Here is a 57671-nt window from a genome sequence, read left to right as displayed (position 1 = left end):
ATAAACCTTCTGACAAAGATCGTTGGGATATCAATGGTCGTATATTGATTGGTTTAGATGGCTATCGTGAAATTAACAACAAAAACTTTGCTGGATTCGTGGTGCAACCCTTAGCAGATTTAGGTGGTGATGTGAATCTGGATGATGCAGCATTTTATTTTGGTCAGAAAAACGAGTGGAATATTAAAATTGGTCGTTATGAAGCTTATGATATGTTCCCGCTTGGACAAGATACCTTTATTGAATATTCAGGTAATACTGCCAATGATTTATATGAAGACGGCTTTGGCTATATCTATATGTTGAAAGAGGGTCGTGGACGTAGTAATAATGGTGGCGGTATTCAGTTAAATACACCGCTATTTGATAATGTCAATTTTGAGTTAAATGCATTGGTCAATAATGGCGAGAAAATGTTTAATAAATCGGCTTATCATGGTTATGAAATTGATAAGAAGAAAAACGTGGTCTATTTACGTCCCGTTTTATCTTGGAAAAATGAAAGCATTTCAACCGCAATTGCTGCCGAAACAAATGTGGTAAAAAATGCTTACGGTTATCATGATGATAACGGTAAATTCCGCGATCAATCACAAAGAACTGGTTATGGCGCGACTTTTTCATGGAACAATCAAGGCGATTGGGATGCAGCAGGATTCAGATTTAATGCCAGCTTTGCTTATATGAATGCTAAAGATGAAAAAGATATGACCATTGGCACAAATATTGTTTGGGAAAAAATCGGCTTAGGTTACTTATTTGCGAACAATGATATCAAAAAATTTAATCCATATAATCGTGTTAAAGATGGCCATATAAATAGCAAAGGTAAATATAAAATTCATACTGTTAATGCCTCATATCTAATTGATGATGTGTTAGATATGGATAATTTTAATATCTATTTAGGTGCTTATTGGTCATTACTTGATAGAAGTAAATCTCATGGCGATAACACCGATGATCGTTATGGTGCTCGTGTAAGATTTAAATACTTCTTTTAATTAGTTGAAGTAAATTTAATTAGTTGCAGTAAATTCTCGGTTAAGCCAGTTTAATGCTTTTTAAAACTGGCTTTTTTATTGCAAGTTGTTACGTGGAGAGTATAGTTAACTTATATCTAAAAACGTATTTAGGGGTGTCAATATGAGCCAGACGATATGGAAACTGGAAAATACAATTAAACATTATGATTGGGGCAGTATAGATGGCATAACCAATTTATTTGGTATTCCAAACCCAACTTCAGAACCGATGGCAGAAGTCTGGATGGGGACTCACCCACTTGGTTGTTCTTTAGTTATTGATGCTAAACTTGGAAAAATCAGGCTTGATAAGTTAATCCAAGATAATCCTCAAGAAATGTTAGGTAATAAGACCTTTAACTATTTTGGAACACTTCCCTTTTTATTTAAAATTCTTTCAGCCCAAAAAGCGTTATCAATCCAAGTTCACCCAACTCTTAAAAATGCAAAACTGGGCTTTGCCAAAGAAAACCAATTAGGTATACCATTAGATGCCCCCAATCGGAATTATAAAGATCCAAATCATAAGCCAGAACTTATTTATGCATTAACACCCTTTAAAGCCATGCGTTCGTTTCGTGCTATTGACGAAATTATTTCCCTTTTTGAAAAAGTAGCCATTCCCGATTTAATTTCGCCAATATCACTCTTAAAAAATAATCGTCATTCTTTAAAGCATTTTTTTGCATACTTATTGACACTATCCTATCCAAGTAAAACATCTTTGATTAAAAAACTTTTAATTAATATCGATTCTTTTAATGAGGAGCCGTTTTGCACCATTAAAATGTTGGCAAACGATTACCCTAATGATATTGGTTTATTTATGCCTCTGCTTTTAAATATCATTGAGCTTAAGCCAGGGGAAGCTATGTTCTTATGTGCGCAGACTCCACATTCTTATTTGTTTGGCTGTGGGCTTGAAATTATGGCTAATTCAGACAATGTATTAAGAGCAGGCCTAACACATAAATATATCGATAGTAGCGAATTACTTAATAATACTGATTTTGAAAGCACACCATTAAACCAATTGTTAACTAAACCTGTTGTGAGGGAGAATAAGTTTTATTTTCCTGTACCCGTTGATGACTTTAAATTTGAAATTATAAAGAGTGATGAAAGTAAGCATTTTGAACAAGTTAAAAGTGCGCAGATTGTGTTGTGTTTAGATGGTAAAGTCACATTTACCACAAAATCAGAATCACTAATATTGCAAAAAGGGGAATCAGCTTTTATCGCTTATCAAACAGGTTCTTATTATTATGAAGGTACGGGATATTTAGCTAAAGTATTTGTTTAATGGTTGATGATTAAAAAAATAGTTAACTATTAATAGGTTAAATATGATTGTTTTACATGACAATTGTATTATATTAATATGTCTTAATATAATAATCAAAAATAAGCATCATGGATTCTAATAATAAAATTCCACGTCATTTGTTTATTCAGCAAGATTTATTAAAAAAAATTCAATCAGGGATATATGCTGAAGGGCAATTGATCCCTAAAGAGTCTGAATTAACGGCTATTTATCAAGTCAGTCGCCCTACTGTTCGTCAAGCTATTCAATTTTTGGTTAATGATGGATACCTTGAACGCCGTAAACGTCGGGGAACAATTGTTAAACAGCAAAAAATCAATCAAGAATTTACCCATATTATTGAAAGTTATGATTCAGAAATGAATCGTAAGGGACTTCATCCAACAACCAAAGTATTAACGTTTAAATTGGATAAAGCAACCAATGATATTGCAAACCATTTAGGTATCAATGAATTTGATGCTATATACAAATTAGTACGACTGCGTTATGCAGAAAACAAACCAATCGTGCTAGTAACGACTTATTTACCTGTAAAATTATTACCTAACTTTTTAGATAATGACTTTAAACAAGAAAAACTATATTCAGTTTTAGAAAAAATGAGTTTTCCAATTCTTCAAATACGTCGAAAGTTAGATGTATTGAAAGCGGATGAAACAACCAGCGATTTATTAGATATTGAAGAAGGTGATCCTATTTTTTATTTCCATTCGATTGGTTATAGCTATGATCGAACACCAGTTGAATATTCAATATCTAAATATCGTGGCGATATTAACTCATTTGTTTTTGAATTAAATCATTCGAACTAATTTTGAAAAAATATACCCACTCAATAAGTGGGTATATTACTGATAATATTTTATATAATTAATTTGTTAAATTTCCATTGTCTGTTTATTTCTTGTTTGTAAATCTTTTTTGATCTCTTCAATAATTGCAATCCCTGCACTTGTTCCAATACGTTCAGCCCCTGCTTTAATCATTTTTATAAATGTTTCAGCATTACGAATACCACCAGCTGCTTTAACTTTTACAAAATCACCTACTTGTGCCTTCATTAATGTTACATCTTCAATTGTCGCACCTGAAGGACCAAATCCGGTAGATGTTTTAATAAAGTCAGGTTTTACTTTAACTGCAATCTTGCAAAGTGCTATTTTTTCTTCGTTGGTTAAATAACAATTTTCAAAAATTACTTTTGAGATAACATTATGTTGACGGCAAATTTCTACAATTTCTGACATTTCACGTTCAATATATTTTAAATTACCAGCCTTTAATTCAGAAATATTGATGACGTAATCAATTTCGGTCGCGCCAATATCTATTGCATTTTTTGTTTCAAAGCATTTCGATTCAATCGTTGTTTGACCTAAAGGAAATGCAATTGCAGCGCCAATATCTACCTCTGTGCCTTTTAATAATTGAGCACACAATTTTGATTGAACTTGATTGATTGCAACCATTTTAAAATGATAGTCACTGGCTTCCTTACATAGTTTTTCCATCATAGCAATCGTTGCATCTGGTTTTAAATTGGTGTGATCAATAAGTTGACTCAATTCACGTAAAGAGTAGTTTTTCATGTTTTTTCCTCAATAATATATGTAATTACATATACTAGAAATTAATTATTTTTTGTCAACAGAAATGTTAGTTGAAATGTGACAAACCTCTCAAATAATGAAAAATAAATCATAATATATTTTTTTTGAATGACAAATATGTAAGTATATATTTGAAAAATATTTTAAGGAGGTAGATCAGAATGAAAGTAGTTGTTACTTCACACGGGGAATTATGCGAAGGCATCTTATCGAGTTACCAAATGATCGCTGGTGATATATCTCAATTTATTGCTGTCAAGCTTGATGATAAAGGGATCGGTGATTTTTCATCACGATTAACAACTGTTTTAGATAAATACATTATGAATAATGAAGTTGTGATTGTACTTAGTGATATTAAAGGAGGCACACCTTATAACGAAACTTTTCGCTATATGTTAGGTCATCCAGATAAAATTCATTTATTAACAGGATTAAATTTACCTATGCTAATTCAAGCAGGAACACTAATTAACGAACTCAATATTCATGAAGCTATCGATTCAATTTTAGAAGTGGGACAAACTTCAGTATCAATGGCATCAATCACTGAGAATGAAAATGAAGACTTAGATTTTTAATTAAATGATAGGAGTGAATATTTATGACAATTACTTTAACTCGAGTCGATGATCGTGTGATTCATGGTCAAATAATGACTCGCTGGACAAAATTCAGACCTGTCGATGGCATCCTGGTAGTTGGTGACAATATAGCTGCTGACGAATTACGCAAACGTGTTCTGAAAGCAGCAGCAGGAACACTAAAAATTGGGATTTATACAGTTGAACAAGGTGTAGAAAAAATAAAACAAGGGATTGAGTCGAATAAAAACTTTTTTTTAATTAGTGATTCACCACAGACATTTGAAAAATTGTTAAAAGCTGGGGCTAAATTGCCTGCAACATTAAATATCGGTTGTATGAATACGAGAGCAGGAGCAAAAGTTTTAGGACGAACAGTTGCCATTGATGAAAACGATTGCAAAGCGTTTGATTATATTGAAAGCCAAGGAATTAAGATCGAATTTCAATTACTACCTGATGATGAAGTTAAAAGTTGGGACGTAATGAAAAAGAAATACGACACTTTGTAAGTTTCATATTCAGAGGGAAAAATTATGGAAACAACGCTTTTTATTCCCGCTTTATTAACAGGGATATTTTGTTATTTAGGCGCGATTGAATCACCATGGCTTTTTGGTATGTCAGGTGGATTTTATATAGTTGGAAGACCCTTGGTTGCGGGTTTATTAGTTGGTTTAGCCTTTGGAGATATACAAGCTGGTGTATTGTGCGGTTTAGCTGTTCAAGCTGTTTTTATTGCCAATTTATCAACAGGAGGGGCAACGAATAGTGAAATCACTTATGCAGCTTATGGCGGTATTGGTTTAGCTCTTGCCACAACCAAAGAGCCTGCCGTAGCAGTAACGCTTTCTGTTTTATTGGGCCAAACTTTTGGGTTGATATTTTATAATACTCGAATGGCATTATATTCATTTTGGAATAGTAAAGCTCAACACGCAGCCGAAACAAACAATACTCGTGGTATTATTTTAAATCACCTATTTTATCCACAAATTACCACTTTTCTATTACGTGCCGTTCCAGTCTTTTTAGCTATTTATTATGGCTCTGGATTGGTGGAATGGTTATTAACTAATGTACCAGAAATAATTACTAAAATTATTTCAGTATTGGGTGGTGTTTTACCAGCATTAGGTATCGCAATGCTGATGAATATTGTGATTAAATCGAAAGTTCAGTTAATCTTTTTCTTCGCTGGCTTTGTTTTATTAGCTTTTGCAGAGTTAAGTATGATAGCCCTAGTCTTCATCTCGGCTTTAGTTGCTTACTTATATTTTATTGCAAGCAGTAAATCGGCAGCAACAATTAAAGAAACAAATCAATCAAATTCAGATGTTTTTGAAGATGATGATCTGTTTTAAAAAGGAGAATAACATGGATAAATTAATGGATGAACAACGTTTAACAAAACAAGAGTTACGTCAAATTTGGTATCGATGGGGTTTTACCCATTTATCATCAATGAGTTATGAAAAATTACAAGCACATGCGTGGGCTTTTTCCTATATTCCTTTTGCAGAAAAGTATTATAAAAATGATCCTGAAGCGAAGCGCCGCTTATTAGTCAGACATTCTATGTTTTATAATACCGAACCACAAACAGGCCAAATTATTAACGGCATTGTTGCCTCTATGGAAGAAGAGATCGCCTTAGGTAAAAATGTGCCAGAAGAATTACCGGTAAATATTAAAGCCACGCTAATGGGGCCTTTAGCCGGAATTGGTGATTCCCTCATTCAAGGTATTATCGTACCAATATTGTTATCAATAGCCATGGGAATGGCTGCGGGTGGTAATGCTATCGGTCCTATTTTTTATATTTTATCTTATGGTATTTTAGGCCCATTGATTTCCTATTTTAGTTTCCATTACGGCTATAAATTGGGAGTTAATGCGATTGATAATATTATTGGTGATAACGTCAAACGTATTACTGATGCGTTTAATGTACTTGGTATAATGGTCGTAGGTGGTTTAGCTGCAGGTAATATTGTGCTTAATTCTTCCTTGGAAATACCTATGGGCGAAAGCATGAAATCATTACAAAGTGTACTTGATAGTATATTCCCGAAAATATTACCTCTATCTATGGTGCTATTGGCATGGTGGTTAGTATCAGCAAAACAGATGACGGCGACAAAAGTCATTTTGATCATTACAGCTATTACATCGGTAGGTGTAGTGATTGGTATATTCTAGTCAAATAGATTCCTAGTTTAGAAAAGCTAAAAAGGATTACCATGAAACAATTAGGGGAATTTTATAAATTCCTCTTTTTGTTATTTATCATGACAATTAATAAGTTAAAAGAATTAAGAAAAATAATAAAAGTTTCAACAATATAATCTGAAAACCATATCAAATATTAAATTATATCGTTTTGATATATCATTTCCTATTGGATTTTCCTAACTATAAAGTTTTCTGGTACTCACTTCTTTATAAAATGATATTTCTTTAAACACATATAAAAATGCCGTTAGTTAACTAACGGCATGGTTTTATTTCATTAATACTAGGAAAATACTAATTATTTTTTTAACGCTTTTGGATTAGGTAGATCGGTAACCGTGCCTTCATACACTTCGGACGCGAGTCCTATTGATTCATGTAAGGTTGGGTGAGCGTGGATGGTTAGTGCAATGTCTTCTGCATCACAGCCCATCTCTACAGCAAGAGTGATCTCTCCAAGAAGTTCACCACCATTTGCTCCAACTACCGCACCACCAAGAAGGCGATTATCGGCTTTGTTAAAGATTAGTTTAGTCATCCCTTCTGAACAATCAGACGCAATTGCTCGTCCTGATGCTGCCCATGGGAATATGGCGACCTCATAATCGATACCTTTTGTTTTCGCTTCTTTTTCAGTTAATCCTACCCAAGCAACTTCTGGTTCGGTGTAGGCAATGGATGGTATGGTTTTCGGATCGAAATAATGTTTTTTACCAGCTATCACTTCAGCTGCAACATGCCCTTCATGAACCCCTTTATGAGCCAACATTGGTTGACCCACAATATCACCGATCGCATAGATATGTGGAACGTTAGTTCTCATCTGTTTATCGACTTCAATAAAACCACGATCGGTCACATTTACTCCAGCTTTTTCAGCATTGATAAGTTTACCATTTGGCGCTCGACCTATCGCCACTAGTACTGCGTCGTAAGTGTGAGTTTCGATTGTTCCATCTTTCTTTTCCATGGTGACATAGATTGCATCATGTTTGGCTTCGACCGTATTTACTTTAGTTTCTAAGCGTAAGGTAAATTTCTTTTGAATTTGTTTGGTAAAGACTTTTATCACATCTTTATCCGCAGCTGGGATCACCTGATCTAGCATTTCAACCACATCCACTTCTGAACCCAATGCGTGATATACGGTACCCATTTCCAGACCAATAATACCACCACCCATTAACAGTAATTTTTTAGGAATAGTGGTTAATGCTAACGCATCGGTTGAGTCCCATATACGAGGATCGTCATGTGGAATGAATGGTAAGGTTATTGGTCGAGATCCTGCTGCAATAATAGCATTATCAAAGGTAATTTTAGTTATCCCTTTGGCAGAGGTAACATCCATTGTGTGACTACCGGTGAATTGCGCTTCACCTTGAATCACATTAACTTTACGCATTTTGGCCATACCTGCCAGCCCGTTAGTAAGCTGATTGATTACCTTTTCTTTCCAAGCACGAACTTTGTCGAGCTCTAACTTTGGCGTTCCAAAATGGATGCCATGTTCGGTGAGGGATTTTGCTTCATCCATCACTTTAGCAACATGCAATAATGCTTTAGAAGGAATACAGCCAACATTAAGGCAAACACCACCCAAGGTTGAGTAGCGTTCGACTAATGTCACATCTAATCCAAGATCGGCGGCACGGAAAGCAGCGGAATAACCCGCTGGCCCAGCACCTAATACAACAACTTGTGTTTTGATATCTTGACTCATAACTGATTTCCCCCCTTACATCACTAGTCGACGTAAGTCGGATAAAACATTAACAATATGGCTTAAGAAGCGTGCACCATCTGCACCATCAATCACTCGGTGATCGAAGGATAATGATAAAGGTAACATTAAGCGTGGTGTAAATTCTTTACCATTCCATACTGGTTTCATACTTGAGCGAGATACACCAAGTATGCCCACTTCTGGCGCATTTACAATCGGGGTAAATGATGTCGTTCCGATGCCACCAAGGCTTGAAATAGTGAAACATCCACCTTGCATATCACTACCTGTGAGTTTACCGTCTCGCGCTTTTTTGGAGATTTCAGCAAGTTCACGTGAAAGTTCAATAATGCCTTTTTTATTTACATCTTTAAATACAGGAACAACTAAACCATTTGGCGTGTCAACTGCCACACCGATGTTGATGTATTTTTTAATGATAAGAGTTTGTGCATCTTCTGACAATGAACTATTAAAACGCGGATAAGCAGTTAAAGCACTCGCTACGGCCTTCATGATAAACACAAGCGGTGTAATTTTGAGATCGAGTTTTTTCTTTTCTGCTTCAGCATTTTGTTGCTTACGAAATGCCTCTAGTTCAGTGATATCTGTTTCATCAAATTCAGTAACATGAGGAATCATCACCCAGTTTCGATGTAAATTTGCACCAGAAACTTTTTGAATTTTGGTTAATGGTAAAGATTCAATTTCACCAAATTTACTGAAATCGACTTTTGGCCATGGTAATAATCCAGGGAATGCACCAGATGATCCACCGTTTTCGACTTGTTTTACGGCATTTTTGACATAGTTTTGGATATCTTCACGAAGTACACGATGTTTAGGGCCTGTAGGTTGGATTTTTGCAAGATTGATACCAAATTCTCTTGCTAATCGTCGAACTGATGGTGTGGCATGTGCGTAAGCATCGTTTTCTACAAATTCATTTGCAGTTGGTGCAGGTTTAGCTGTCTCAGCAACTGGTGCAGGAGCTTGAGCTTGAGCTTGAGCTGGAGCTGAAGCTGAAGTTGAAGTTGAAGCTGAAGCTGAAGCTGGCGCAGGTTCAGCTTTAACGGGTGCACTATTCGTTTCAAACTCCATTATTTTGGAGCCAGTTTTGACTTTATCACCAATTTTAACAGTGATGCTTTTTACTGTACCAGCTATAGTTGCAGGTACTTCCATCGAGGCTTTGTCTCCTTCAACGGTGATGAGTGAATCATCAACTGCAACTGAGTCACCAACTTTAACTAATATTTCAGTCACTTCTACTTCATCGCCACCAATGTCTGGAACATTAACATCAACGACTTGGCTACTATTTTGTGCTGGCGCAGAAGCTGGAGCTGGAGCTGAAACTTCTGGAGCAGGCGTTTTTGACGCGCTTGCGCCCTCTTCGTCAAATTCCATAATACTAACACCTGTCGTCACTTTATCGCCAACTTTGACAATGATTGACTTCACAATACCAGCCTGTGGTGCCGGTATTTCCATCGATGCTTTATCGCCTTCCACAGTCAATAGTGATTGATCTACATCAACTTTGTCGCCGACTTTAACTAGGATTTCTGTTACTTCAACTTCATCGCTTCCGATATCAGGTAATTTTATTTCAATACTCATTATTTTTACCTCTTATGCAATACGTGGATTGAGTTTGTCAGCATTGATTTCGAACTTTTTAATCGCGTCTTCAACAATACTTGGCTGAATATCACCACGTTTAGCTAGTTCTCCTAGTGCTGCAATCACAACATAAGATGCATCGACTTCAAAATGATGACGTAAATTTTCTCGGCTATCACTACGACCGAATCCATCTGTACCGAGTACTCGGTAGCTTTCTGCTGGTACAAATCCTCGAATTTGTTCTGCATAGAGTTTCATGTAATCAGTGGAAACAACAGCAGGATTGTTATTCATTATTTGAGCAACATATGGCACTTTTGCTTCTTCGCTTGGATGTAACATGTTGTAACGTTCGCAATCTTGACCATCTCGAGCAAGTAAGGTGAATGACGTTACACTGTAAATGTCAGAACTGACGCCATAGTTTTTAGCAAGGATATCAGCCGCTTCACGAACATGACGTAGCATTGATCCAGAACCTAATAATTGAACTGTTGGTTTGCCTTGTTGGCCTTCAACGGTATCTAACTTATAAATACCACGACGAATCCCCTCTTCTGCACCTTCAGGCATTGCAGGTTGGGCATAGTTTTCATTTAGTGTGGTGATGTAGTAGTAAACATTTTCTTGTTCACCATACATACGACGTAAGCCATCTTGCATAATAACCGCGACCTCATAAGCGTAGGCTGGATCGTATGATAAGCAGTTAGGGATGGTTAATGCTTGAATATGGCTGTGACCATCTTGGTGTTGTAAGCCTTCACCGTTTAATGTTGTGCGACCAGAAGTTCCTCCAATCATAAAGCCTCGAGCTTGTTGGTCACCCGCCGCCCACATTAAATCACCAATGCGTTGGAAGCCAAACATTGAGTAATAGATGTAGAAAGGAATCATCGGTAAATCGTTATTACTATAAGAAGTAGCAGCCGCTAACCATGATGCAGTCGCGCCACATTCGTTAATACCTTCTTGGAGAATTTGACCTTTTTCATCTTCACGATAGTAAGCAACTTGCTCTTTATCTTGTGGGGTATATTGTTGACCATGTGGGTTATATATACCAATTTGGCGGAAGAGACCTTCCATACCAAACGTACGCGCTTCATCAGCGAGAATTGGTACTAGTCGCGGTGCTAAGTCTTTATCTTTTAGCATGATGTTAAGTGCACGCACAAAAGCGATAGTGGTTGATATTTCTTTAGATTGTGCTTCAAGTAACGGCGCAAATTCGCTTAAAGGAGGGATAGAAACCGTTCCTGAGAATTTAGTTAGTCGTGAAGGCACATAACCATGTAATGCTTGACGTCGTTCATGGATATATTTGTATTCAGGGCTATGTTCTTCGAATTTGATATAAGGTAATTTTTCGAGTGCTTCATCAGTAACCGGAATGTTGAAGAAGTCACGAACATGGCGAACGCCATCCATATTCATTTTTTTGACTTGGTGTGCAATGTTTTTCGCTTCTGCGGCTTCACCCATTCCATAACCTTTAATGGTGTGGGCTAAAATAACTGTTGGGCGATCTTTTGTCTCTTTTGCTCTTGCAAATGCAGCAAACATTTTTTCGGGGTCTTGACCACCTCGGTTTAGTCTGAAGATCTCTTCATCAGACATATCTTTGACTAATTCAGCCGTTTCAGGATATTTTCCAAAGAAGTGTTCACGTACATAAGCGCCGTCTTTTGATTTGAAGGTTTGATAATCGCCATCAAGAGTTTCATTCATTAAACGAATTAATTTTCCTGATTTATCTTTTTGCAATAATTTATCCCAACGATCGCCCCAAAGTACTTTAATCACATTCCAACCAGCACCAGCAAACACACCTTCTAGTTCGTTCACTATTTTGCCATTTCCGGTTACCGGACCATCAAGACGTTGCAAGTTACAATTGATAACAAAGACTAAATTATCAAGTTTTTCACGTGTTGCAACTGTGATTGCACCTTTTGCTTCTGGCTCATCCATTTCACCATCACCTAAGAACGCGTAAACAGTTTGTTCAGTGGTATCTTTTAAACCACGATGGTTTAAGTATTTTAAAAAGCGAGCTTGGAAGATTGCACTAATTGGTCCTAACCCCATTGATACGGTTGGGAATTGCCAAAATTCCGGCATTAATTTTGGATGAGGATAAGATGATAAACCTTTACCGTGAACTTCTTGTCTAAAGTTATCAAGCTGTTCTTCAGTTAAACGACCTTCAATAAAAGCGCGTGAGTAGATACCCGGTGAGATATGACCTTGGAAATAGATTAAATCCCCACCATCTTTTTCATTGCGAGCACGGAAGAAATGGTTAAAACATACTTCATAAAATGTAGCAGCAGATTGGAATGATGCCATATGACCACCAAGCTCTAAATCTTTTTTAGAAGCCCGTAAGACCATCATAATTGCATTCCAACGAACAATTGAACGGATTCGTCTTTCAATTTCCCAATCACCTGGATATGCAGGTTGTTCCTCGACAGGGATTGTGTTTATATAGTTACTGGTTGAAGAACCAAATAATAAAGGGACACCACCATCTCTAGCTTTATTGACAATCTGTTCAATAATATATTGAGCACGTTCGACGCCTTCTTCTCGAATAATAGAATCTAAACTTTCCAGCCAATCCTTTGTTTCGACTGGATCGATATCATTCATTTGCATGTCCGACATATAAAACCTCTTTTTTGTTTAAAAAATGCAGTTTTTGCTATCCTTAGCTATAACAGACGCCATAACTAAAATTATAAGCTTCAACTTTGCATTACGGATGCTTAATTGATATCAGTCTGCCAGTTTCCATTAAAAAGTAAAGCAAACCACCGCCCTGAAAAGAATGTTAATTCCTATTAAATTAATCAACTATTTCAATTATTAATATAAATAAAAAGATAATTATTTGATATAAGTCAAATTTAACTCATGAGATTGGAAAGAATACTGCGTTTTGAGTTATACCTTGAATAGTTAGCGGTTGTCAAGTTATAGTAAAATCTGCTATATAGTTGTTAATTTATTGTTAAATTAAGACTGAATTGACAGATAATATGCCAAGTAAAAACGTCATTATTAAAGAGTTAAACACTATGCCTTATTGGCATACTTATCAAGCTATGCATGATTTTACTCAGCAGCGTGATAAGCAAACTCAAGACGAGATTTGGCTAGTTGAACATCCTCCGGTTTTTACTCAAGGTAAGGTTGGAAAACCTGAGCACCTGCTTACTAAAACGGATATTCCTGTTGTGCAAACTGATCGTGGTGGTCAAATTACATACCATGCGCCTGGACAACAAATTATGTATATCTTATTGGATTTAAAAAGGCGTAAAATAGGTATTCGTGATGTCGTCAATTATTTAGAAAATAGTGTTATTCAAACATTAAAACACTATGAGATAGTCGCCTATTCAAAACAAGACGCTCCGGGCGTTTATGTCAATCAACAGAAGATCTGTTCTCTTGGATTACATATTAAGCGTGGCTGTACCTTACATGGATTAGCCCTTAATATCGATATGGATCTCACTCCTTTTAATTATATTAATCCATGTGGTTATGCTGGATTAGAAATGACGCAGTTGAAACAATATGTTTCAAAAATTGATCGCCAAGAGATTAACCATTTATTGACTGATTATTTTATTAATCAGCTACCAAACTATTAAGATGTGAATTATGCAAAATACTGAAATCCGCAGTTCAAAATATCGTGATGCCGAAAAAACGCGTCTAATTCCCTCAATCACTATAGAGGATACAGCTCCTTTAAAAAAACCTGATTGGATGAGAATTAAGTTGTCGGCAAATACAGAAAATATTACGCATATTAAAAATACGATGCGTAAACATGGGTTACATTCGGTTTGTGAAGAGGCTTCATGCCCTAACTTGGCGGAGTGCTTTAATCATGGGACCGCGACTTTTATGATTTTAGGGGATATTTGTACTCGTCGTTGCCCTTTCTGTGATGTTGCTCATGGTCGCCCTTTGCCACCAGACCGTGAGGAACCGAATAAGCTTGCGCAAACAATTCAAGAGATGAAATTGCGTTATGTTGTGATCACCTCTGTTGATCGTGATGACTTGAAAGATGGCGGAGCAAGTCACTTTGCTTCATGTACTCAAGAGATTCGTTCATTAAGCCCGAATATAAAAATTGAAACTTTAACTCCTGATTTTCGTGGTTGTGTTGATGAAGCCGTTGCGGTTTTAAGTGAAAACCCTCCGGATGTGTTTAATCATAATTTGGAAAATATTCCTCGTTTGTATAAAAAAATACGCCCAGGAGCAAGTTATGAGGGATCGTTACAATTACTTGAAACGTTTAAACAAAAACACCCCGAAATTCCAACAAAATCAGGATTGATGGTTGGTTTAGGCGAAACCAATGAAGAACTTATTCAGGTTTTAAAAGATTTGCGTAGCCATGGTGTTACCATGCTAACTTTAGGTCAGTATCTCCAACCAAGTAAGTATCATTTGCCAGTGGAACGTTATGTTTCACCCGAGGAATTTGATGAATTAAAACAGATGGCGCTGGCTATGGGATTTACTCATGCAGCTTGCGGACCATTTGTGCGTTCATCTTATCATGCTGATTTACAAGCAATGGGAAAAGAGGTGAAGTAATATTCACCTCTTTGGAAAACATTGTTTAATTATCTACCACAATAAAATGACGATTTTCGGTGACAATTTGTAAGAATGTAGGTAAGTTTATCTTTTCATCTTTCAATTGATTACCGTTTAGATCATATATTTTGGATCGTCCATACGCATCAATTACCACGGTTTTATTACCATAAAGCGCTGCAACCTGATTTTCACTTCCAGCTAGAATCCATTCACGCTCTTGAAATAGATTTTGACCTTGGCTATACTGTTTTGCAGGTGTAGTGACGTTGAGAGCATCTTGCATTAATGTTCTTAATATATCCGTTTCAGAAGTTATATTATTAACTTCTTTTGCCTCTTTACCTGGCCATGAAATAATTAATGGTACTTTTAAGGTATTTCGATTAAAGCTAACTTCATCATTACGTAAAGCAGATTTTTTAGCATCATCTATTTTTATGTCATTAGAACCGGTAATAATAATTATGGTGTTTTCGTATGCATTAGATAATGTTAAATATGCAATTAAAGATTCTAAATACTGGTCGAGTTTTTTTGCATCTGTTTCTAGTTCGGTTATTGGCATTTTTTTATTTTTGGCACCCAATGAATATTGGATGACAGAAAATAGAGGAGCGTGGTTTTCGAGTTGATTTTGTTCATCGTGCCATGCCATCCAATTATCAGTGGTTTGCTTGTTAGACTGTTTTTTACCATCTGGGGTAGTAAAATTAGACAATAATGCATAACGATAAAGTGGTTCAGAAAAACCATCAGCCGAGAATAGACCAACGTTATAATGTTGTTTCGTTACAGTTTCGAATAATACCGATGGCTTATGCCCTGCCAAGATACTATTATAATAATTCGGGTCCAGTCCATAGAATAATGAGAAGTTATTTAAGTAGGCTTGGCTACTTGCGCCATAATGATTAGTAAATTGTATATTTTGGCTAGCAAATTCTTTCAGCCAAGGCATATTATTGGCTAATAGTCGATCATTCCAACCATTAATATCAATAATCAAGATATTCGGTTTATCTTGATTTTCATTAAATGAAATTTTATCGAGTGGGTATTCAATAGCGATCGCAAATGGGTTACCTTCTTGAATTGCGCGATTACGATAACCATTCTCTTCAATAAATCCATAACGCTCAAGAAAATGACGCGCCGTTAACGGATACGATAGCGGTAAGCTTGATCGTTGCATCGTAATTGGACGATAGAAGTTAGCATCGGCCCAAATATGAATCAAATGTGATGAGACAAAGCATAGAATAAAACCTATTACTACAGGTCTGGCAAAACGTTTGCGTTTACTTAAACTGCGTTGCTTTTTCCAACTCCAAATCGAGAATAATATTTCAACTAAAAGAATAAAGGGTATTAATATAAATGCACTATTGAGAAAAGATGCTTTATCCGAGGTAAATAGTTGCCAGATAGATAAATTTAGATGCATTCTAAAATGCGAGAAAACTTCAACATCAATAAGCAGTAAACTAATTCCTATGGTTGCAACGATAGTTGCAATAATCCTTTGCCATCGTGAAGAGTGAATAAGAAAACTTAACGGAAAAAGCAATATCAAATAAACAATGAAAGTAAGAAAACTAAAATGCCCAATCGCACTAATAATTGCATAAAAACGCCCCATGAATGTTCGGGGCCAATCAGCAATGAGCAAATATTGGCTACCAAGTAAAATGACTACCAGAATATTAAATAGCGTAAACCAATGCCCCCAACTAACTATCTGCGAGGTTTTATCGTCTTTGATATGATTGTTTTTGAGTTTGAGCATATTTAATTGTAGTAATTACCAAGAAAAACTTAATTGAAATTTACGTCACAGTTTAACTGATTTTTTAAAATCTTTCCGTAATTTTTTTAGCATAAAGCCTTTGGTTATTTGTTGGCGTTGCTATCGATACTTGTTATAATTTGCTTTAATAATATAGCTAATTAAAAAGATACTAACTTTGGCAATCAAACAACTCAACTCTCAAGAAGTCCAACCTAACGTAAATGACATTGTAAATAATAGCGATATTAAAACAAATTTATGCAGTGATGGATTAACCAATTTGTTATCGTGGCAACCTCGCGTTGCTGCTGCTGTATCCTTATTGTGCAAAAATCATAATACGCAGTATCGTTCTCGCTTTGTGCTTTTAAAAGCATCTGAAAGCGAGCTTTTTTTTGATTTATTAAAGCAGTCGGTAAAGCGTAATCTCACAACGACCCATTTAGGTTATAGCTATTACTTTAGTGATAATAAAATTACCTTAACTGAAGCGAAAAGTAAGCAAGATAATTTTGCATCCCAAGATAATTGTCTATCAGCAACAATCGTTGATATGGAGAAACTATTTGGTTGTGTTAGGCAACCTGAAAATAGTCCAATCAAATTACAAGCTGGTTTAGTTCATGATGCTAATGGTGGTGTTTTAATTTTAGGATTGCGTTCACTGCTTGCGCAACCAGTAGTTTGGGCTAAGTTAAAACAGATGGTTCTGTCACAAACTTTTGAATGGTTTTCAGCTGATGATTCTCATCCATTACCATTATCTATTCCTGCCATGCCGTTGGATTTACGCATTATTTTAGTCGGAGATAGGCTCTCTCTAGCTGAATTGCAGGAATTTGAACCAGAATTTTATTCATCATCTATTTACGCTGAGTTTGAAAGTGAAATGCATATAACTGAACCTCAGCGAATTAATGATTGGATGAATTATTTACAATTTATAAGTCACCACTTAGCGTTACCTAAAATTGAGCAATCTGCTTTTGCTAAAATTTATAAACACGCAACAAGATATACGGGTGATCAATATTATTTACCACTTAGCGTTGAATGGGTGCAATCGATTCTGCTAAATTCATCTTATTTTATAGAAAATCAGAATATTGATGCTTTAGCCGTCACAAAGGCTTTAGAACAAAAAGCATGGCGAGAAAATTATTTAGCTGAGCGGTTCCATGATGAGATTTTTACCAATCAAATTTTGATTGATACTCAGTCACAAGTGGTTGGGCAGATTAATGGGTTGTCAGTTATTGAATACCCCGGTTATCCAAAAGCGATTGGTGAGCCAACACGGTTAAGCTGTCTTGTCCATTTTGGTGACGGTGAATTAATTGATATTGAACGTAAAACCGATCTTGCTGGCAATATTCATTCTAAAGGGATGATGATTATGCAAGCGTTTATTATGTCGGAGTTTGCAATCAATCATCAACTTCCGTTTTCTACATCATTAGTATTTGAACAATCCTATAATGAGATTGATGGCGATAGCGCTTCACTGGCGGGGCTTTGCGCGCTGATTAGTGCGCTATCTAATCAACCTATCGATCAGCAATTAGCTGTGACAGGATCGGTTGACCAATTTGGTCATGTTCAATCTATTGGTGGCGTTAATGAGAAAATAGAAGGATTTTTTGCTGTTTGTCAGCACCAAGGTTTGACTGGCCAACAAGGTGTTATTATTCCTGCTAGTAATCAGCGCCATTTAAGCTTAAGCGATGACATTATTGAGGCAATTAATAATGATAAATTCTCTATTTGGACTGTCGAACATGTCGCCGATGCGCTCTATTTATTAACTGGTATTCCTTACAAAGATGAGAATAATATTAGTCTTTATAAGTTGATTCATGCTCGTATGCAATCAATGCTAATTCAAGATAGAAGACGTGATGGTTGGCTCAGTCGCTGGAAAAAAATTGCAAAAAGTAACAATACACAATAAACTTGAGACCAAAATTTCATTGATGCGATTAATGAAATAATCATGTAAAACTTTACAGCTTAGGTTAATTATTAGTTTTTTAATCAATAATGATTCTATAAGCAATTATGTAATGACAACAAAATAAAAGGTTTTTTTATGACATTTGAACGTAAATCTTCGTATGATAAAGCAGATCTAATTAAATCAGGTAATAGTGAATTATTTGGTCATGATGGACCGCCATTACCGTCTGATTTGATGCTAATGATGGATCGCGTTATTGAAATGAATGAAGACGGTGGTAGTTTCGGTAAAGGTTATGTTGAAGCTGAGTTTGATATTAATCCTGATTTATGGTTTTTTAAATGTCATTTCAAAAACGATCCGGTAATGCCTGGTTGTCTTGGTCTTGATGCTTTATGGCAATTAGTCGGTTTTTATTTAGGCTGGATTGGCGGTAAAGGTAAAGGCCGAGCGCTTGGTGTTGGTGAATTAAAATTAAAAGGTCAAATATTACCTAATAACAAAAAAGTGACTTATAAAATTAATTTTAAACGTGTTATTAATCGTAAATTAATCATGGGAATCGGCGATGGTGAAGTTTACGTTGATGGTAAATTAATTTATGAAGCAACTGATCTTAAAGTTGGTTTATTTAAAGACACGTCTGAATTTTAATTCAATATAATCTTACACTCCTTGCTCACTATTATTAATTACTGATAATTAGCAAGGAGTAGCTTTTTTTACGCTACTATTTTAAGAAACAATCCGTAATGTATTTTTTAAGAAAATCTCTCCTAATCCTCTTATTTGTTGTAATCGGTCAAGCACAAGCAGACTTTAATGGTAAAGTTGTAAAAGTAATTGATGGTGATACCGTTGATATATTAACAAATAAAAAAATTCGCGTCCGGTTACTCGATATTGATGCTCCAGAAAGACACCAAGCATATGGTAATGCATCAAGAAAATACTTAGCATCGTTGATTGCGGGTAAAACTGTTTATGTTAAAGAAAATAAAAAGGATATTTATCAACGGACATTAGGCGTCATCTATCTAAAACAAGTCAACATTAATGCTAAGATGGTGGAAAATGGCTTTGCGTGGGCTTACCGCTTCAAAGGCGTTGCTAGTAATAAGAATATGGTAAAGCTCGAATTAAAAGCTAAACAAAACAAAAAAGGACTATGGAAAGATAAACATCCAATAGCCCCTTGGGATTTTCGCTATCGTAAGAAATAATAGCGTCTAAACAATGACTTTATTTTTTAGCTGGGACTGAAGCTTCTAGTTGTTTTAATACTTCAGTTGCTTGTTTACAGCCTTCTTCTTGATTTGCAGTAGGCATTGCAGAAATTTGTTGTTTAGCTGTTTCTAAGTTTTGTTTGATCATGTCTGTTTGTTGTTTAGTAGCAGCATCATCAGGAATAGATTTAATAAAGCTATCAACTTTTTCAAAGTAAGTTTTGCAAGATTCTGATAACTCAGCCATAGCAACAGAAGATAAACCTAATAATGCAACAGATAATACTAATTTTTTCATTGTTTCTTTTCCTTAAAATTATAAATATTTAGAACATAAAAGTATGTTTATTACTGAATTACTTTGAAGGGATAATATAAGAATTGGTAAAGAAAGTCTATTAATTAAATGTAAAAAATCTTATCAATAATTAATACTGATAAGATAATATGAAAAATCTTATCAATAACCAATATCGATAAGATAATTTAAAAATTACAAATTAGATAATTGTAACATCAGCAGCAGCAGGGCCACGAGGACTATCTTGGATAGAGAACTCAACTTGTTGACCTTCGCCTAAAGTTTTAAATCCATCGCCAGAGATTGCAGAAAAATGAACAAACACATCTTTACTTCCATCAGCAGGTGAAATAAAACCAAAACCTTTACTTTCATTGAACCATTTAACTTGACCAGTTTTTTTAGACATAAAAATCTTCCTATAAATAAATTAATTACAGCCATCAAAGGCGAAACATTAGAACATAAAACCTAGACTACTTATTAACAAACAGAAGAGAAGACTGAAGAGAACTAATACAAATGTGATTAAAGTAAACTACAAACTGCATAAATCTAAATGTTACAAAATATATCTGCATGTAATATGCTGGTGACTATTAACTCATAAATAGATGACTAATACAAGCAATGATTTGCTATTATTTACAATTAAAAATGAAATGAACAATAACTATTTGTTATTGTTCATGTTAACAATCTTTAATTTTTTGACAAATCTTTGGATTTTTGAATTGAAGCCTCTACTGCGTCAATGATAGCTGCTCGAAAGCCTTTTTCCTCAAGTACTTGCACGCCTTCAATTGTAGTACCCGCTGGTGAACAAACCATATCTTTTAATTCACCTGGATGTTTTCCTGTCTCCAGCAATAATTTAGCTGAACCCATCACTGTTTGTGCCGCAAATTTGTAAGCTTGTTTTCTAGATAAGCCACCTTTAACTGCACCATCAGCCAATGCTTCAATGAACATAAATACAAATGCAGGAGAAGAGCCACTTGCCCCAACTACGGCATCAATTAAGTATTCAGGTACAACTTCTGTTTCACCAATACAATTTAATAAAGTTTCAACAATTGTTAATTCTTGATCAGTAATTTCTGTATTAGGTGTGATAGAACACATAGCGGCATTAACTAAAGCTGGAGTATTTGGCATAACTCTAACAATTTTTTGTTCATAGCCTACACATTGCGCAATAGTTTTAATCGTTACACCGGCGGCAATCGAGATGACAATAGTATCTTTTTTTAACTCTTTTTGAATATCATTTAATACATCCACAATAACATTGGGTTTAACTGCTATGAAAACAATATCTGATTCTCGTGCAACATCTTTTGCCGATCCTAAATTATTTATTGAATGCGTTTGATTAAGTGCTTGGCCCTTTTCGGGATGAGGATCATAAACGTAAATTTGCGTTCCCGGCACAATATTACTTGCTAAAATACCTTGTAAAATGGCATTACCCATATTACCAATACCGATAAGACCTATACGCTGTTCCATTTGTTTATACCTTTATGAATGAAATACTATAAAGATTATAAAATAAATTTTTGAATAAAACTTATAAAATTTACGAGTAAAAAGAAGACGAAATTTTTACTATTTAACTCAATCAATCATTAATTGCATACCAACTTGTTGACCTGTTTGCATTAATGATAATATCTGCCTTGTTTTACCTTCGTTGATCAAATTGCTGACGGCTGGGGTGTTGATCAGAACTTCAAAAATAGCTTTTCGACTTTGTTTATAAGGTATTAATTTTTGACAGACTATCGCTTTTAAACTATTTGATAGCTGAGTGCGAATTAATGCACGTGTCCCCTCTTCAAAGACATCAATAATACGGTTGATTGTCTGTATTGCGGTACGAGTGTGCAATGTTGCAAGAACTAAATGGCCGGTTTCAGCAATAGTTAATGCAGCTTGAATGGTCTGTTTATTGCGTAATTCACCCAATAAAATGATATCTGGATCTTGCCTTAATAAACTATCAATTGCATCACCAAAATGGTTAATTTCGCGTTGTTGGATAAGTGATTTATCACTTTGATAAATGAACTCAATAGGGTCTTCTAATGTGATAATATGTTTAGCTAACGTCTGATTTATATGATCAATTAATGCAGCTAAAGTTGTTGATTTTCCGCTACCTGTTGCGCCAGTAACTAAGATAATTCCAGATTCTGCTTTTGCTAATTCATTTAGTACATCAGGTGCCTGAATATCAGTTAAGCTTGGTATTTTTTGCTTAATAATTCGAAATACGGCTGAAATACCACGTTTTTGATAAAAAATATTTACCCTAAAACGGCCTATATCTTCAAGATGATAACCAAAATCAATTTGTTGATGCTGTTGTAATAGCCCCTTTTGATCGTCATTTAATAGATTAAATAAATCAATTTCAAGTTTGTGTGGCGATAATTTATCTTGCGCAATAGGTTTTAGCTCACCATTAATACGAATCCACGGTTTTTCACCACTAGAAAGATGCAAATCAGAAGCTTTTTGCGTTACACTAAAAGCCAACATTGAATTTATCATTTTCACTCACTATCCATTAGTTTATTGGGAATTAATATGAATACAGTACATGACAATTTAATCAAGATTAAAAATGAAATACATAAAATTGCCTTAGATTGCGATCGAAATCCCAATACAATTGAACTTATTGCAGTAAGTAAAACCAAGCCGGTCACATTAATCGCTCAAGCAATTGATGTAGGCCAATTAGCCTTTGGTGAAAATTATGTTCAAGAAGGTGTTGAAAAGATTGCTTACTTTAATAAAAATATGCCGAATACCCCGATTACTTGGCATTTTATCGGGCCATTGCAATCAAATAAAACTAAGCTAGTAGCTGAAAATTTTGATTGGATGCACACCATTGAACGTTTCAAAATTGCTCAGCGTTTAAATGATCAGCGACCTACAGATATGGATAAGCTAAATGTTCTTATTCAGGTAAATATTAGTAATGAAGAGAGTAAATCTGGAATTGCAGTAGATGAAGTCGCCGATTTAGTTAAGCAGATAATTACATTACCTAATTTAAGGTTACGTGGCCTTATGGCCATCCCCGAGATAGAAAATGATTACGCTAAACAACTTGAGGTATTTGAACAGATGACTCAGCTTTTAGAATCATTGAAAACGGATTATCCTTTTTTAGATACATTATCAATGGGCATGTCAGGCGATATGAAAGCAGCTATTGTTGCAGGCAGTACAATGGTTCGCATTGGTAGTGCAATCTTTGGTGCACGGCAATATGTGTGATATATTGCAGATCATTTTAGATTTTAGGAGTATTAAATGATTTCGTTAATCTTCTTAGGAAGGGCTATTTTCACTATTTGCTTATACATACTTATTCTACGTTTGTGGATGCAGTATGCGCGAGTAAATTTTCATAATCCCTTTACTCAATTTATTGTTCGTATTACCCAACCGATTATTGGTCCAATGCGAAAACTTATTCCATCTATTGGTCGTATCGACACGGCGACATGGATTCTTTTTTATGCAGTTGCATTACTAAAAATTATGTTTATTTTCCGTTTTGAGGGATATAACGCACCGTTGTTTAGCCCTTATTACCTATTATTCGCCTTGGCTGCAATGGCTCATGCGATTGGACACCTCATTTTTTGGTTATTATTATTTAGAGCTATTTTAAGTTGGGTTAGTCGTGGACAATCTTATACTGATGAATTACTTGCTCAATTAACAGAACCACTTATTGCACCTATTCGGCGCATTATACCGCCATTAGGTATGATTGATATTTCATTTATGATATTTGTTTTTATATTAATGTTTTTAAACTTATTAGCTGTCGATTTTCTTGGAAATTTATGGCTTATACTATAAAAATAAAAGAGAGCCTAGGCTCTCTTTTTAAATAATATGATCTTCCCAACAAATCACATCTTTTTCATACACAATTCGATTTTTGACTGATATTTTTAATTTGTGCATTAACTTTTTATTTCCAACAATTAATGGATGCCATTGCGGTAACTGCCCTGTTTCTGAAAAATAACGATAAGCGCAAGTTGCTGGCAACCACTCAATTGTCAGTAAATTTTCTCTTGTTAGCTTGATGCAATCAGGCTCATATTTAAAACGGTTGTGGTAATGTCTGCACTGGCAGGTATTTGAATCAAGCAAATTACATGCAACATTGGTATACAGTATTTCGTCAGTATCCTCGTCCTGTAATTTATTTAGGCAACATTGGCCACAACCATCGCATAGTTGTTCCCACTCGTCATCACTCATTTGATCTAAAGTTTTATATTCCCAAAATGGTTCAATCATACTTTAAAATCGTCTTCATTTAACATTTGTAAGAAAAATCCATCCGCTTTAATTTTTTCCTCAATTTCCTGTGCTGTTCCTACCACAAAACGCCGTTTACCATCGAGTAAGACTTTCATGACAAAAGCTGGCGTGCCAAAAATTGACATAATTTTTTCAGGAATTGGAGAGAAATCGTTCTCTTTTTCCATATAGAGATAACAATTTTCTTTTTTTGTGCTTCTATAAATATAACACCACATCATAAACTAAAATCCTATTTCTCAATTATCTCAGGCTATTTTGCAAATAGACACCTGCACCAAATAATCCCGGATCTTTATGAGTAATCACATAAACAGGAATTTTTTTAACTAAATAAGACATACGACCTTTATGTTCAAATGCTTCTCTAAATGGTGATGATTTAAAAAATTCTATAAATCTAGGCACAATACCGCCAGCAATATACACACCGCCTTGAGTATTAAGTGTTAAGGCTAAATTACCCCCAAATCGCCCCATAAAAGTACAAAAATGAGTTAATGTTTCTGAGCAAATTGGGCAACTATTTGATAATGCTTTATTCACAATAATATCTGGGGTGATATCTTCAACTGGTTGATTATTGATCTGTAACAAAGCTTGATAGATATTAACGATACCATTACCCGATAAAAAACGCTCTGAAGAAACTCGACCAAATTTTTTTCTTAACTGAGCTAAAATTCGATCTTCTTGTTCATTAACCATAGGTAATTCTGTATGACCACCCTCGCCTGATAGGCTAATCCAATGACCATTAACTTTAACTAAATGAGAAACCCCTAACCCCGTTCCGGCACCATAGATTGCTATTGGATAATCAAGATTCGGCTCCTCACCACCAATTTTAACCACATCTTGCGCGGATAATTGAGGAATAGATGTTGAAACTGCAGTAAAGTCATTAATTACTTCTAACTTAGTTAGTTTAAGTTCTTTGATAAGTTCTGAACGAGAAAACGACAAATTATTATTAGTCATTTCAATCAAATCACTTTCATTGATTGGGCAAGCTATGGCAATGCAAGCCATATCCACTGTTACCGCTTGGGATTTCAAATAGTTTTTAATTAATTCAAGTAGTACATCATCTTTTGAAATGAGGATTTTAGTTATTGCGGATAATTCATTAGTTGCTAAATCATAAAGTGCAAAACGAGCGTTGGTTCCACCAATGTCGGTAACTAGTGCATATTGACTCATGTTATTCCCTTTTTCTAAAAATAAAATCTTTCTATATGAACAATAGTTCAATAAATATTAAAAATAAAACTGGCAATATTATGGACTATTTATAATGATTTAACTAGATTGCTTTAACAGAATTTACTATTACCGCTAACAAAATTGTTAGCGGGTAATTTTTAAAAAGTTGAAAGGAAAATAACCACTAAAGCCATTTTTTGAGTTTAAAGTAAATGTAAGGAGCGACCCCTGCTATTAACATCAACAATAAAGATAATGGATATCCATATTCCCATTTTAACTCAGGCATATTTTCAAAGTTCATACCATATGCTGATGCAACTACTGTTGGCGGTAAAAATACCACAGAAACAACCGAGAAAATCTTAATTATTCTGCTTTGTTCAATATTTATAAAGCTAGTAGCTGCTTGCATTAAAAAGTTAACCTTTTGGAATAATGACTCATTATGGGGTACCAATGATTCAATATCTCGAATAACTTCTCTCGCTTGTTCTAACTGTTCAACAGGCATCTTAGCACGACGAACTAAATAGTTAACCGCACGCTGACTATCCATTAAACAGAGGCGTACTTTCCACGCCGTATCTTCGAGCTCAGCTAAGGAAGTAATCGCTTCATCATAATGCTCTTGAGCGGAACGATCCATAATAATTAAGCTCAATTCTTCTAGCTCACTATAGATATTTTCAATTTGATCGGCTAATTGTTCAACTTTAACTTCAAATAAATCTAATAAAACTTCATACGGATTTCCATCATTCATTCCCTGATAACGAGAACGCATTCGGTATAGTCGAAACGCAGGTAAATCGCGTTCACGCAATGTAAATAAACGTCCATTATGCACGGTAAAAGCGACGGTAGAGTTACCGGCGCGATCTTCTGCATCTTCATAAAAAAAGAAGGAGTGAACATGTAGTCCTTCATTATCTTCGAAAAAACGAGCTGATGCTTCAATATCGTCTAATTCGATACTTGTTGCTAAATTTTGACCTAAATTGGTCAGGATGAATTCACGATCAGCTTCTTCCGGCTCGATCAAGTCAATCCAAGTCGCATTCTTTATATCGCCTTCATTAATTTTTACTAATTGTTTGTTTTTTAATCCAAACGCATTAATCATAAGGCCTCCAGCAGAAAAATGTTTAAGATATGAAATGGGTGGCATTATACTCGTTATAGCCAAAAATTCCTATGTCTAAGCCAATCTTTCTGAATTTTTAAAATTTGGATACAAACTTCCAAATTTAAATTAAATTCGGTGATGTTATTTCAGTCTCATGTTACAATAGCTCAATTATATATCTATGCAATTGTTAGGAGTTTATAATGGCAACCCGAGGAATTAATAAAGTCATTTTAGTTGGTAATTTAGGTCAAGATCCAGAAGTACGTGTCATGTCAACTGGTAATACTGTCGCAAATTTTAATGTTGCTACATCAGAAACTTGGAAAGACAAGCAAACTGGCGAAAATCGAGAAAAAACAGAATGGCATCGAATTGTCGTATTTGGTAAATTAGCTGAAATTACGGGTGAATACATTAAAAAAGGAACACTCGTTTATATTGAAGGGCAACTACAAACTCGTAAATGGCAAGACCAATCAGGTCAAGATCGTTACACTACAGAAGTTGTTATCAACCCTATTGGTGGTGTATTGCAAATTTTAGGTAACCGCCCTAATAATGACTCTTACAATGAAGGTTCAAAAAGTTGGGGACAAAGTGCAAATAATACATCCTCTGCGCCAACTACTCCTGCAGCATCTCGTGCTTCATCAACTGCACCAGCAAGTCAACCAGCTATGCCAGAACCACCAATGGATTTCGATGACGATATTCCATTTTAATCGTTATTTATTCAATTCATTATTATATAGGCGTATAAATTACGCCTTTTTCAAATTGCATTTTTTTACATCGTCTTTTAAAATAACACCCACCTATTGTGACTAGTTTTTCTTATAGCCGGTATTAGAACGATAAAGCTCTGGCGTAACACCTGAAATATTTTTAAACATAGTAATAAAAGCCGATACTGAACTATAACCAACAGAAAACGCGATGTCTTGTATCGATTTTCCTTGTTCTAAAAGCGAAATGCTATATAAAAACCGTAGTCGCTGTCGCCACATACTAAATGACATACCTAATTCTTGCTGGCAACGCCTTGCAAGAGTTCGTTCTGTACTAAAAACTTTTTTAGCCCATTGTGCCAGTGTCTTATTATCAGCAGGATTACGTTCCAACTCATTTAAAATCGGGGCTAAGTATTTATCTTTAGTATTGGGTAGATACATATTATGGTAAGGTTCTGCTGAAATCTGATCAATCAATACTTGCCCTAACCTCAAATCTTGCTCACTTTCTGGTTGTACAATATTTCGGTCAAAAAAGGAATCAATAATAGCTTGGCTAAGCTTACTCAAGTTAAGCAAACAAGTATTTTTAGGCATCGCTTGATAACTATTAATATTAATTGTACGAAACCATGCAAATTTTTTATTAAAACAAGCATGTTCGGTATAAGGTGGAATCCATAATGCGAAACCCGATGGCGCCAAATAACGTTGATCTTTAACCGTTAAAACAAAAATTCCTGACTTTACACAAATAACCTGTCCCCAAGGATGATGATGTGATGAATATTCAGTATCAGCATTGAACGATTCATGATGGAAAAAGAGTAATGGTTTTAGATTAGAAGTAGTTAAAATTGATTGTTTTTTGACATTCATAAATAGTTAAATAGAATAAATTTTGTCTTATATTAGATCATTTTGTCTGATTAAAGAAATATTTATTAAATAAGACAAGATAAACTAGATTTATTTTTCTACTCGTTGATTTATCAAAAAATATATGGCTTATTTATACCCATTTATTGCAGTATTTATTTGGGCAGGCAATGCCGCTATCAATAAATTATCTGTTGGCGTGATTGATCCGGCAGTTATCTCATTTTATCGCTGGCTTCTCGCTCTCATTTTATTAACCCCATTTTTGCTAAAAGGTATTACTAAAAATTTACAGCAAATTTACCCACATGTTTTTAAATTAATGGTGCTAGGTCTACTTGGTATGGCTTCATATCAATGCCTGGCTTATTATGCTGCTGCAACTATTAGTGTATTAACTATGGGAATTATTATGTCAATAATTCCATTATTAACCATTATATTAAGCCTATTTATTTTAAAAGTAATACCCACCCAAGGAGTGCTAATTGGTAGTATTTTATCTTTCATGGGATTAATTTGGCTGATTAGTGGAGGTCATCCGTTACTCAAACTTGGTATTGGTAAAGGCGAGATAATGATGTTATTGGCGGCACTATCTTATGCACTTTATGGTGTGTTAACTAAAAAATGGATTATGCCTATAACCAATTGGCAGTCAGTTTATGTCCAAATTATTTTTGGTACATTAGCTTTATTACCCGGTTTTTTATTAAGCAATAATATAACTATAAATTCGGATAATGTTTGGTTGGTCCTTTACGCAGGCATTCCAGCTTCTATAATTGCACCATTTGTTTGGATAATGGGTATAAAAAAACTCGGCGCAAATAAAACTGCCCTCTTCTTAAATTTAACTCCATTTATTACCGCTATAATCTCAATAATATTTTTGCATGAAACACTCTATAGCTACCATATAATTGGTGGAGGTATGTCAATAATTGGCGTGATATTAGCTCAAAACCTAAAATCACCATTATTTAAAAAAGCATCTAATGAAAGTGATTAATTAAGCCGTGTTTAGCAACGATGATATCAATTATCAACTGCTGGTTGATGTATCTTTTTTTTATATTTCATATATACCTAATTAAAACTATTATTATGATTTAGATTCATTTTATTCTGGAAATTATACAAACTGTTGGTTTGATTCTGTTTATACCATTCCATTGACTACCGTTGTATTACTATTAGGTCTATCAGGCGATATGACCAATGAAGATTACCAATCAAAAATGACTTGTATTTATGTCTTTATTATTATGAGTGTGTCGTTTTATTGTGGCCAATTAGTAATGAGTAGATTTGGCATCTCTATTTCTGGATTACGTATCGCTGGCGGAATGATTGTTGGTATCATTGGTTTTAGAATGCTATTTCCTCAACAACCCTCTCACAAAACGTTAGAAGCTGATGAGAAGAAAAAAGAAATTTCAAATAATATTGCATTTGTTCCCCTAGCTATGCCAAGCACCGCTGGCCCAGGAACCATTGCGATGATTATCAGTATGTCTTCAACTGTGAAAAGTGGTGGGTATAACGTATCAACTTGGGTAGTTTATGCATCATCTATTCCATTACTATTATGTATTATTTTATGGTTCTGTATGCGTAACGCAGGCAGCATAATGCGGTTTATGGGAAAAAGTGGCATTGAAGCCACTTCAAAAATTATGGGCTTTTTATTAGTTTGTGTGGGTACACAGTTTATTATAAATGGTGTTAAAGAATTAATTTTAAGCTTTCAAAATATTTGAGGAGCGCTATTTTTTAATATCTATTTTACAGATTTGGAATGTTTTTAATCATTTCAACCCGCATTAAATAATCATATAGTGGTAATAGTTGTTTAAAACCTTTAGCAAGTTTATCCGCTAAGTTACCATCTAATACATCTTCAATATGATTATTGGTTACCATCACGGCAAGATTTTTTCGGTTATACCATGTCGATATTTTTTCATCTTTGATTAAAGGTCTTTTGTAAGACTCACCAACTAATTCAAATGGCTTTTTAACACATCGAATAACTTTTAGAAATTTTTCGGTATCATTTAAAATTTCTTCACGAAATATATCCATAGTCTGTTTCGATGCACAATAATAACCTAATCCATAACGATAACAATCTGGACTGATTTCAAAAAAATAGGCTGGCGCCTCTTTCCAATCACGATTTGGGCGTTTGAAAGTTAACCATAGTCGACTACGATATAACGATTTGTCTTTTGAGAATCGAGTATCACGATGAATACGAGATATGGTTTTACCAATAGCGGGACGCGTTTCAAACCACTCATCAATTTTTAGCATAGCTGGCGTTAACTGCTCAACTAATAATCTAAAAGGTTTTACTAAATCATTATCATAAATAGCTCGGTGCTCATCAAACCAAGCCTTACTATTATTAATCCATGCATCTTGTAAAAAGTTTAATCCTGCCTGAGTAAAACCTGTAAACGTTGCCATCATCTACTCCTTAAATAATGTTCTTACTTTTTCTAAATCTTCTTGAGTATCGACACCAATTGCTGGAGGTTGTTTAGCTACAGCGACATGAATTTTTTCACCATACCAAAGTACACGCAGTTGTTCTAGCATTTCAATTGACTCTAATGCCGAAGGTGCCCATTTTATATACTGCCTAATAAAACCAGCTCGATAAGCATAAATTCCTATATGACGTAAATAAAAATCGCCAATTTGATCTACCTTACCTTGCTCATTTAAATTAGCAAAACGGTCTCGCTCCCAAGGAATAGTCGCTCTTGAAAAATAAAGTGCATAACCATCTTTATCTGTCACGACTTTTACTGCTCCCGTATTGAACGCCTCTTCAACGCTATCAATAGGAACAGCTAACGTTGCCATGCCAGTTTTGAATTTCACTAGATTTTCGGCTACCTGATCAATAATAATTGGGGGAATCAAAGGCTCATCACCTTGAACATTAACGATAACTTCATCATCAGCAAATTTGTAACTATCAATTACTTCCGCTAACCGTTCTGTACCGGAATTATGCTTATCGCTAGTGAGAATTACTTCACCATTATAGCTTTTGACTACATCAAATACTTGTTGGTTATCCGTTGCAATGATTACTCGATTAGCTGACGATTTTTTAGCCTGCTCCATAACTCGAATTATCATTGGTTTGCCATGAATATCTGCAAGCGGTTTTCCTGGCAAACGACTTGAAGCATATCTTGCAGGAATAATTACCGTAAAACTCATAAAATTACCTCTAAACTTTTTTATTCTTTATCACAATGAGATCGAACTAATTGCTTTGCTTCGCTTGCTAATAAAACCGGAATACCATCTTTAATCGGGTAAACCAGCCGATCTTTTTGGCAAATTAATTGTTGATTTTGCTTATCATACTCCAATTGACCATGGCATATAGGACAAGCAATAGCGCTTAATAGAATCATTTTTTTTCTCTTAGTGATTTTTTTTCTTCTAACAGTGAATAAATCTTTTCAATAGCTTGATTTGGTATTACTGCATCAATGGGTAAATACCACCAGTTAGGTAATGCAAATTGACGACATTTTACTGCATCTTTTTCAGTCATTAAAAGTGTTTGATTATTTTCCACTACTTTTTCTAATAACGGAAGCGTAAAATTTTGGTGATCAGCAAAAGATTCTGTATGAACTAAATCAGCTTTCATTTTAATTAGCATATCAAAAAAACGCTTTGGATTACTGATACCTGCAATTGCACAAATATGATGAAGTGATGACAATTCACATTGTTGGTTAGTTAAGAGATTTACTACATGACCAGGTAATAATTGCATGGTGAAGGTTTTATCTGGAAATTGATTTACTATATCACCTGTACTATCGCCATTGATAATAATTAAATCAACCGATTTTAATCTTTCTCTTCTTTCTCGCATAGGTCCAGCCGGTATCCACCAACCATTACCAAATTGGCGTTTCCCATCTACCACAACAATTTCAATATCACGAGCTAACGCATAATGCTGTAGACCATCATCGGTTAAAATCACATCCAATTTATAAGATTCTAATAACGCTTTAACTGCGTCAACTCGTTTTGGCGCGACTGCTACCGGTATATGGGTTCGCTGAAAAATTAATACAGGCTCGTCACCAGCTTGTTCAGTTCCAGTATGTTCATCTAAGATTAATGGATAGTGATCAGATTTTCCACCATAACCTCGCGAAACTAATCCTACTTTTAGCCCTTTAGATTTCAACGCCTCAATTAAACTAATGGCAAGTGGCGTTTTACCATTACCACCCGCCGATAAATTTCCAATAACAATAACTGGAACAGGAGACTGCCATGATTTTAATACACCAAGTTTGTATAGTTGACGACGAACGGAAGCAATAAATCCATATAATAATGAAAATGGCAGTAGCAACCAAAATGATTTATTTTTACCATACCACAGTTTTTCAATCATCATATCGCCTGCTATTTTCAATCATTTTTAAACCTTTAGTGACCCTATTTAAAGTACTTCCCTTATTTTACTCATAAAACGGTAAACTACCAAACCAATCATGATACCATCTTGGATTTGTGTCATGTCGCAACGTTTTTTGCTGCCATGAAGTAGGATAAAAAAACAGACTTATTTGCCCCTCTCTTCCTGTAACAAAATAATTAATATTTAACTCTTTATAACGAGCAGTGATTTTATTTGAAGGGAGTTGCCAAGGGTTATAACGTGAGGTTGAAGTTAATGCATTAACTGGATTAACATAGTTTAAAAATGGATAACTTGACGAAGTATTACTACCATGATGTGGAGTTTGTAATATTGTTGAAGATAGATTTTTCTTATATTGCATAACTAAATCATACTCTTGCCTTCGTTCTAAATCACCGGTTAACAGCACTGAAAATCGACCATCAGTAAGTTGTATTACACACGAATCAGCATTTTCCGTGTTATCAACTAATTTAGTCGGCCATAGCACTTTAAGATTTAAGTGCTTCCAATAAAAATTATGCTTGGCTAAGCAATTATAATCATTGCGTAAATTTAAAGATGAACTCATAAGCCAGGCATTGGGATAACGTTGTTGTAAATAGGATAATCCTCCAATATGATCATTGTGACTATGGCTAATAATAATTCCTTCAAGCTGGAGGTTATGCCATTGCAGAAAAGGAGTAATAATTTGCTCTGCTGCTGAGCTGTTTTCCCATTTTGCACCCGTATCATATAAAATAGCTGATTGACCATTGTGAATTACAATAGCAAGACCATGCCCAACATCTAGCATATCCATTCGCCAAAGATAATCTGGTTGTTTATAGAAAGGAGAAAAAGCCAGCGTCAAAATAATGAAAAGTGTAAAACTAAACCTTCGCCAAACTGCTGCTCTTATTATTATAAAGGCTAACCAACCAATAAAGCTTAGAAAGTAAAAATCCATTGAGATAGTTAACCACATATAATTTAGACAATCTAAACAATGAAATAACCATTCAAGCGAATATTGGGCAACAAACCAAAACCATAAAGCAAGATAAAAACAGTTGATTAAACTAAATACTAGTCCCAGTAAAATTGCTGGGAAAGTAATTAGAGAGATAATAGGAATAGCAATCAAGTTAGCAACCAGTGAAACAACGCTTATACCATGAAAAACATACAATTGGATTGGTAGAAGTAATAGTGTCAAACCAAATTGTAAATGTAATAATCTAAATAAATACCACCGTTTTTTATTTTTCATCGCGTTAGGTAGTGGTAACCAATCAAACAAAAAAATTAAACTAACAACAGCATAGCAAGACAACCAAAAACTTTCGGACAATATCATTAACGGATCAATAATTAATAGTAATGCAATAATACGATTAACTTTTTGCCATGCACTTATTTGATTATTCTTATAACGCAAATATATCCAAATCGATAAAGCAAAAATCGCTCGTAATGCTGGTGGATTAAAGCCGGTTAACCACGTATAACCAATACTGCACAACCAACCTACTATAATCGGTAGGAAGAAATAAATATAACGTTGTGGTAAGCAAAAAACGAATCCTTTAGTTATTCCAAAGCAAATATAAAAGACTAATAGAATATGCATTCCAGAAATAGCCATTAAGTGAGCAACACCTGTTTGCATCATTGTTATTCGATTATGAGTTTCAAGTTGTGAGCGATCACCAAAACCAAGTGCTAATAAAATATCTCGATAACTAAATAAATTAATATAAGGTAGGCATTTATCTGCAATGAGTTGTCGAAAATTAGATTTATCCTCGATTAGAACTGATTTGATGACTTTGGCTTTTAATAAAGATTTATTGGCTATCGCAAATCGTTGTTTATCAAATCCTCCTTCATTTAAATAACTATGGACTACTTTAGTTTTTATGGTTAATTGCCATATTTGTCCAGCTTTTATTAATTCGGGTTGTTCCCAAAGGATAATGATGGGTATGGGTGAAGGCAAAGATTGATCTGAAATATTGGTAATTGAAAATTTTACATAATGGGGAGTCATGGTTTGAATTTTAGCAGGAGCCTGTGTATTAATACTTTCAACTTTTGCCGTTATTGCTAATGTTTGGTCAATATAAGGTTCAATTGAATTGAGATATTGCTTTGCTATAGCGGTCGACCAGAGAAAGCTTAATCCAAGGATGATGATAAAAGTAAAATAACGTTGAAATTTAGCCGCTAAAAGAATCAGTATAAAAGCTAAAATATACCAATCTTGATCATTGGGTAACGATGGTAAAAAAATTAATGGAATACTACCTAATGAAATTGCTATTGCCATTAAATCTATTGAACACCGCATCAACTTCTACTTCTTATATTGACTAAACAGCCAATCTAACATGCTCAGACTTTTTTGAAGTTAATTTATAATTAATATTAGATCTCTATTCCAATTTACAGATAACTCTTTCACTTTTTATATTAAAGAAAATGATTTATTCAATAACAAAAAAGCCTTTGATTTTACTCAAAGGCTTTTTTTAATTAACTAAATTTAATTATGCTTTAGCTGCATTATTTACGCGTTCACGTAGCTCTTTCCCTGGTTTGAAATGAGGAATATATTTGTGTTTAACTTCAACATTTCCACCTGTTCTAGGATTTCTTGCTTTACGTGGAGCACGATAATTTAAGCTGAAACTACCAAAACCGCGGATTTCCACACGATCGTTAGTCTCCATCGCTAATGCGATTTGCTCAATAATATCTCTAACAGCATCATCAACCAGTTGCACAGGAAGGTGTGCCCGCCAGTTGACTATTTTTTCAGCTAAATCGGATCTGTTCATGGTCACTCCTAATTTAATTTATGTAGTATATAATTTATTCATTTTATACCACAAAAGAAAAAGAGGGCAAGCCCTCTTTACTCTTTCAATAGATATTTTTTACTCAGTTTTTGACGCAGCTTTGAATGCTTCAGCCATTGCGTTAGTAAATGACGCATCTTCTTGAGGTGCAGTATTATTTACAGCAGCAAGTGCTTCTTTCTCATCAGCTTCATCTTTAGCACGGATAGATAAAGAAATTGCACGAGTTTTACGATCGATATTTACAATCTTCGCTTCAACTTCATCACCAACGTTCAATGCAGTAGTTGCATCTTCAACACGTTCACGAGCAATATCTTGTGCTTTTAAGTAACCTTCGATACCTTCAGCAATTTCGATTGTTGCACCTTTAGCATCAACAGCGGTAACTTTACCTTTAACAATTGATCCTTTTTTGAAGTTAGATGCAAAACTGCTGAATGGATCGTCTTCAAGTTGTTTGATACCTAATGAGATACGTTCACGCTCAGCATCAACTTGTAAAACAACGGCTTCAATATCATCACCTTTCTTATAAGCTTTAACTGCTTCTTCACCTGGCATATTCCAAGAAATATCAGAAAGATGAACTAAACCATCAATACCACCGTCTAAACCAATGAAGATACCAAAGTCAGTGATTGATTTGATCTTACCGCTAACTTTATCACCTTTATTGTGTGCTTCAGCAAATTGTAACCATGGATTTGGTTTACATTGTTTAAGACCAAGAGAAATACGACGACGTTCTTCATCAATTTCAAGAACAACAACTTCAACTTCATCACCTAAGCTAACCACTTTAGATGGGTGAATGTTTTTGTTAGTCCAATCCATTTCAGAAACGTGAACTAAACCTTCAACGCCAGTTTCGATTTCTACGAAACAACCGTAATCAGTTAAGTTAGTTACTTTACCAGTTACTTTAGTACCTTCTGGGTAACGTTTAGCGATTGAAACCCATGGATCTTCGCCTAATTGTTTTAAGCCAAGAGAAACACGTGAACGATCTTTATCGAATTTAAGAACTTTAACAAGTAATTCTTGACCAACTTCAACCACTTCACTTGGGTGTTTAACACGTTTCCAAGCCATATCAGTAATATGAAGTAAACCATCAACCCCACCAAGATCAACGAATGCACCGTAATCAGTAAGATTTTTGATGATACCTTTAACTTCAGAACCTTCTTGTAGATTTTCAAGAAGTTGTTCTCTTTCTGCGCTATTTTCAGATTCAATTACTGCACGACGAGAAACAACTACGTTGTTGCGTTTTTGATCTAATTTAATAACTTTTAATTCGATTTCTCTATTTTCAATATGAGAAGTATCGCGTAATGGACGAACATCAACAAGCGAACCAGGTAGGAACGCACGAACGCCATTAAGATCAACCGTAAAGCCACCTTTAACTTTACCATTGATAACACCTAAAACGGTTGCAGCATCTTCAACTGCTTTCTCTAATGTTAGCCACGCTTCATGACGTTTAGCTTTTTCACGAGATAAAATTGTTTCACCAAAGCCATCTTCAATTGAGTCAAGAACAACGTCAACAACGTCGCCAACTTGAACTTCTAATTCGCCTTGGGCATTTTTAAACTGCTCTACTGGAATTGCTGATTCAGATTTTAAACCAGCATCAACTAAAACAACATCTTTGTCGATTGCAACGACAGTACCACGGATCATATTACCAGAACGAGTGTCTAGTTGATTTAAAGACTCTTCAAAGAGTTGAGCAAAAGATTCAGTCATATTTTATTTACTTTAAGTTTAATTTAACGTCCACATTACTTCATGTCTTGTGGGGTTGTTTACGATACTCCACTCATCCTTGTAATGGAGCTTGGTTCACGCCAAAGTTTAAATATAAACTTACAGCGCAAGTTTTTCTTTAATATACATAACAGATTGATTAAAAACATCTTGAATTGAAAGCGATGTTGTATCAATTATTAGTGCATCAACCGCAGGCTTTAATGGCGCAACAACTCGATTACGATCTCGTTCATCTCGCGCGGTTATCTCCTGCAAAATTTCGGCGAATTTAGCATGAATTTGCTTATCTTGCAACTGTTTCATTCTTCTTTCTGCCCTTGATTGTGCACTAGCATCAAGAAATAGTTTAACTGGGGCATCAGTAAATACCACTGTCCCCATATCACGACCATCAGCAACTAGCCCTGGCAACTGTCTAAAGTCACGTTGTCGCTGTAATAAAGCAACTCTAACTTCATTTATTGACGCAACTTTTGAAGCGGCTCCACCAGTCTCTTCTGTTCTTATCTCGCGAGAAACATCCACATCATCTAACAAAACTTTCACATCATCACTACTGGTATCAAACGTAAGCGGCAGGTTAAGAGCCAATGTTGCTAATTGTTTAGCATCATCTAATGCAATATTTTGTTTCAAAGCAGCAAGTGCAAGCACACGATAAATTGCACCAGAATCTAAAAGGTGCCACTTAAAATGATTCGCTAATGCTTGACACAAAGTGCCCTTGCCAACTCCACTTGGTCCATCAACAGCAATAACCGGAATATTTTTAGTCATGTTATATTTCGCTTAATCGTTTAAATTGTTCAAAATAATCAGGAAAGGTTTTCATTGTGCATTTTGGGTCTAAAATTGTGACTGGAGTATCAGACAGTGCAACTAATGAAAAACACATTGCCATACGATGGTCATTGTAAGTTTTAATATCAGCATGATTTAATTTAATTGGAGGAATAATTGTAATATAGTCATCCCCTTCCTCAACGGTCGCACCTACTTTACGTAGCTCGGTTGCCATTGCTGATAAGCGATCCGTTTCTTTAACACGCCAATTGTAAATATTTCGAATAGTCGTTGGACCTTTAGCGAATAACGCAGTAGTTGCAATGGTCATTGCTGCATCAGGTATATGGTTCATATCCATATCAATGCCATTTAATTCATTGCGAGTACATTCAATATAATCATCAGCCCAAGTGATTTTAGCGCCCATCTTTTCAAGCACATGTGCAAATTGGGTATCGCCTTGTAAACTCTTTTTACCAATACCTGTTACGCGAACAGTGCCACCTTTGATTGCCGCAGCAGCTAAAAAATAAGAGGCTGAAGAGGCATCACCCTCAACCAAATAATGGCCTGGTGATTGATAAGTTTGATTAGCTTTAATGATAAATTTTTGATATTTTTCATTAATAACCGAAACACCAAACATCTCCATCATTTTTATCGTGATATCAATATAAGGTTTAGAAACCAGATCACCAATAATAGTAATTTCAGTATCGTTGGCAGCTAGCGGTGCAGCCATTAAAAGTGCGGTTAAGAACTGACTTGATACCGAACCATTTACCTCAATCTTTCCACCGGTAAAACCACCATGGATATGTAATGGAGGATAACCTTCGTTTTCAAGATAATCAATCTTAGCCCCACCTTGACGCAAAGCATCAACCAAATGGCCAATTGGACGCTCTTTCATACGAGGTTCGCCGGTTAATACAATATTGTTATCAGCTAAACACAACGCAGCGGCTAATGGACGCATAGCGGTCCCAGCATTACCTAAAAATAGCTCTAATGGATGAGTAGAGTGTAATTTGCCACCTACTCCTTCAATATCACAAATTGTTCGATCACTTGATAATTGATATTTAATATCCAAAGCTTTTAAAGCATCAAGCATATAGCGCACATCGTCACTATCAAGTAAATTAGTTAATCGTGTTTTACCATTGCTAAGTGCAGACAAAAGTAAGGCACGATTTGAAACACTTTTAGAACCAGGTAGGTTAATCGTACCACTAAATTTTTTTATCGGTTGTAATGTTAAAGATAACATAGTAACTCTCTTTAATAATTTCAATATTCTTTAGAATTTATCTAAGGTGGCTTTCAATAAATTTATCGCTTGCTGATCTTTGGCACTATCTTGCCACAATTTATCAAATAAATGACGATAACGCTTAATCGCATCTTCTGATGAAGTTATTGAGGCGATACCCGTTGTAATATTAGGTAACTCACCTAATCTAAACGGGCTCATAGCTAAAGCTAACGCATTATCATTTTGATAAAATATTTGGAAAGCAATAGATGGAATAGCTTGCTCAGTAATAGCAATTGTTGGTGCATAAGCTTGATCTTCAATTAATTCGATTAAATGATAGACCTCCTTGCGCGCCAACAACATTCTTTCAGACTTTTTACCCGGCGAAATAGTCAGATTGCCAACTAAGCCGATATGCAAAAACCGTTCAACATTACGTAAGCTAATTAAATTAATTACTTTAGGGACAGATTGATAAAACTGAGTTTTGCGATCATGTAAAATAGATAAAGAAGTCGCATATCTTTCAGCCTCAATATTATCACTCGATTCTCTTAACATCATCCCTAAATGAGACAAATAATCAGGCGAAGTTAAAAGAAAAGAAAAGGGATCGAAATGAGAAAAGATATGAGTGGACTGCTCTTCGAGTTGACGCATACGCTCAAAAAAACCATCACCACTTGAATAATATTCTGTATCAATGCCAAGTAAACTAGCAAATGACGTATCTAACAAAGAAGCTAATCGTTCAAGCGTTTCTATTTTAACGATTTCGCCTTTTTCTAAACGGTAAACCGCAGCTCTTGAGATCCTAAGACTTTCAGCAACCTCTTCAGCCCTAAGAGAGGCAGCGATACGATAAGCTCGTAACCGCTGTCCGATAGCAAAATAATCAGTCGATCCAGTAATCATAATTTACTCAAACTATTGGGATTTCGGCAGTGTACCATATGATAAGTACAATGCCAATTTAATGTAATGATATTTCAGATCGAATCTATGTTTAAGAATATTATTTTAACAATTCGTCTTGTAACGATGATGCATTTTTGAACTCAGTATAATTGGTAATCGCTTCAGGTTGTTTTTTACCTTCCTCAGGCTGACCTAATACTTGCGATGCTATTACCAAACCTTTTTGTTCAATAACTGCACTTTTATAAAATTCAATTAAATCCTCTTTAGTGAGTTTCTTAAGTAACTCTATTTTTTTATCACGCGAATCGAATTGGAAACGAGATAAGCGATAGTCTGATCTCAAACGATCAAACTCTTCATCTAAAGATTGTGGTGGCATTGTCTGCTCTTCGATGATACTTCTCTTATACTCCTCAACATCATCATTAGATAATGCTTCTAGTTTAGTTAACATTGTTGGATAAAACGCTTGGTAACGTTTTAATAAATAAGCAGGATCATATTGATTACTTTGAACAGCAAACCCAAGTCCTACTGATTCACTTATGTATGATGGAAAAACACCAACCAGATAACCTAATTGTTCATTGCTACGCAGTTGATCAAAAAACCAAGAATACATAATGTTAGCTAAAGTATATCCAACTATTTGACTCTTAGTGGAATCATAATTGATTGGAAAATAGGTCATTAACAACGCATTATCTGTGCTTTTTGCTTGTTGGGTTATTCTAGCTGTAAAGGCAGTTTTAATTTTAATATCATCTAATGGTGTAAATTCAACATCACGCTTTAAAGTCTTTTGAATGGCATGATAAAGATCTAATGAATCTTCATTTGAGATATTACCCAAACTAATCATATAAGGAACTGATTGAGTCATCAAACTATCGCGATAAGCTTGAACATCACTTACAGTGATATTATTGGTAATTTGTCGTCTTTCACTTCGTTCATAATAGTGAGGCATTTTTGATAAAGCGAGAACTGGCTCTGACGCTAGACGTACACTTTCAAAATGGTCAGCCCCATCAAGTCGTTGAAGATACCATGATTTAGCTAATTGTAAATTTTGCTCATCAATGGTCACTTGTCGATAACTATTAAGAATGGCTAAAACCATATCTGGTAAATGTTGATTAAAACCATTAGCGGTTATCATTAGACCATTATCAAGACCCGTTGATAGTGACATTCCAGCATTACCTGCTTGAAATTGTAATTGCGTCAAATCTCGACTTACAATGTAATCAAGTAACTCAAAAGAAACTGACGATTTTGCATCTTTAAACGCCTGATTATTGCGTAAAGAAACAGCAATTACAGCCTTAGGATCGTGACTAAAATGACGACTAACAAAATGGATATGATTACCACGTTTACTAAATGTCGCGGGTTGAATCTGATCATTATTTTGTCTGACAATATTAAAATTGTCAGGAATATAAGGATTTAGCTCAGGCAAACTAAACGAAAACGCTTTACCTAAATCGGTCCAAGTTGTTTTTAATTCATCAGTAATATTATCAACTTTATAAGGTGCATTAAGAAAATAGGCCGTTTTATCTGTAGTTTGATTTGGGGCAATTAACCACACACGAGCATTTTCTGGAGTAAAACTTTTGATTCGATTGATAACCGCATCTTTATTCAAATGTTCAGCAACATAATCAGAATCTAATACATTTTTAACTGGATAAAGAAGCATCTGATCAGATAACCATTCTACATAAGACATATCACGGTTAACATCTTTATACTTAAAGGATAAAGCAAAGACCTTTTTTATCTCATCATAATACGCATCAGAAATACCTTGCTTCTCAATTAATTGTAAATAATTAAAAATCGCAGCAATAACCTTATCTTTCTGAGCTAAGCCTTCATCGGTTAAAATAACATTAATATTAAATGTGCCACTATTACCATAATATTTACTATCACTAGTGGCTTGAATGGCTTCAACTAAGCCCTGTTTTTGTAGCTGATCAGCTAACGTATTTTTACTATTATTACTGATTAGATAAATAAGGTACTCATTAGTCTTATCAGAAAATTTGTCGATATCATTTTCAATCGGAAATTTTAACGACAACATTTTTCTAGGTTGTGCTGGTATCATAGTAATTTCTTTACCAGTAAACTCCTGAGTAACAGCTTGTTGAGTAATTGGCGAAACAGTTATATTTTTATTAGGAATTTGACCATAAGTAGATTCAGCCAACGCTTCTAAATTTTTGATCGGTTGATTACTATAAATAACCCCAACCATAATATTAGCTGAATAATATTTATCATGAAAATTAACCAATGCATCTTGCAATTTACTATTATCTTTATCACGTAAAGTTTCTAAATTCCCACCAGAAAATTGTGATGCCGGATGATCCGGATTAATCGTCTCAGCGTCAACCTGCTGAATTCGAAAACCATCACTAGAGCGGTATAACGTCATCTCAGCATTAACAGCATTACGTTCTTTATCAGCAAATTTAGGATCAAAAATTGGCTCAGCAATGGCATCGGCTAAATAATCTAACGCCTTATCAATTACACTATTTTCAACTTCAAAGAAAAATGCGGTGCGATTACCGCTAGTTGTCGCATTGTAGTTACCAGCATGTCGAGCCAAAAATTCTGTAAAACTTGATGGTTGTGGATATTTTTTCGAACCCATTAACACCATATGTTCTGTGTAATGGGCTAAGCCTTGTTGAAGGGCTGGATCATATAATGAACCAACAGGCAATGCGATAGAGCCGAGTGATTTGGTTGCCTTAGGATCGGAAACTAATAACACACGCATTTTATTATCAAGTTCAATCACTTCATATTGACGATCATCTCGTTCGCTTTGGTGAACTTTATCTAATAAAACAGAATGATCATGCTTATTTTCAATAGCAAATGAATTGTTAAAAGAAAAAAGAGTTAATGCAGTAAAAAATAGTGTTCTTGTTTTCATATTATTCATAGAATTCTTTCCAAATAAGCGTTCATTATATTCCGAATTAATAAATAAAACGATTAAAAACCAACAATAAAAGGACATATGTCAAATTTCAAAAAACATACTTAATTTTTATATGTATTTTATTATCTGTTTCATATATAATTCGGCCCAATACGTTTATCGTATTAATCTAGTAAAAATACGTTAGACGCTACTCAGTCCCAAACTTTCCCAAATTTGTCGATTTTATCGACGCATAAAGATACACATTAGTTTTTGATATTTAGAAATAATTTAATGGATTAAGGTAATTATATGTACTATAAGTTTGTCTTAATTGTCAGTATTTTGTTTTGCAGTTATCAAACAGTCGCAACCACAAATAGAGATAATGATGCAATAAAAGCAGATCAATTATTAAAAGAAAGTATTGATGCGAAAAAAACACAAAATTTTGAATTAGCAATATCAAAATTAATAAAAGCGAATCAACTACAGCCAAATAATTCCGATATTCTTGTCCAACTAGGTTTCAATTATTACGCACTAACTCAGTTAGAACAAGCAAAAAAATCGTTTGAATCCGCACTTGATATCGCCCCCAATTACGTAGATGCGCAATATGGTTTAGTTAGTGTTGTTTTAGCAAAAGATCCTAACCATCCCGAAAAAGCCAAATTGTTGCTTGATAAGTATTTAAATCTAACACCTAATGACGAACAATTACTGTCCCTACAGGCAAACATTGATAACATAAAAAAAAATACACATTACTGGAATATTGTTCTATCTGGCACACATAGTCGATTATCTAAATCTTTGCCGAATTGGAATGAAGTGGATTTAGCACTATCTTATAGGCTATCACAGCAAAATACCATAACCGGCCATTTTACCCAAGCAAACCGTTTTCATAGCAACGACCAAAAAATAGGCCTCACTTATTGGCACACATTCAACAATAAAGCGTATGGTTATCTATCAGGTTCTGTCGCCACATCTAAAAAATTTTACGCAACATATACAATAACAACCGGTGGGGATTATCAATTATTTTCCCCGTATAATGATCAAATAAATTCATTCCATATCACCCTCGATGCAAAGTTGGACCACTATAACGATGGCAACATTAAAACTATTTCACCGGGTATTGAACAATTTTTCTTTAATGATCGTTTATCCATAGCAGGTAAATGGTACAACACATTTGATCAAGACAACCATCATATGAGTGGTTATTTATTTAAAACCACCATATCACCTACAGAAGAATTACATCTATTTGCAGGATACGCAAATAGTCAAGAAACATCCGACCGTTCGATAAAATTTAATCGTTCATTAATTAAAGTCAAATCTCATTTTATTGGATTGTCATATGACATATCTAATTCAATAACTGGGTTTGTAAACTATAATAATGAAGAAAGAGTTCAAACCAACCACAGCCGTAAGTTATATACTAAAAAAACACTAGGATGTGGAATAAAATGGACATTCTAACTCGATACTTAAATTTATATAATGCCTGTTTCATTTTTATTAGCTTTATTGTATTGATAGTAACCATTGCAATTTACATCAAACGTGAAATTCAATTTAGAAGACATAAGAAATTAAAATTGCAATTGCTAAAAATTTACAAAAAAGCATTGAAAACAGGTGATGAATCTTATTTTAAGCAAGAGATAACAAAAAAATTATCGCTAAATTGCGTAGCAATAATTGCTGCTTATTTTTTCGAGAAACATCGCGAAAAACATATTTTAACTTATTTTGATCTGGAACCATTCCAAAATAAACTTAGGTTACTATTAAAAAAAGGCACAATAAAACAGAAAATTGATGCAGCTAACATGTTAGCATATTATCCTTGCGAAAAAACGAATCAAGCGTTAATTCAGGCTTGTAACAGTTCTCGCCAAGAAGTCGCCATTGCTGCAGCATTGAGTCTAGTTAAAAACGCTTCAGGTATTTCGATAATTCAGATAATGATTACGCTATTTAACAAGATACCGCAAAAAGGCGTATTTTGCTTTTTTAGGCTTTTACCTTCTAATAAATTTCTAGAGCTTGAATCGCTAATCAATTGTGAAAATTTTAGCAATCACAATAGTCAATTTTTTACTATCTTAAAAAAAATTTCTAAGAACTACATTATCCCCTATCTTATTCTTGCAAAAGAAGATGAGCGTACTTATATGCAAACTTTTTTTGAAAATTTACTGGAACTTCAAACAACACCACAAGGGATTATACACAGTTGTTATCTTCTTAATTTCATTAATGAAGAATGTTACATAAAGAAATCATTAAGCATTGAAAAACTAATAACAGAACATTTTGATTTAAAAAGCAAACTATTTATCGATAAAAATTAAATAATTATTAAAGCAAGAGATGTGGGTAAAACAATGAGTGATTATATAAACAACATAATGATGTTTGGTGTTAAATTCTTAGTTATAACGATAATGCTAATTGGATTAGTGCAAATATTCATCTATTTTGTGCAGCTACTAGTAACAATTTATGTGTTACTCAAAAATCCGAACAAAGAGAGAAAGATCCAGACCGAAAATGATGGTATTTCACATCCAATTACAATCATTTTACCAGCTTATAATGAAAGTGTAACTATAATTGATAGTATCGAATCAACATTAGCGACTCATTACCCTAATGTTGAAATGATAGTTGTAAATGATGGCTCAACAGACAACACTTTTTCAAAAGTGAAAGAATACTTTGATTTACAACCTATTGCGCATCACTTAAATGAACGTAATCAACTCTCTCATGCTAAAATAAGAGATGTTTATGTATCAAAAAAAGATAGCCGGCTTCGAGTTATCGATAAAGAAAATGGTGGCAAAGCAGACGCACATAATGCAGCAATTAATTTAAGTAATTCCCCAATTATCTGTCTTATAGATGCTGATTCAATTTTAGCACCTGATGCCATTAACAAAGCTGTAGTCCCTCTAATTGATGACCCAAAAACAGTTGCAGTAGGTGGAGCTGTGCGAGTTGCTAATAGTTGTTCTATTAGAAATGGAATAATATCTAAAATCAATTTATCTAAAAGATTCATCGTACAAATTCAAATTCTTGAATATATGAGAGTATTTCTCTTGGCAAAAATTGCTTGGAATCATTTTAATACTTTACCGATAATTTCAGGTGCATTTGGTTTATTTAGACGAGATTTTGCAATAAAGGTCGGTGGTTTTTGTGTCGGTTCTGTTGGTGAAGACTATGATATCACTCTAAAATTGCACAAATATATTTATGACTCTAATGTTGATTACAAAATTGATTATGTACCAACCGCCATATGTTGGACCCAAGTGCCTGAAAAATGGAAGGTATTAAAAAACCAACGTATACGATGGCATATTGGCGCACTACAAACTTTTATAAATTTTAAGTCGTTAACGTTTAAACTAAAATATAAAAAGTTAAGCCTTATGCTATTACCTTTTTCAATATTAACCGATATTTTAGGTCCAATTGCTGAACTGCTAGGTTACTTTTTAATACCGCTTATTTGGTCTCTTGACATGATAGATAGCAACGTAATGTTATCTTATTTTTTAATTGTTTTTGGATACAATAGCCTTATAAGTGCTTTTGCTATAGCGATTGATGGTGTGCTATTATCAGGTTTAGATAAAACTAGATATCTACTAAAACTATTTATTACTGCATTACTAGATAACTTTGGTTATCGACAGTTATACCTATATTGGAAGCTTAAAGGCTATGCTAGATTAATAAAAGGCAATTTATCTTGGGGAAAAATGGAGAGGGTAAAATTTGACAAATAAACTTAAAATCATCTATTTATTATTTGTGATAAGTTTTATGAGTCCTGCAACATTTGCTGAAAATTTAGCATTAAATATTAGCTCCATCAATTTAAAACATTGGTATTACTTAAGTACTCATGAAATCAAAAAAAGTGCTACCTTACTATTAAAGCTACTTGAAAAAAAAGATTTCATAAACACTAATTCGGTGCTTAAAAATGCCAATGTCTATTCAAATATTAATCAATTAAATGCGGATAAGATGAAGTCAAATTATACCTCTTTGCCCAATCAATATAGATCCGATATCAATATTTCGATGTGGAATTGGCATACTGAAAATTGGATTCATTCACCAAGTCAATTTCTGACTAAACTAAAACAAAAAGGTATTAATCAAGTTTATCTCCAATTGAATATTGTAAATGGGCATATTCAAAATCAAGATAAGCTATTTCAGCTACTTGATATCGCAGCTAAAAAGAAAATGAGCATTATTGCTGTTGAAGGGGCACCTGATATGATTACTGATTCGGGTTTAAAAAATGCCATTGAACGCAATAAAGTCATTAAAAAGTTATGCCAAATACACAATCCTTGTCTTGCGGGAATTCAATATGATATTGAACCATACTTATTGGCTGAATATGCACAAAATAAAAGTCACATTTGGCAAAGATGGAATAATGCAATAAAAACATTAAGTGAAACTTGGCATGATAAAATTGAAATAGTCTTGCCTTTTTGGTTACTTGATATAGAAGACGGAAAAAATATAGTCGAAAAGACACTACCATATAGCTCAAAATTAATTATTATGGCTTATCGCACAAAGTTAGCACAAATTTATACGATTAGTTCTCAATGGCTAACTTGGGGAGAGCTCAACAATAAAAAAATTGTTATCGCTCTTGAAAGCAGCATTATTGAAGATGAAACATCAGAAAATTACAATCAATATCCACAAAGTGACGAATCACAAACCACAAGCTTAAATCAATCTATTAGCTTTATGGGGGAAGAAAAAAAATTATTTAGCACGATTAACCAGCTATCAACCTATTTTTCTCAATGGTCATCATTTGAACGATTTGCTTTGAATGGTTTGGAAAGTAAATAAAAGAGACAGAGTCTCTTTTATTATATAGCATATTAATGTTCGCGAGTTTTTCTGAACTCAACATCCGGATAACGTTCTTGGGTTAAATTTAGATTAACCATACTTGGTGCAATATAAGAAAGATTATCACCACCATCTAAAGCCAAATTCTGTTCACATTTGCGTTTAAAGTCTTCAAGTTTCTTAGCATCGCTACACTCAACCCAACGCGCAGTGGTGACGTTTACTGGCTCATAAATTGCTTCAACGTTATATTCAGATTTCAAACGGGCAACCACCACATCAAACTGTAACACCCCAACTGCCCCAACAATTAAATCATTATTAGCAATTGGTCGGAATACTTGAACAGCCCCTTCTTCTGAAAGCTGAACTAAACCTTTTAACAATTGTTTTTGTTTAAGTGGATCTTTTAAACGAATTCGACGGAATAATTCCGGTGCAAAGTTAGGAATACCAGTAAATTTAAGATCTTCACCTTGGGTAAACGTATCACCAATTTGAATCGTACCGTGATTATGCAAACCAATAATATCACCAGCATAAGCTTGCTCAACATGATCACGATCGCCTGCCATAAAGGTTAATGCATCAGAAATATTAACATCTTTAGCAATACGAACATGGCGTAACTTCATACCTTTTTCATATTTACCTGAAACAATGCGCATAAATGCAACACGGTCTCGGTGTTTAGGATCCATATTTGCTTGGATCTTAAATACAAAACCGGTAAATTTTTCTTCGCTTGCTTCAACTTCTCGTTTATCTGTTTGCCGAGGCTGTGGTGCTGGCGCCCAAGCGGTTAGACCATCAAGCATATGATCTACACCAAAATTACCCAACGCAGTACCAAAAAACACAGGCGTTAAATCACCAGACAAAAATGCATCTAAATCAAACTCATTTGATGCACCTTGCACTAATTCTAATTCATCGCGAAGTTGTTGGGCCAAATCATCACCAATGGTGCTATCAAGTTCAGGATTATCTAATCCTTTAATGATTCTAACTTCTTGAATGGTATGACCTTTACCGGTTTGATAAAGATAAGTTTCATTTTTAGCTAAATGATAGACCCCTTTAAATAACTTACCACAACCAATTGGCCAAGTAATTGGGGCGCACATAATATTAAGCTCGTTTTCAACTTCATCTAACAACTCCATCGGATCACGAATATCACGGTCGAGCTTATTCATAAAAGTTAAAATAGGCGTGTTTCGTAAACGTGTAACTTCCATTAATTTACGCGTTCTGTCTTCGACACCTTTTGCTGCATCAATCACCATCAAACAACTATCAACTGCGGTTAAGGTTCGATAAGTGTCTTCCGAAAAATCCTCATGCCCGGGGGTATCAAGCAAGTTCACCAAACAGTCATTATAAGGAAATTGCATAACGGAAGTTGTAATTGAAATACCACGCTGTTTTTCCATCTCCATCCAGTCTGACTTAGCGTGCTGCGCATTAGCACCACGCCCTTTTACTGTGCCCGCAGTTTGAATGGCTTGTCCAAAAAGCAAAACTTTTTCGGTAATGGTTGTTTTACCGGCATCAGGGTGAGAGATAATTGCAAAAGTACGACGAGCATTCACTTCGTCTAAATAAGCTTGTTCTGTCATAAAATTAATTAATTTAGCTAAGCAAAAAAATGATGCGGTATTCTAGCAGGTCTCTATCTATATTGCCATTGATGAACGCTATTTTGCTATTTGCCTGATATCTATGCATAATAGAGCAAATAAAATCGAAGATGATATAATTAATCAATTATAACGGTGTCTACGCTAAATATTTCTCAATAATTAAATAGATATGAATATTCGTGACTTAAAATTGTTTTTACATCTATGTGATACATGTCATTTTGGAATAAGTGCCGATGCTATGCATGTAAGCCCTTCCACCCTTTCAAGGCAGATCCAGCGCCTTGAAGAACAATTTGGTCATCGATTATTTATTCGCGACAACCGACAAGTTCAAATTACCCACGAAGGTGAAAAAGTAAAACACTTTGCCCAACAAGTCATTAATCTACACCAACAATTAAAGCAAGAATTGGACCAAGCCGATCAACGATTAGTTGGTGAATTAACCTTATTTTGCTCGGTCACAGCGGCTTACAGCCATCTACCTGAAATACTTGATCGCTTTCGCCTACACTACCCATTAGTAGAAATTAAACTATCCACGGGAGATGCAGCCGATGCTGTTGAAAAAATTCAATCTCATCAAGCTGATTTAGCTATTGCAGGTAAACCCAAACAACTACCATCGGGTGTTGAATTTATTAAATTAGGTGAAATTGAAATGGTATTACTCATACCTAAACTTAATAGTTCATTCAGTGACAAATTGCATCAAAAAGCACCAGATTGGCATAATATCCCATTCATATTGCCTGAGCACGGCCCAAGCCGACATCGAATAGATTTATGGTTCAAACAACAAAAAATCACCAGCCCCAAAATTTATGCAACGGTAGCTGGGCACGAAGCCATTGTCTCCATGGTGGCTTTGGGTTGTGGCGTGGCTTTATTGCCTAAAGTAGTAATGGAAAATAGCCCAGAAAGAGTAAGAGAACGCATCACCGAATGGTCAACCAATTTAATGGAACCGTTTGATGTTGGCATATGTGTACAAAAAAGACGATTATCAGAAAAAATTATTTCAGCATTTTGGTCTATTAGTAACCCAAATTTACCAACTCAATAAAAAATAATATAATAAACTGTAGTTAATTAGTATATAGCAGTTAATTGAAATGTAGGGAACGAATGTAATGCCAATAAAATTAAAAAAAATAAGCACGTTATCCACCTTACTCTTTTTAACAATATTCTCAAATCCTAGTGGTGCTGAATTGGGTGATATTGCAAAGCAAAACCCGATTAATTATAAACCGCATTGGCTAGTTATTCATAGTTCAAACTACTATGATGGCGAAAGTGATGATCTTGTTACCGCTGGAATGGGGTTTACTGCATTATCGAAAATGATCCAAAAGGTCTATTATGCCGATCCATCAAATCCAACTCCCCAAGAATTGCGCCGTGCAAAACTAAATCGATTTATTGATACAAAAACGGGAGAAGGCTCGCTATTTGGATTTAAACGTGAGGATTTGTCGCCTTTATTTGACGGAAAAATTGCCGGCACAGAGATTTTAGCCACCATAAAAGATGAAAATGTTGGCTTGTTATTACAAGTTCCTGTTGATTTTAATAAGAAAAAACCCTGTATTGTTGCCGTACCGGCTTCGGGTTCTGATGGACTATATAACGCCAAAGATATACAAATCCGTGGATTGTGGGGTCTTAAACATAACTGCGCAGTAGTTTATAACGACAAAGGTTTAGGTACTGGTATTTATGATATTACCAACGAACAAGGCTTTACTGTTGATGGTCAAGTTGCTAAGGACAACATACTCTTCAAGCCAACTATCCAAAATCCAAAAGAGTTTATCAAAAATAATCCGCACCGTTATGCAGTAAAACAGCTCCATTCAAAGCAAAATCAAGAAGCAAGTTGGTCAAAATATAACTTCTTCTCAATTATTTTCGCTATGTATGAATTAAATGAGCTATTCCCTGAACCTGGTAAATTGAGCTTCTCCGAATCAAATACCCTTATATTAATCTATGGAGCAGAGGATGGTGCGACAGCTGCGCTTAAAATGGCTGAATCAGATGCGATGGGAAAAATTAATGGTGTAGTGGCTGTTAATCCACAAATTCAGCCACGCCAAGATAGCGCTATTGAAAACAAATCCTATCATTCACTACCGGATTACAGTACCTATGGGGCACTTTATATTCCTTGTGCCATACCGGCAATTGAACCCAATAAGCAGGACAAATACGTCCCTGAAGCCTCTAAATACCTTTTTTCACAAAACCGTTGTGATGCATTAAAACAAGCCAACATACTACCAACCGGCACACCGAAAGAGGCATTGAACAAACTGTATGATTATGGTTGGAAACCTGAAATGAGCATCCAATTACCTTATTTCTATCTTAATGAATCAATTGCCTACCCTTATAAATATATTAGTGCCTATGGTCGATATGATGTAACTGAAAACATGTGTGACTTTTCAGTGGCAAGTACTCAACAGGACCCCTATTTTAATTCTGGTGAAGTAAAACCACTAAAACAAGTCAATTTTGCCGAAATTTGGGGATTATCTAATGGCCAATTACCAATCTGGGCCAACCATGATGCCACAGCGATTGACCTAGTTGAAAATAAAGATGTCACATCGCCTCGACGTGAATGGTTTTCAAGTTCTACCATTGAACATCAAATAGATTATGGCACTAAAGGAGCCATTTGCTTAAGAGAAAAAATAAAAGAGCCTCGTGTAATTAAAGGGTCAGAAGAAGTCCAAGCAACAGGTAATTTAAATAAAATCAAAACCTTTATTGTTCATGGTAAAAACAACCCTAAACAACTTATCGACCACACATCTCGACCTTATGTTGCATTAAATAGTAAAGTTGAAGGAAAAGAGTCGCAACTTCGTTATATTGAAGTTGAAAATGCGAGTTATCTTGATGGCAAAGCGCCTTTTGACAACACCTTATTACCGATTGACTATTATGGTGAAGAAGCTATCGAATGGTTATGGGCAAATCTAACCAACCAAGTTAATTTACCAGAAAGTCAAGTTATACGCACCAAAGCTAGAGGTGGAATTATTGGGCAAGCTCCACAAGCTACGGCTGAAAATCTAGTCCCAATATCGCAAACTCCAGATACCAACAATCTAATCACTGTCGATAATGGCAAAATTATATTTCCGCAATAAAATCAAATTCACAAATGACTATCGAACAAATCAAATACGATTCGATAGTCATTTAATCATCTATATTCGATACTTTAATAAGTGAACACATTTTAGGATAAAGCTCGAAAAACAATGTTTTGAGTGGCGTATAATTTTGTTCAAAATCAATAAAGGTATCGCTTAATAAATAGAGCTTAGGTCGACGCTTTGCCATACCGTTTAAAACGTTACCAATAAAATCCACCGAGGCATAATTTACCAACCATTCACCACGCCACATTGCCCCCATAAAATCTTGATAATCAACAGGATAATTTGCGATATAAGGCTGAATCTGTCGCTTAGTAAAGGTATTGAATGATGAAAGAGATTGCTTAGCGTTAAATTCCGCCCAATATTTTGACAAAAAATGGTCCCAAATAATATCCAAGGTGATCGGTGCAACACGTTGATGTGATTGTCGAAAAAGCAATTTAGCTTGCTTAACTTCAGCAAAACTATCAATCAAACGATCAATCCTACGATGCAACATAATCCCATCGGCAATCTCTTTAGGATATTGTCGATAAGCATCACCTTTAACAAAATCAGCAACTGTATTACCAATCAACGAACTATTCGCCAACGTTGCCAAATGTAAATGTGCAAGAATATTCATGGCTAATCTCGATGTTTAAACTCCCCTTCAGCAAAACCTTCTCGCCAATAACTAGTAATGTGGACCGAACTAGGTTGCAAATCGACATATTTATCTTTAATGGCCTGACGTAATTGCCGAGCAAGCGAACACTCTAACCCGCCCCAAAACAATAGATTATCCTGCTGACTCAAATCCCAACTCATCACCGCATCAACTAATTGATTAGGATGATTGGCATCTTTAATCAACCATTGAACAGATAAATCAGATGGCAGTTCAACGATATCGCTCTTATGATTAACCTCAATAAAAGCAACTGCTTTATGATTTGCAGGTAAATGTTCAAGGGTATAACAGATGGTGGGCAGAGAAGACACATCACCCATCAAAATCAAATATTGATTATCAAATTCTAACTTACCTGCTGTCCCAACTATACCGATTTGATCGCCCACTTTTGCCTGTTGAGCCCAAACCGTCGCTAAACCGCTGTCGTGAATCGCAAAATCAATCACAATTTGATTGGACGACTCATCATAAGCCCGAATACTATAACTGCGAGCAAATTGACGAACTCTTTCACTCACCGAAATCTTATTATTTTCATCTAAAATCGGAAAAACAATTTCACCCGTTAACGGATCAGCAAATAACAACTTTAAATGAGGACAAATCCAATTTGGATTAACTTCTAAAGGCTTATCACAACTAAAATGTAACCGAAAATAACTCTCTGACGGCCTTTCAACTTTAATCACTGTCAATAAAGCATTAATAATGTATTTTTTTGATTTTTCGTGCATTTGGTGTTCTCTTCTATTCCTCTAATATCGCATCACTATCATACAACATAATTGGTATAAAAAAGGGGAATTTTTAATCGCGGGAAAGAGAAAAAAACCACCCTAAATTGGGTGGAATCTAAATCAATAGCAAGTATTAAAAGTGTAAGGCCCCAAACGCCCCACACCAATCCTGATCGAATTTAACCACAGCAGCATCGACGGCTGGATCTGAAATAAACAGCTCCGCCACATCCACCGGCAACGTAATTGACTGACAACCGGCAAGCATACAATCTAAAGCTTGTCTTGGCGTTCTAAAACTGGCTGCTAACACCATCGATTCAGGGCAATGCAAATCTAACAGCGCTTGTAGCTCATAAACCGTATCTTTACTATTACCACCTTGGGCATCAATACGGTTGACATAAGGAGCAATATATTTTGCACCAGCAAGCGCAGCCAAAAAGCCCTGACCCGCACCATAAACGGCCGTACCTAAAGTTGGAATACCCTGCTTGGTCAACTCCTTAATCGCCATCAACCCCTCGGCATTAACCGGGATTTTAGTCACAATCGATGGAATGACTTTACGAAGTTGCTCAGCTTCCTTAATCATCTCTTTAGCATTATGAGAAAGCACTTGCGCGAATAACAACTTATCAGAACCCAGCAAATCTTGTAATTCAGATAACAAATCAAAAATTGGCTTACCCGATTTAGCGACAATACTTGGATTAGTCGTAACCCCCTTTATTGGCAAAATTGCAGCTAAACGCTTAATTGCTGCAACATCGGCTGTATCTAAATATAATTCCATACCCACTCCTAATTAAATGCTTAATTGATGAATAGCATAGTAAAAAAAAATTTAACTCAAGCCTAGAAGACAAAATTTCTATTTACTGGACTTTTGTACGATAAATAGCAAAATGCGATCTCGATCACATTTTTAATAATAATCAATAACACATTAAATTAAATAAATTTTTCAATTTTAACTCCACAAGCTATAATTAAACCAACTGCACATTACTTGGTTTACTAACAATATGACCACAAACCTAAAAAACGTATTAACTCAGCTCACTAACCAACAAATCAACCACCTCTATTTTGCCAATAACCAACAAACGGCCCCGCTACATGCTTATCAAGTTGATTTTCCGAGGATCGAAGTGATTATAGAAGGTCAACAGCTTATGCAATGGGCTGACAGCAATGGCAAAATAATGACACAACAACTTGAAGTTAATGATCTGCTCTATATTACCGCTAATAGTTGGAACAAACCTATCCGCACAACCCCAATCACCTGGTTAAACATCTTATTTGGCAAACAGCAAATTGGCATCAGCATCGTTTATTGGGACGGCAACCAATTAATTCCGCTAGCACAAACCAACATACCAAGGCGAGGTCCACGAGTTGGCACCTTTATTATTCAAGCGCTATCTGAACTGACTTGGCAAAATCAACCACAAACTCAAACCGGCTACTACTTGATTCAAAGCCTGCTTAGTAACACCCTAGATTTACTCAATGCCGACATAAAAACCGCATCAAAAACCACCAGCTTATTCGAAGCAATACGCCAATATATTGATACTCATTTTCGGGAAGATATAAGCCGTGAATTTCTAGCTAAAATGTTTTATATCTCACCCAACTATTTATCCTATCTATTCAAAAACGAAGGCAAAATTGGCTTAAATGAATATCTCAACCATATCCGCATAGAGTACGCAAAATCACTACTTAAAGATTACGACTTAAACGTCAAAGAAATCTCGCTTGAAGCGGGTTTTAAAGATAGTAACTACTTTTGCCGAATTTTTAGAAAAAAAACCGAACGAACACCCACTGAATATCGACGGCAATATCATAGTAAATTATCGGAAAAGTAAACTCAGTTAATTGAAAGTAAGACAGAAGTTTCTAATTGCAAGCAATTAAGGAGCCCAAAAACCCCGCTCCTCAACTTTTTTGATATAAAAATAATTAAAAAATATCATCGCTTAGAGCCAGATTATCTATACGGGCAACATTACAAAGCGGAATGTTAAACGCCCAAACTACTACTGCTCAAAAAATCCCCCTCCGGTTGAGGGATGATGTCCGGAGGGGCTAAACTACTAAATCGTTTTTTATCTGAAAACGACCTTGACTCTTTAAGTCAAATATTTCTTAATGATTTAACTACTCCTTAATCCCCTAAGCTTTAAGGATTAAGGACGAAGAAATAAAAACTAAGGATGGGAGCAAAGTCCGTAGTGGACGCCGTAGGTGTAGTTCCAACTCACGTAACCGTCGTCTGTGTTCACGAGAAACTGGAGACTACCAGTCGGGTCACTAGTCCAGTACCAAACGTAGTGGAAGCCAACGCCTGAATAATCAGACAGTTCGCCCCACTCAGTGACAAAACCTGAACCTATATGACGCATGTAAAGATTATTAGGAGAAGAAGGAGTGGCACCGACTGAACCCTGACACCAAGGGCCTGAATTAAAACCACGACAAGATGAATTGGTTAAATCCCTTACGCTAGGCACTCGATAACCAATACGATTACACCAAGATAATGTATTAGCATAATTGTCCAGCTTAGAACCACGGTTCACGAACCACTGCTTCAAAGTAAAACCATATTTGACAACAGGAGTACCATTATTATCACGACCGACCAACTCGAAGGTCTGAGGCAAAGTAGGTTTAGAAATAGGACTAGGACTGGATGAATTACGCTGGGATTCGGTAGCGTAAGGACCAGTTAAAGTAACACGTACGCTTGTAGCAGTAGGATTAGACATAGTAGCAGTGATACCACCCTGAGAAACAGGAGACCAAAACAATGGCTGACTACTACCGGTAATGAGTAAATCAAAGTACAATCCATTAAGACCTGTAGTAGGAAAGTTTAGACCGTAAGAGGATGGGTCTGTTGACCGAGTGAGAAAACCCTTAGCAGGGTCCCACATCGAAGCTGGACCATTTTGCACAGAATTAGGGTGATGCGTACTTGGTTTGGCGAAACAAACCACCGGCCCAGCCTTAGGATTGACGTAATAAGTCTCACTACGAGCACTGAAAGTACTACGATTAGGAAATCCGTAAC

At 35.1% G+C, this 57671-nt stretch carries 54 protein-coding genes (1 of these 54 running past the window's edge); 24 read left to right on the top strand and 30 right to left on the bottom strand.

Annotation, left to right across the window (positions count from 1 at the left end; genetic code table 11):
• From J3U16_RS08400 to J3U16_RS08390, 3 genes are all read left to right on the top strand, one after another.
• Positions 1 to 1004, top strand: the 3' portion of a protein-coding gene (locus J3U16_RS08400) for a carbohydrate porin (RefSeq protein WP_065561919.1). It extends 175 nt beyond the left edge of the window; the window shows 1004 of its 1179 coding nt (coding positions 176-1179); its start codon lies off the left edge, out of view; its stop codon occupies positions 1002 to 1004.
• Positions 1005 to 1146: 142 nt separating this feature from the next.
• Positions 1147 to 2328, top strand: a complete 1182-nt coding sequence (gene manA, locus J3U16_RS08395; protein WP_267342865.1) for a mannose-6-phosphate isomerase, class I — start codon at positions 1147 to 1149, stop codon at positions 2326 to 2328.
• A 110-nt stretch (positions 2329 to 2438) separates the two neighbouring features.
• Positions 2439 to 3167 (top strand): GntR family transcriptional regulator, encoded by a 729-nt coding sequence (locus J3U16_RS08390; RefSeq protein ID WP_267331297.1) that lies wholly within the window; start codon positions 2439 to 2441, stop codon positions 3165 to 3167.
• 66 nt (positions 3168 to 3233) lie between these two features.
• Here the strand turns inward: J3U16_RS08390 and deoC are convergent, their stop codons facing one another.
• Positions 3234 to 3944 carry a deoxyribose-phosphate aldolase gene (gene deoC / locus J3U16_RS08385; RefSeq protein ID WP_267342864.1) on the bottom strand — a complete coding sequence of 237 codons (711 nt, stop codon included), beginning with the start codon at positions 3942 to 3944 and terminating at the stop codon, positions 3234 to 3236.
• 182 nt (positions 3945 to 4126) lie between these two features.
• Between deoC and J3U16_RS08380 the strand changes: the two genes are divergently transcribed.
• From J3U16_RS08380 to J3U16_RS08365, 4 genes are read left to right on the top strand one after another with little or no spacing between them, the layout of a single operon-like run.
• On the top strand, positions 4127 to 4546 hold the full coding sequence (locus tag J3U16_RS08380) for a PTS sugar transporter subunit IIA (protein WP_267331295.1): 420 nt from the start codon (positions 4127 to 4129) through the stop codon (positions 4544 to 4546).
• A gap of 23 nt (positions 4547 to 4569) precedes the next feature.
• Positions 4570 to 5061 carry a PTS system mannose/fructose/N-acetylgalactosamine-transporter subunit IIB gene (locus J3U16_RS08375; RefSeq protein WP_267331294.1) on the top strand — a complete coding sequence of 164 codons (492 nt, stop codon included), beginning with the start codon at positions 4570 to 4572 and terminating at the stop codon, positions 5059 to 5061.
• Positions 5062 to 5085: 24 nt separating this feature from the next.
• Positions 5086 to 5913 carry a PTS mannose/fructose/sorbose/N-acetylgalactosamine transporter subunit IIC gene (locus tag J3U16_RS08370; protein WP_267337538.1) on the top strand — a complete coding sequence of 276 codons (828 nt, stop codon included), beginning with the start codon at positions 5086 to 5088 and terminating at the stop codon, positions 5911 to 5913.
• 13 nt (positions 5914 to 5926) lie between these two features.
• A complete protein-coding gene (locus J3U16_RS08365; protein ID WP_267331292.1) occupies positions 5927 to 6751 on the top strand; it encodes a PTS system mannose/fructose/sorbose family transporter subunit IID in 825 nt (274 codons plus the stop codon).
• Between the two features lie 331 nt (positions 6752 to 7082).
• Here J3U16_RS08365 and lpdA read toward each other — a convergent pair whose 3' ends face one another.
• Genes lpdA through aceE form a run of 3 tightly spaced genes read right to left on the bottom strand, consistent with a single transcriptional unit; the run spans position 7083 to position 12812 of the window.
• Positions 7083 to 8507: a dihydrolipoyl dehydrogenase gene (gene lpdA / locus J3U16_RS08360; protein ID WP_267342862.1), complete on the bottom strand. Its 1425-nt coding sequence runs from the start codon at positions 8505 to 8507 to the stop codon at positions 7083 to 7085.
• 15 nt (positions 8508 to 8522) lie between these two features.
• Entirely contained in the window at positions 8523 to 10133 is a 1611-nt protein-coding gene (aceF, locus tag J3U16_RS08355; protein ID WP_416380750.1) for a pyruvate dehydrogenase complex dihydrolipoyllysine-residue acetyltransferase, read from the bottom strand.
• A 12-nt stretch (positions 10134 to 10145) separates the two neighbouring features.
• Entirely contained in the window at positions 10146 to 12812 is a 2667-nt protein-coding gene (aceE, locus tag J3U16_RS08350) for a pyruvate dehydrogenase (acetyl-transferring), homodimeric type (RefSeq protein WP_220224888.1), read from the bottom strand.
• A 374-nt stretch (positions 12813 to 13186) separates the two neighbouring features.
• Here aceE and lipB point away from each other — a divergent pair, with 374 nt between their 5' ends.
• Both lipB and lipA read left to right on the top strand, forming a co-directional pair.
• On the top strand, positions 13187 to 13807 hold the full coding sequence (gene lipB, locus J3U16_RS08345; protein WP_267330897.1) for a lipoyl(octanoyl) transferase LipB: 621 nt from the start codon (positions 13187 to 13189) through the stop codon (positions 13805 to 13807).
• Between the two features lie 10 nt (positions 13808 to 13817).
• The gene (gene lipA, locus J3U16_RS08340; protein WP_065734553.1) at positions 13818 to 14771 is read left to right on the top strand and encodes a lipoyl synthase; all 954 of its coding nucleotides are present in this window, start codon (positions 13818 to 13820) and stop codon (positions 14769 to 14771) included.
• 25 nt (positions 14772 to 14796) lie between these two features.
• On the opposite strand, the gene J3U16_RS08335 is transcribed toward lipA, so the two are convergent.
• The gene (locus tag J3U16_RS08335; RefSeq protein WP_065734554.1) at positions 14797 to 16563 is read right to left on the bottom strand and encodes a DUF3413 domain-containing protein; all 1767 of its coding nucleotides are present in this window, start codon (positions 16561 to 16563) and stop codon (positions 14797 to 14799) included.
• A 178-nt stretch (positions 16564 to 16741) separates the two neighbouring features.
• Between J3U16_RS08335 and J3U16_RS08330 the strand changes: the two genes are divergently transcribed.
• From J3U16_RS08330 to J3U16_RS08320, 3 genes are all read left to right on the top strand, one after another.
• Positions 16742 to 18517 carry a Lon protease family protein gene (locus J3U16_RS08330; protein ID WP_267330894.1) on the top strand — a complete coding sequence of 592 codons (1776 nt, stop codon included), beginning with the start codon at positions 16742 to 16744 and terminating at the stop codon, positions 18515 to 18517.
• A gap of 138 nt (positions 18518 to 18655) precedes the next feature.
• Positions 18656 to 19177: a bifunctional 3-hydroxydecanoyl-ACP dehydratase/trans-2-decenoyl-ACP isomerase gene (gene fabA, locus J3U16_RS08325; protein ID WP_065561925.1), complete on the top strand. Its 522-nt coding sequence runs from the start codon at positions 18656 to 18658 to the stop codon at positions 19175 to 19177.
• Between the two features lie 98 nt (positions 19178 to 19275).
• Entirely contained in the window at positions 19276 to 19746 is a 471-nt protein-coding gene (locus J3U16_RS08320; protein WP_065561926.1) for a thermonuclease family protein, read from the top strand.
• Positions 19747 to 19765: 19 nt separating this feature from the next.
• On the opposite strand, the gene J3U16_RS08315 is transcribed toward J3U16_RS08320, so the two are convergent.
• The 4 genes from J3U16_RS08315 to J3U16_RS08300 all read right to left on the bottom strand — a co-directional run bounded on the left by J3U16_RS08315 (position 19766) and on the right by J3U16_RS08300 (position 22609).
• Positions 19766 to 20047: a DUF5339 domain-containing protein gene (locus tag J3U16_RS08315; RefSeq protein ID WP_267330893.1), complete on the bottom strand. Its 282-nt coding sequence runs from the start codon at positions 20045 to 20047 to the stop codon at positions 19766 to 19768.
• 202 nt (positions 20048 to 20249) lie between these two features.
• Positions 20250 to 20459 (bottom strand): cold shock domain-containing protein, encoded by a 210-nt coding sequence (locus tag J3U16_RS08310; protein WP_034909833.1) that lies wholly within the window; start codon positions 20457 to 20459, stop codon positions 20250 to 20252.
• A gap of 293 nt (positions 20460 to 20752) precedes the next feature.
• Positions 20753 to 21562 (bottom strand): pyrroline-5-carboxylate reductase, encoded by an 810-nt coding sequence (proC, locus tag J3U16_RS08305; protein WP_267337532.1) that lies wholly within the window; start codon positions 21560 to 21562, stop codon positions 20753 to 20755.
• Between the two features lie 108 nt (positions 21563 to 21670).
• Entirely contained in the window at positions 21671 to 22609 is a 939-nt protein-coding gene (locus tag J3U16_RS08300; RefSeq protein ID WP_267330934.1) for a type IV pilus twitching motility protein PilT, read from the bottom strand.
• Positions 22610 to 22645: 36 nt separating this feature from the next.
• Between J3U16_RS08300 and J3U16_RS08295 the strand changes: the two genes are divergently transcribed.
• Positions 22646 to 23347 (top strand): YggS family pyridoxal phosphate-dependent enzyme, encoded by a 702-nt coding sequence (locus tag J3U16_RS08295; RefSeq protein ID WP_267330891.1) that lies wholly within the window; start codon positions 22646 to 22648, stop codon positions 23345 to 23347.
• A gap of 36 nt (positions 23348 to 23383) precedes the next feature.
• A complete protein-coding gene (locus tag J3U16_RS08290; RefSeq protein WP_065734558.1) occupies positions 23384 to 23941 on the top strand; it encodes a YggT family protein in 558 nt (185 codons plus the stop codon).
• Positions 23942 to 23968: 27 nt separating this feature from the next.
• On the opposite strand, the gene J3U16_RS08285 is transcribed toward J3U16_RS08290, so the two are convergent.
• The 4 genes from J3U16_RS08285 to corA all read right to left on the bottom strand — a co-directional run bounded on the left by J3U16_RS08285 (position 23969) and on the right by corA (position 26747).
• Positions 23969 to 24391: a YcgN family cysteine cluster protein gene (locus tag J3U16_RS08285; protein ID WP_065561932.1), complete on the bottom strand. Its 423-nt coding sequence runs from the start codon at positions 24389 to 24391 to the stop codon at positions 23969 to 23971.
• Positions 24388 to 24636, bottom strand: coding sequence for a YcgL domain-containing protein (locus tag J3U16_RS08280; protein ID WP_081299438.1), 249 nt, complete (start codon positions 24634 to 24636; stop codon positions 24388 to 24390). The genes J3U16_RS08285 and J3U16_RS08280 overlap by 4 nt, the downstream gene beginning before the upstream one ends.
• A gap of 22 nt (positions 24637 to 24658) precedes the next feature.
• A complete protein-coding gene (locus J3U16_RS08275) occupies positions 24659 to 25618 on the bottom strand; it encodes a glucokinase (protein WP_065734559.1) in 960 nt (319 codons plus the stop codon).
• Between the two features lie 187 nt (positions 25619 to 25805).
• Positions 25806 to 26747 carry a magnesium/cobalt transporter CorA gene (gene corA, locus J3U16_RS08270; RefSeq protein WP_065734620.1) on the bottom strand — a complete coding sequence of 314 codons (942 nt, stop codon included), beginning with the start codon at positions 26745 to 26747 and terminating at the stop codon, positions 25806 to 25808.
• A 206-nt stretch (positions 26748 to 26953) separates the two neighbouring features.
• Here corA and ssb point away from each other — a divergent pair, with 206 nt between their 5' ends.
• Positions 26954 to 27475 carry a single-stranded DNA-binding protein gene (ssb, locus tag J3U16_RS08265; protein WP_065734560.1) on the top strand — a complete coding sequence of 174 codons (522 nt, stop codon included), beginning with the start codon at positions 26954 to 26956 and terminating at the stop codon, positions 27473 to 27475.
• 102 nt (positions 27476 to 27577) lie between these two features.
• On the opposite strand, the gene J3U16_RS08260 is transcribed toward ssb, so the two are convergent.
• Positions 27578 to 28363, bottom strand: coding sequence for a helix-turn-helix domain-containing protein (locus J3U16_RS08260; RefSeq protein ID WP_267342861.1), 786 nt, complete (start codon positions 28361 to 28363; stop codon positions 27578 to 27580).
• A gap of 124 nt (positions 28364 to 28487) precedes the next feature.
• Here J3U16_RS08260 and J3U16_RS08255 point away from each other — a divergent pair, with 124 nt between their 5' ends.
• Together J3U16_RS08255 and J3U16_RS08250 are read left to right on the top strand one after the other, a co-directional pair.
• Positions 28488 to 29375 carry a DMT family transporter gene (locus J3U16_RS08255; RefSeq protein WP_267342859.1) on the top strand — a complete coding sequence of 296 codons (888 nt, stop codon included), beginning with the start codon at positions 28488 to 28490 and terminating at the stop codon, positions 29373 to 29375.
• Positions 29376 to 29532: 157 nt separating this feature from the next.
• Entirely contained in the window at positions 29533 to 30126 is a 594-nt protein-coding gene (locus J3U16_RS08250; protein WP_416380751.1) for a MarC family NAAT transporter, read from the top strand.
• A 25-nt stretch (positions 30127 to 30151) separates the two neighbouring features.
• On the opposite strand, the gene J3U16_RS08245 is transcribed toward J3U16_RS08250, so the two are convergent.
• The 11 genes from J3U16_RS08245 to ptrA form a co-directional block, all read right to left on the bottom strand.
• Positions 30152 to 30841, bottom strand: coding sequence for a DUF2461 domain-containing protein (locus J3U16_RS08245; RefSeq protein WP_416379955.1), 690 nt, complete (start codon positions 30839 to 30841; stop codon positions 30152 to 30154).
• Complete coding sequence (gene kdsB / locus J3U16_RS08240; RefSeq protein ID WP_267330885.1) at positions 30842 to 31606, bottom strand: 3-deoxy-manno-octulosonate cytidylyltransferase; 765 nt, start codon at positions 31604 to 31606, stop codon at positions 30842 to 30844.
• A 20-nt stretch (positions 31607 to 31626) separates the two neighbouring features.
• Positions 31627 to 31806 carry a Trm112 family protein gene (locus tag J3U16_RS08235; protein WP_267330884.1) on the bottom strand — a complete coding sequence of 60 codons (180 nt, stop codon included), beginning with the start codon at positions 31804 to 31806 and terminating at the stop codon, positions 31627 to 31629.
• On the bottom strand, positions 31803 to 32816 hold the full coding sequence (lpxK, locus tag J3U16_RS08230) for a tetraacyldisaccharide 4'-kinase (RefSeq protein WP_267342857.1): 1014 nt from the start codon (positions 32814 to 32816) through the stop codon (positions 31803 to 31805). Before lpxK ends, J3U16_RS08235 begins: the two co-directional genes overlap by 4 nt.
• A 67-nt stretch (positions 32817 to 32883) precedes the next feature.
• Positions 32884 to 35181: a DNA internalization-related competence protein ComEC/Rec2 gene (locus J3U16_RS08225; protein ID WP_267330882.1), complete on the bottom strand. Its 2298-nt coding sequence runs from the start codon at positions 35179 to 35181 to the stop codon at positions 32884 to 32886.
• Between the two features lie 199 nt (positions 35182 to 35380).
• Positions 35381 to 35671: an integration host factor subunit beta gene (gene ihfB / locus J3U16_RS08220; protein ID WP_065561940.1), complete on the bottom strand. Its 291-nt coding sequence runs from the start codon at positions 35669 to 35671 to the stop codon at positions 35381 to 35383.
• A gap of 99 nt (positions 35672 to 35770) precedes the next feature.
• Positions 35771 to 37453 (bottom strand): 30S ribosomal protein S1, encoded by a 1683-nt coding sequence (gene rpsA / locus J3U16_RS08215; RefSeq protein ID WP_065561941.1) that lies wholly within the window; start codon positions 37451 to 37453, stop codon positions 35771 to 35773.
• Positions 37454 to 37573: 120 nt separating this feature from the next.
• Positions 37574 to 38254 (bottom strand): (d)CMP kinase, encoded by a 681-nt coding sequence (cmk, locus tag J3U16_RS08210; RefSeq protein WP_065561942.1) that lies wholly within the window; start codon positions 38252 to 38254, stop codon positions 37574 to 37576.
• A 1-nt stretch (position 38255) separates the two neighbouring features.
• Positions 38256 to 39536: a 3-phosphoshikimate 1-carboxyvinyltransferase gene (gene aroA / locus J3U16_RS08205; protein ID WP_267337525.1), complete on the bottom strand. Its 1281-nt coding sequence runs from the start codon at positions 39534 to 39536 to the stop codon at positions 38256 to 38258.
• Positions 39537 to 39566: 30 nt separating this feature from the next.
• Positions 39567 to 40439 (bottom strand): helix-turn-helix domain-containing protein, encoded by an 873-nt coding sequence (locus J3U16_RS08200; protein WP_065734569.1) that lies wholly within the window; start codon positions 40437 to 40439, stop codon positions 39567 to 39569.
• Between the two features lie 100 nt (positions 40440 to 40539).
• The gene (gene ptrA, locus J3U16_RS08195; protein ID WP_267342855.1) at positions 40540 to 43419 is read right to left on the bottom strand and encodes a pitrilysin; all 2880 of its coding nucleotides are present in this window, start codon (positions 43417 to 43419) and stop codon (positions 40540 to 40542) included.
• Between the two features lie 294 nt (positions 43420 to 43713).
• Between ptrA and J3U16_RS08190 the strand changes: the two genes are divergently transcribed.
• Genes J3U16_RS08190 through J3U16_RS08175 form a run of 4 tightly spaced genes read left to right on the top strand, consistent with a single transcriptional unit; the run spans position 43714 to position 48333 of the window.
• A complete protein-coding gene (locus tag J3U16_RS08190) occupies positions 43714 to 44904 on the top strand; it encodes a YaiO family outer membrane beta-barrel protein (protein WP_267342853.1) in 1191 nt (396 codons plus the stop codon).
• Positions 44892 to 45782, top strand: a complete 891-nt coding sequence (locus tag J3U16_RS08185; protein ID WP_267342851.1) for a hypothetical protein — start codon at positions 44892 to 44894, stop codon at positions 45780 to 45782. The genes J3U16_RS08190 and J3U16_RS08185 overlap by 13 nt, the downstream gene beginning before the upstream one ends.
• Before the next feature lie 33 nt (positions 45783 to 45815).
• Positions 45816 to 47231 carry a glycosyltransferase family 2 protein gene (locus J3U16_RS08180; RefSeq protein ID WP_220224913.1) on the top strand — a complete coding sequence of 472 codons (1416 nt, stop codon included), beginning with the start codon at positions 45816 to 45818 and terminating at the stop codon, positions 47229 to 47231.
• Positions 47221 to 48333, top strand: a complete 1113-nt coding sequence (locus J3U16_RS08175; protein WP_267330877.1) for a hypothetical protein — start codon at positions 47221 to 47223, stop codon at positions 48331 to 48333. The genes J3U16_RS08180 and J3U16_RS08175 overlap by 11 nt, the downstream gene beginning before the upstream one ends.
• 32 nt (positions 48334 to 48365) lie before the next feature.
• Here the strand turns inward: J3U16_RS08175 and prfC are convergent, their stop codons facing one another.
• Positions 48366 to 49958: a peptide chain release factor 3 gene (prfC, locus tag J3U16_RS08170; RefSeq protein WP_065561949.1), complete on the bottom strand. Its 1593-nt coding sequence runs from the start codon at positions 49956 to 49958 to the stop codon at positions 48366 to 48368.
• Between the two features lie 193 nt (positions 49959 to 50151).
• Between prfC and ilvY the strand changes: the two genes are divergently transcribed.
• Both ilvY and J3U16_RS08160 read left to right on the top strand, forming a co-directional pair.
• Positions 50152 to 51051: an HTH-type transcriptional activator IlvY gene (ilvY, locus tag J3U16_RS08165; protein ID WP_065734573.1), complete on the top strand. Its 900-nt coding sequence runs from the start codon at positions 50152 to 50154 to the stop codon at positions 51049 to 51051.
• 67 nt (positions 51052 to 51118) lie between these two features.
• On the top strand, positions 51119 to 53152 hold the full coding sequence (locus J3U16_RS08160; RefSeq protein WP_267342850.1) for a 3-hydroxybutyrate oligomer hydrolase family protein: 2034 nt from the start codon (positions 51119 to 51121) through the stop codon (positions 53150 to 53152).
• A gap of 52 nt (positions 53153 to 53204) precedes the next feature.
• Here J3U16_RS08160 and J3U16_RS08155 read toward each other — a convergent pair whose 3' ends face one another.
• The 3 genes from J3U16_RS08155 to fsa form a co-directional block, all read right to left on the bottom strand.
• The gene (locus J3U16_RS08155; RefSeq protein ID WP_267342849.1) at positions 53205 to 53792 is read right to left on the bottom strand and encodes an ACP phosphodiesterase; all 588 of its coding nucleotides are present in this window, start codon (positions 53790 to 53792) and stop codon (positions 53205 to 53207) included.
• Positions 53793 to 53794: 2 nt separating this feature from the next.
• Positions 53795 to 54577 (bottom strand): siderophore-interacting protein, encoded by a 783-nt coding sequence (locus J3U16_RS08150; protein ID WP_267342848.1) that lies wholly within the window; start codon positions 54575 to 54577, stop codon positions 53795 to 53797.
• A gap of 136 nt (positions 54578 to 54713) precedes the next feature.
• Positions 54714 to 55376, bottom strand: a complete 663-nt coding sequence (gene fsa, locus J3U16_RS08145; RefSeq protein WP_267337518.1) for a fructose-6-phosphate aldolase — start codon at positions 55374 to 55376, stop codon at positions 54714 to 54716.
• A 232-nt stretch (positions 55377 to 55608) separates the two neighbouring features.
• Here fsa and J3U16_RS08140 point away from each other — a divergent pair, with 232 nt between their 5' ends.
• Positions 55609 to 56463 carry an AraC family transcriptional regulator gene (locus J3U16_RS08140; protein ID WP_065734578.1) on the top strand — a complete coding sequence of 285 codons (855 nt, stop codon included), beginning with the start codon at positions 55609 to 55611 and terminating at the stop codon, positions 56461 to 56463.
• A 342-nt stretch (positions 56464 to 56805) separates the two neighbouring features.
• Here the strand turns inward: J3U16_RS08140 and J3U16_RS08135 are convergent.
• Positions 56806 to 57671 (bottom strand): hypothetical protein (locus J3U16_RS08135; RefSeq protein ID WP_267342846.1); only part of this gene is annotated, 866 nt, incomplete at its 5' end.

It is taken from the genome of Gilliamella sp. B3023, from assembly GCF_026536845.1.
Taxonomy (GTDB): Bacteria; Pseudomonadota; Gammaproteobacteria; order Enterobacterales; family Orbaceae; genus Gilliamella; species Gilliamella apicola_E.
This window is presented reverse-complemented; position numbering and strand designations above follow the sequence as displayed.

Coding starts and splice junctions, on each gene's coding strand:
- manA (WP_267342865.1), top strand. CDS start 1,147: ATGAGCCAGACGATATGGAAACTGGAAAATACAATTAAACATTATGAT.
- J3U16_RS08390 (WP_267331297.1), top strand. CDS start 2,439: ATGGATTCTAATAATAAAATTCCACGTCATTTGTTTATTCAGCAAGAT.
- deoC (WP_267342864.1), bottom strand. CDS start 3,944: ATGAAAAACTACTCTTTACGTGAATTGAGTCAACTTATTGATCACACC.
- J3U16_RS08380 (WP_267331295.1), top strand. CDS start 4,127: ATGAAAGTAGTTGTTACTTCACACGGGGAATTATGCGAAGGCATCTTA.
- J3U16_RS08375 (WP_267331294.1), top strand. CDS start 4,570: ATGACAATTACTTTAACTCGAGTCGATGATCGTGTGATTCATGGTCAA.
- J3U16_RS08370 (WP_267337538.1), top strand. CDS start 5,086: ATGGAAACAACGCTTTTTATTCCCGCTTTATTAACAGGGATATTTTGT.
- J3U16_RS08365 (WP_267331292.1), top strand. CDS start 5,927: ATGGATAAATTAATGGATGAACAACGTTTAACAAAACAAGAGTTACGT.
- lpdA (WP_267342862.1), bottom strand. CDS start 8,507: ATGAGTCAAGATATCAAAACACAAGTTGTTGTATTAGGTGCTGGGCCA.
- aceF (WP_416380750.1), bottom strand. CDS start 10,133: ATGAGTATTGAAATAAAATTACCTGATATCGGAAGCGATGAAGTTGAA.
- aceE (WP_220224888.1), bottom strand. CDS start 12,812: ATGTCGGACATGCAAATGAATGATATCGATCCAGTCGAAACAAAGGAT.
- lipB (WP_267330897.1), top strand. CDS start 13,187: ATGCCAAGTAAAAACGTCATTATTAAAGAGTTAAACACTATGCCTTAT.
- lipA (WP_065734553.1), top strand. CDS start 13,818: ATGCAAAATACTGAAATCCGCAGTTCAAAATATCGTGATGCCGAAAAA.
- J3U16_RS08335 (WP_065734554.1), bottom strand. CDS start 16,563: ATGCTCAAACTCAAAAACAATCATATCAAAGACGATAAAACCTCGCAG.
- fabA (WP_065561925.1), top strand. CDS start 18,656: ATGACATTTGAACGTAAATCTTCGTATGATAAAGCAGATCTAATTAAA.
- J3U16_RS08320 (WP_065561926.1), top strand. CDS start 19,276: ATGTATTTTTTAAGAAAATCTCTCCTAATCCTCTTATTTGTTGTAATC.
- J3U16_RS08315 (WP_267330893.1), bottom strand. CDS start 20,047: ATGAAAAAATTAGTATTATCTGTTGCATTATTAGGTTTATCTTCTGTT.
- J3U16_RS08310 (WP_034909833.1), bottom strand. CDS start 20,459: ATGTCTAAAAAAACTGGTCAAGTTAAATGGTTCAATGAAAGTAAAGGT.
- proC (WP_267337532.1), bottom strand. CDS start 21,562: ATGGAACAGCGTATAGGTCTTATCGGTATTGGTAATATGGGTAATGCC.
- J3U16_RS08300 (WP_267330934.1), bottom strand. CDS start 22,609: ATGATAAATTCAATGTTGGCTTTTAGTGTAACGCAAAAAGCTTCTGAT.
- J3U16_RS08295 (WP_267330891.1), top strand. CDS start 22,646: ATGAATACAGTACATGACAATTTAATCAAGATTAAAAATGAAATACAT.
- J3U16_RS08290 (WP_065734558.1), top strand. CDS start 23,384: ATGATTTCGTTAATCTTCTTAGGAAGGGCTATTTTCACTATTTGCTTA.
- J3U16_RS08285 (WP_065561932.1), bottom strand. CDS start 24,391: ATGATTGAACCATTTTGGGAATATAAAACTTTAGATCAAATGAGTGAT.
- J3U16_RS08280 (WP_081299438.1), bottom strand. CDS start 24,636: ATGATGTGGTGTTATATTTATAGAAGCACAAAAAAAGAAAATTGTTAT.
- J3U16_RS08275 (WP_065734559.1), bottom strand. CDS start 25,618: ATGAGTCAATATGCACTAGTTACCGACATTGGTGGAACCAACGCTCGT.
- corA (WP_065734620.1), bottom strand. CDS start 26,747: ATGATTAATGCGTTTGGATTAAAAAACAAACAATTAGTAAAAATTAAT.
- ssb (WP_065734560.1), top strand. CDS start 26,954: ATGGCAACCCGAGGAATTAATAAAGTCATTTTAGTTGGTAATTTAGGT.
- J3U16_RS08260 (WP_267342861.1), bottom strand. CDS start 28,363: ATGAATGTCAAAAAACAATCAATTTTAACTACTTCTAATCTAAAACCA.
- J3U16_RS08255 (WP_267342859.1), top strand. CDS start 28,488: ATGGCTTATTTATACCCATTTATTGCAGTATTTATTTGGGCAGGCAAT.
- J3U16_RS08245 (WP_416379955.1), bottom strand. CDS start 30,841: ATGATGGCAACGTTTACAGGTTTTACTCAGGCAGGATTAAACTTTTTA.
- kdsB (WP_267330885.1), bottom strand. CDS start 31,606: ATGAGTTTTACGGTAATTATTCCTGCAAGATATGCTTCAAGTCGTTTG.
- J3U16_RS08235 (WP_267330884.1), bottom strand. CDS start 31,806: ATGATTCTATTAAGCGCTATTGCTTGTCCTATATGCCATGGTCAATTG.
- lpxK (WP_267342857.1), bottom strand. CDS start 32,816: ATGATTGAAAAACTGTGGTATGGTAAAAATAAATCATTTTGGTTGCTA.
- J3U16_RS08225 (WP_267330882.1), bottom strand. CDS start 35,181: ATGCGGTGTTCAATAGATTTAATGGCAATAGCAATTTCATTAGGTAGT.
- ihfB (WP_065561940.1), bottom strand. CDS start 35,671: ATGAACAGATCCGATTTAGCTGAAAAAATAGTCAACTGGCGGGCACAC.
- rpsA (WP_065561941.1), bottom strand. CDS start 37,453: ATGACTGAATCTTTTGCTCAACTCTTTGAAGAGTCTTTAAATCAACTA.
- cmk (WP_065561942.1), bottom strand. CDS start 38,254: ATGACTAAAAATATTCCGGTTATTGCTGTTGATGGACCAAGTGGAGTT.
- aroA (WP_267337525.1), bottom strand. CDS start 39,536: ATGTTATCTTTAACATTACAACCGATAAAAAAATTTAGTGGTACGATT.
- J3U16_RS08200 (WP_065734569.1), bottom strand. CDS start 40,439: ATGATTACTGGATCGACTGATTATTTTGCTATCGGACAGCGGTTACGA.
- ptrA (WP_267342855.1), bottom strand. CDS start 43,419: ATGAATAATATGAAAACAAGAACACTATTTTTTACTGCATTAACTCTT.
- J3U16_RS08190 (WP_267342853.1), top strand. CDS start 43,714: ATGTACTATAAGTTTGTCTTAATTGTCAGTATTTTGTTTTGCAGTTAT.
- J3U16_RS08185 (WP_267342851.1), top strand. CDS start 44,892: ATGGACATTCTAACTCGATACTTAAATTTATATAATGCCTGTTTCATT.
- J3U16_RS08180 (WP_220224913.1), top strand. CDS start 45,816: ATGAGTGATTATATAAACAACATAATGATGTTTGGTGTTAAATTCTTA.
- prfC (WP_065561949.1), bottom strand. CDS start 49,958: ATGACAGAACAAGCTTATTTAGACGAAGTGAATGCTCGTCGTACTTTT.
- ilvY (WP_065734573.1), top strand. CDS start 50,152: ATGAATATTCGTGACTTAAAATTGTTTTTACATCTATGTGATACATGT.
- J3U16_RS08160 (WP_267342850.1), top strand. CDS start 51,119: ATGCCAATAAAATTAAAAAAAATAAGCACGTTATCCACCTTACTCTTT.
- J3U16_RS08155 (WP_267342849.1), bottom strand. CDS start 53,792: ATGAATATTCTTGCACATTTACATTTGGCAACGTTGGCGAATAGTTCG.
- J3U16_RS08150 (WP_267342848.1), bottom strand. CDS start 54,577: ATGCACGAAAAATCAAAAAAATACATTATTAATGCTTTATTGACAGTG.
- fsa (WP_267337518.1), bottom strand. CDS start 55,376: ATGGAATTATATTTAGATACAGCCGATGTTGCAGCAATTAAGCGTTTA.
- J3U16_RS08140 (WP_065734578.1), top strand. CDS start 55,609: ATGACCACAAACCTAAAAAACGTATTAACTCAGCTCACTAACCAACAA.